General features: G+C 67.2%; 40 protein-coding genes. 19 read left to right on the top strand and 21 right to left on the bottom strand.

The window, feature by feature from the left end; all coding sequences use genetic code 11:
• Positions 1 to 103: 103 nt before the first annotated feature.
• The 3 genes from HMPREF3014_RS27425 to ybaK all read right to left on the bottom strand — a co-directional run bounded on the left by HMPREF3014_RS27425 (position 104) and on the right by ybaK (position 3103).
• Positions 104 to 889, bottom strand: coding sequence for a PhzF family phenazine biosynthesis protein (locus HMPREF3014_RS27425; RefSeq protein WP_003092159.1), 786 nt, complete (start codon positions 887 to 889; stop codon positions 104 to 106).
• A gap of 195 nt (positions 890 to 1084) precedes the next feature.
• Positions 1085 to 2569, bottom strand: a complete 1485-nt coding sequence (gene glpK, locus HMPREF3014_RS27430; protein WP_003092161.1) for a glycerol kinase GlpK — start codon at positions 2567 to 2569, stop codon at positions 1085 to 1087.
• 63 nt (positions 2570 to 2632) lie between these two features.
• A complete protein-coding gene (ybaK, locus tag HMPREF3014_RS27435; RefSeq protein ID WP_003098459.1) occupies positions 2633 to 3103 on the bottom strand; it encodes a Cys-tRNA(Pro) deacylase in 471 nt (156 codons plus the stop codon).
• A 264-nt stretch (positions 3104 to 3367) separates the two neighbouring features.
• Between ybaK and glpF the strand changes: the two genes are divergently transcribed.
• The 5 genes from glpF (at position 3368) to HMPREF3014_RS27460 (ending at position 9004) form a co-directional block, all read left to right on the top strand.
• On the top strand, positions 3368 to 4207 hold the full coding sequence (glpF, locus tag HMPREF3014_RS27440) for a glycerol uptake facilitator protein GlpF (protein ID WP_003092166.1): 840 nt from the start codon (positions 3368 to 3370) through the stop codon (positions 4205 to 4207).
• Positions 4208 to 4246: 39 nt separating this feature from the next.
• On the top strand, positions 4247 to 5764 hold the full coding sequence (glpK, locus tag HMPREF3014_RS27445; RefSeq protein WP_003092168.1) for a glycerol kinase GlpK: 1518 nt from the start codon (positions 4247 to 4249) through the stop codon (positions 5762 to 5764).
• Between the two features lie 205 nt (positions 5765 to 5969).
• A complete protein-coding gene (locus HMPREF3014_RS27450) occupies positions 5970 to 6725 on the top strand; it encodes a DeoR/GlpR family transcriptional regulator (protein WP_003092173.1) in 756 nt (251 codons plus the stop codon).
• 278 nt (positions 6726 to 7003) lie between these two features.
• Positions 7004 to 8542, top strand: a complete 1539-nt coding sequence (glpD, locus tag HMPREF3014_RS27455; RefSeq protein WP_003098460.1) for a glycerol-3-phosphate dehydrogenase — start codon at positions 7004 to 7006, stop codon at positions 8540 to 8542.
• 132 nt (positions 8543 to 8674) lie between these two features.
• Positions 8675 to 9004: a GlpM family protein gene (locus tag HMPREF3014_RS27460; protein WP_003119370.1), complete on the top strand. Its 330-nt coding sequence runs from the start codon at positions 8675 to 8677 to the stop codon at positions 9002 to 9004.
• A gap of 16 nt (positions 9005 to 9020) precedes the next feature.
• Here the strand turns inward: HMPREF3014_RS27460 and HMPREF3014_RS27465 are convergent, their stop codons facing one another.
• Complete coding sequence (locus HMPREF3014_RS27465) at positions 9021 to 10007, bottom strand: alpha/beta fold hydrolase (protein ID WP_003098462.1); 987 nt, start codon at positions 10005 to 10007, stop codon at positions 9021 to 9023.
• A 298-nt stretch (positions 10008 to 10305) separates the two neighbouring features.
• Here HMPREF3014_RS27465 and metR point away from each other — a divergent pair, with 298 nt between their 5' ends.
• Positions 10306 to 11226, top strand: coding sequence for a transcriptional regulator MetR (gene metR, locus HMPREF3014_RS27470; RefSeq protein ID WP_003109716.1), 921 nt, complete (start codon positions 10306 to 10308; stop codon positions 11224 to 11226).
• A gap of 5 nt (positions 11227 to 11231) precedes the next feature.
• Here metR and HMPREF3014_RS27475 read toward each other — a convergent pair whose 3' ends face one another.
• The 6 genes from HMPREF3014_RS27475 to HMPREF3014_RS27500 are packed head-to-tail and all read right to left on the bottom strand — an operon-like array spanning position 11232 to position 19102.
• On the bottom strand, positions 11232 to 12482 hold the full coding sequence (locus tag HMPREF3014_RS27475; RefSeq protein WP_003143278.1) for an OprD family porin: 1251 nt from the start codon (positions 12480 to 12482) through the stop codon (positions 11232 to 11234).
• A gap of 52 nt (positions 12483 to 12534) precedes the next feature.
• A complete protein-coding gene (locus tag HMPREF3014_RS27480; RefSeq protein ID WP_003109714.1) occupies positions 12535 to 13740 on the bottom strand; it encodes a 3-oxoadipyl-CoA thiolase in 1206 nt (401 codons plus the stop codon).
• Positions 13741 to 13762: 22 nt separating this feature from the next.
• Entirely contained in the window at positions 13763 to 15295 is a 1533-nt protein-coding gene (locus HMPREF3014_RS27485; protein WP_023087105.1) for a 3-hydroxyacyl-CoA dehydrogenase, read from the bottom strand.
• Positions 15292 to 16089, bottom strand: a complete 798-nt coding sequence (locus HMPREF3014_RS27490) for an enoyl-CoA hydratase (RefSeq protein WP_023087104.1) — start codon at positions 16087 to 16089, stop codon at positions 15292 to 15294. Before HMPREF3014_RS27490 ends, HMPREF3014_RS27485 begins: the two co-directional genes overlap by 4 nt.
• A 59-nt stretch (positions 16090 to 16148) precedes the next feature.
• Entirely contained in the window at positions 16149 to 17336 is a 1188-nt protein-coding gene (locus HMPREF3014_RS27495) for a CaiB/BaiF CoA transferase family protein (RefSeq protein WP_012613737.1), read from the bottom strand.
• A 38-nt stretch (positions 17337 to 17374) separates the two neighbouring features.
• A complete protein-coding gene (locus HMPREF3014_RS27500) occupies positions 17375 to 19102 on the bottom strand; it encodes an acyl-CoA dehydrogenase family protein (RefSeq protein ID WP_004351351.1) in 1728 nt (575 codons plus the stop codon).
• Positions 19103 to 19215: 113 nt separating this feature from the next.
• Between HMPREF3014_RS27500 and HMPREF3014_RS27505 the strand changes: the two genes are divergently transcribed.
• The gene (locus HMPREF3014_RS27505; RefSeq protein ID WP_003092195.1) at positions 19216 to 20103 is read left to right on the top strand and encodes a LysR family transcriptional regulator; all 888 of its coding nucleotides are present in this window, start codon (positions 19216 to 19218) and stop codon (positions 20101 to 20103) included.
• A gap of 218 nt (positions 20104 to 20321) precedes the next feature.
• Complete coding sequence (locus HMPREF3014_RS27510) at positions 20322 to 21731, top strand: MFS transporter (RefSeq protein ID WP_003098472.1); 1410 nt, start codon at positions 20322 to 20324, stop codon at positions 21729 to 21731.
• Here HMPREF3014_RS27510 and HMPREF3014_RS27515 read toward each other — a convergent pair.
• The 3 genes from HMPREF3014_RS27515 to HMPREF3014_RS27525 all read right to left on the bottom strand — a co-directional run bounded on the left by HMPREF3014_RS27515 (position 21728) and on the right by HMPREF3014_RS27525 (position 25227).
• A complete protein-coding gene (locus HMPREF3014_RS27515) occupies positions 21728 to 22801 on the bottom strand; it encodes a bifunctional transcriptional activator/DNA repair enzyme AdaA (RefSeq protein ID WP_004351355.1) in 1074 nt (357 codons plus the stop codon). The two genes, HMPREF3014_RS27510 and HMPREF3014_RS27515, sit on opposite strands and share 4 nt — an antisense overlap.
• An 88-nt stretch (positions 22802 to 22889) precedes the next feature.
• The gene (locus tag HMPREF3014_RS27520; RefSeq protein ID WP_003109706.1) at positions 22890 to 24212 is read right to left on the bottom strand and encodes an APC family permease; all 1323 of its coding nucleotides are present in this window, start codon (positions 24210 to 24212) and stop codon (positions 22890 to 22892) included.
• Between the two features lie 199 nt (positions 24213 to 24411).
• Positions 24412 to 25227: a carbon-nitrogen hydrolase family protein gene (locus HMPREF3014_RS27525; RefSeq protein ID WP_009313553.1), complete on the bottom strand. Its 816-nt coding sequence runs from the start codon at positions 25225 to 25227 to the stop codon at positions 24412 to 24414.
• Positions 25228 to 25354: 127 nt separating this feature from the next.
• On the opposite strand from HMPREF3014_RS27525, the gene HMPREF3014_RS27530 reads away from it, so the two are divergent.
• Positions 25355 to 26140, top strand: a complete 786-nt coding sequence (locus HMPREF3014_RS27530; protein WP_003092207.1) for a helix-turn-helix transcriptional regulator — start codon at positions 25355 to 25357, stop codon at positions 26138 to 26140.
• Positions 26141 to 26167: 27 nt separating this feature from the next.
• Here the strand turns inward: HMPREF3014_RS27530 and ykgO are convergent, their stop codons facing one another.
• A complete protein-coding gene (gene ykgO / locus HMPREF3014_RS27535) occupies positions 26168 to 26320 on the bottom strand; it encodes a type B 50S ribosomal protein L36 (RefSeq protein ID WP_003092209.1) in 153 nt (50 codons plus the stop codon).
• The gene (locus tag HMPREF3014_RS27540) at positions 26320 to 26583 is read right to left on the bottom strand and encodes a type B 50S ribosomal protein L31 (protein ID WP_003092213.1); all 264 of its coding nucleotides are present in this window, start codon (positions 26581 to 26583) and stop codon (positions 26320 to 26322) included. The genes ykgO and HMPREF3014_RS27540 overlap by 1 nt, the downstream gene beginning before the upstream one ends.
• Positions 26584 to 26826: 243 nt before the next feature.
• Between HMPREF3014_RS27540 and HMPREF3014_RS27545 the strand changes: the two genes are divergently transcribed.
• The gene (locus tag HMPREF3014_RS27545; protein ID WP_003092223.1) at positions 26827 to 28437 is read left to right on the top strand and encodes an FMN-binding glutamate synthase family protein; all 1611 of its coding nucleotides are present in this window, start codon (positions 26827 to 26829) and stop codon (positions 28435 to 28437) included.
• Between the two features lie 69 nt (positions 28438 to 28506).
• Here HMPREF3014_RS27545 and HMPREF3014_RS27550 read toward each other — a convergent pair whose 3' ends face one another.
• Complete coding sequence (locus HMPREF3014_RS27550; RefSeq protein ID WP_003092226.1) at positions 28507 to 28878, bottom strand: diacylglycerol kinase; 372 nt, start codon at positions 28876 to 28878, stop codon at positions 28507 to 28509.
• Between the two features lie 71 nt (positions 28879 to 28949).
• A complete protein-coding gene (gene erdR / locus HMPREF3014_RS27555) occupies positions 28950 to 29603 on the bottom strand; it encodes a response regulator transcription factor ErdR (RefSeq protein ID WP_003092229.1) in 654 nt (217 codons plus the stop codon).
• 132 nt (positions 29604 to 29735) lie between these two features.
• Here erdR and HMPREF3014_RS27560 point away from each other — a divergent pair, with 132 nt between their 5' ends.
• Positions 29736 to 30662, top strand: a complete 927-nt coding sequence (locus HMPREF3014_RS27560) for a DMT family transporter (protein WP_003119360.1) — start codon at positions 29736 to 29738, stop codon at positions 30660 to 30662.
• A 3-nt stretch (positions 30663 to 30665) separates the two neighbouring features.
• Here the strand turns inward: HMPREF3014_RS27560 and HMPREF3014_RS27565 are convergent, their stop codons facing one another.
• On the bottom strand, positions 30666 to 31382 hold the full coding sequence (locus HMPREF3014_RS27565) for a tRNA-uridine aminocarboxypropyltransferase (RefSeq protein ID WP_003098478.1): 717 nt from the start codon (positions 31380 to 31382) through the stop codon (positions 30666 to 30668).
• 258 nt (positions 31383 to 31640) lie between these two features.
• Here HMPREF3014_RS27565 and HMPREF3014_RS27570 point away from each other — a divergent pair, with 258 nt between their 5' ends.
• The 6 genes from HMPREF3014_RS27570 to HMPREF3014_RS27595 all read left to right on the top strand — a co-directional run bounded on the left by HMPREF3014_RS27570 (position 31641) and on the right by HMPREF3014_RS27595 (position 36372).
• Complete coding sequence (locus tag HMPREF3014_RS27570; protein WP_003119359.1) at positions 31641 to 32732, top strand: ABC transporter ATP-binding protein; 1092 nt, start codon at positions 31641 to 31643, stop codon at positions 32730 to 32732.
• Between the two features lie 4 nt (positions 32733 to 32736).
• Positions 32737 to 33630 (top strand): ABC transporter permease, encoded by an 894-nt coding sequence (locus tag HMPREF3014_RS27575; protein WP_003092241.1) that lies wholly within the window; start codon positions 32737 to 32739, stop codon positions 33628 to 33630.
• Complete coding sequence (locus tag HMPREF3014_RS27580) at positions 33623 to 34393, top strand: ABC transporter permease (protein ID WP_003092244.1); 771 nt, start codon at positions 33623 to 33625, stop codon at positions 34391 to 34393. The genes HMPREF3014_RS27575 and HMPREF3014_RS27580 overlap by 8 nt, the downstream gene beginning before the upstream one ends.
• A gap of 88 nt (positions 34394 to 34481) precedes the next feature.
• Complete coding sequence (locus HMPREF3014_RS27585; RefSeq protein WP_003113877.1) at positions 34482 to 35546, top strand: polyamine ABC transporter substrate-binding protein; 1065 nt, start codon at positions 34482 to 34484, stop codon at positions 35544 to 35546.
• 175 nt (positions 35547 to 35721) lie between these two features.
• Positions 35722 to 36132, top strand: a complete 411-nt coding sequence (locus tag HMPREF3014_RS27590; RefSeq protein ID WP_003092248.1) for a quorum-sensing-regulated virulence factor family protein — start codon at positions 35722 to 35724, stop codon at positions 36130 to 36132.
• 18 nt (positions 36133 to 36150) lie between these two features.
• Entirely contained in the window at positions 36151 to 36372 is a 222-nt protein-coding gene (locus HMPREF3014_RS27595; RefSeq protein WP_003092249.1) for a DUF3820 family protein, read from the top strand.
• 123 nt (positions 36373 to 36495) lie between these two features.
• Here the strand turns inward: HMPREF3014_RS27595 and HMPREF3014_RS27600 are convergent, their stop codons facing one another.
• Complete coding sequence (locus tag HMPREF3014_RS27600) at positions 36496 to 38901, bottom strand: phosphoketolase family protein (RefSeq protein WP_003119357.1); 2406 nt, start codon at positions 38899 to 38901, stop codon at positions 36496 to 36498.
• Positions 38902 to 39080: 179 nt separating this feature from the next.
• Here HMPREF3014_RS27600 and HMPREF3014_RS27605 point away from each other — a divergent pair, with 179 nt between their 5' ends.
• Positions 39081 to 40484 carry an MBL fold metallo-hydrolase RNA specificity domain-containing protein gene (locus HMPREF3014_RS27605; protein WP_003098484.1) on the top strand — a complete coding sequence of 468 codons (1404 nt, stop codon included), beginning with the start codon at positions 39081 to 39083 and terminating at the stop codon, positions 40482 to 40484.
• 82 nt (positions 40485 to 40566) lie between these two features.
• Positions 40567 to 41637 carry an LOG family protein gene (locus tag HMPREF3014_RS27610; RefSeq protein WP_004345445.1) on the top strand — a complete coding sequence of 357 codons (1071 nt, stop codon included), beginning with the start codon at positions 40567 to 40569 and terminating at the stop codon, positions 41635 to 41637.
• A 21-nt stretch (positions 41638 to 41658) separates the two neighbouring features.
• On the opposite strand, the gene recX is transcribed toward HMPREF3014_RS27610, so the two are convergent.
• Positions 41659 to 42120, bottom strand: a complete 462-nt coding sequence (gene recX, locus HMPREF3014_RS27615) for a recombination regulator RecX (protein WP_003098485.1) — start codon at positions 42118 to 42120, stop codon at positions 41659 to 41661.
• 5 nt (positions 42121 to 42125) lie between these two features.
• A complete protein-coding gene (gene recA / locus HMPREF3014_RS27620) occupies positions 42126 to 43166 on the bottom strand; it encodes a recombinase RecA (RefSeq protein WP_003092260.1) in 1041 nt (346 codons plus the stop codon).
• Between the last annotated feature and the right edge of the window lie 49 nt (positions 43167 to 43215).

The following is a 43215-nucleotide window of genomic DNA, read 5'->3' on the forward strand; positions in this document are numbered from 1 at the left end:
GATAAGCGGCGGATAACCGCGAGCGGTTATTCACCCTACGGATCAGGGCTTCAGTATGTGGAGGTCTGGCATGCACGAGGTCATCCCCCTCCTGAAGCGCCCCTCAGCTCAATCGAATCCTTCCGCTCGCCACCAGCACCGCATGCCCGGCGATACTCACCCGCTCGCCCTCCAACCGGCACCACAGCTCGCCGCCGCGCGCCGAGCACTGCTGGGCGGTCAGCGACAGTTTGTTCAAGCGCTGGGCCCAGTAGGGAATCAGGCTGCAATGCGCGGAGCCGGTGACCGGGTCTTCGTCGACGCCCATCGCCGGGGCGAAGAAGCGCGAGACGAAATCCTTCTGCAGGCCCCGCGCGGTGACGATCACTCCACGCCAGGGCAGCCGCGCCAGGGCCGCGAAGTCGGGGCGACAGGCGCGCACCGCCTCTTCGGACTCGAGCAGCACCAGCAGCTTGTCGGTGGAGCCCAGCACGTCCACCGGCGGCAGGCCCAGGGCCTGCTCCAGCTCGACGGTGCTACCGACCTCGCTCGGATACTGCGCGGGGAAATCCAGGACCAGCCGCTCGTCCTCGCGGTTGACCCGCAGCGCACCGGAGCGCGAGATGAATTCCAGGCGCTCGCCCGGCTCGTCGTAGACCTCGAACAGTACGTGGGCCGCAGCCAGTGTGGCGTGGCCGCAGAGCGCCACCTCGACGCTCGGGGTGAACCAGCGGATCCGCCAGGCCTCTCCTTCGCGAACGACGAAGGCAGTCTCGGAGAGGTTGTGCTCGGTCGCGATCATCTGCATCAGCTCGTCCGCCAGCCAGGCGTCGAGGCGATAGACCACGGCGGGATTGCCACTGAACGGGCGGGAAGAAAACGCGTCGACCTGGTGGAACTCGAGCTGCATGGCAGACCTCCTGGGAACGATCGCCACAGCATGCCGCCGCAGGCTCCGGGATGGGCGATACAGTGCGATCTTTTCCGATCGTAACAGTGGGACTTCGCCCTGCCTTCGACCCATTGCCCGAGCGGGCGTTTGCGGCGACCTGCCGGCGTTGTGAAGCCGCCGGCAAAAACGCCGCCTTTTTCCGCGAAACGCCGCTCAGGCCTCGCTGCGCACCCGTCGCACCGCGTTCTGCCAGCCGGCGTAGAGTTCGCCGCGGCGCTCCTCGGCCATGTGTGCGGCGAAGCGGCGCTGCAGGTGCCAGTGGCTGGCGATGTCGTCCAGGTCACGATAGAAGCCGGCCTTCAGCCCGGCCATGTAGGCCACGCCGAGGGCGGTGGTCTCGGTGACTTCCGGGCGCTCCACGGTGACGCCAAGGATGTCGGTGAGGAATTGCATCACCCAGTTGTTCACCACCATCCCGCCGTCCACCCGCAGCGCGCTGGGCGGCGTGCCGTCCTGGCGCATCGCTTCGAGCAGGTCGCGGGTCTGGTAGCAGACCGATTGCAGACCGGCGGTGACGATCTCCTTGATTCCGGTGTCGCGGGTCAGGCCGAAGATCGCGCCGCGCGCCTTCGGGTCCCAGTAGGGCGCGCCGAGGCCGGTGAAGGCCGGCACCAGGTAGACGCCGTTGGAGTCGCCGGCCTGGATCGCCAGGGCTTCGCTCTCGTGGGCGTGGTCGATCAGCTTGATGCCGTCGCGCAGCCATTGCACCGCGGCGCCGGCGACGAAGATGCTGCCCTCCACCGCGTAGCTGACCTTGCCGTCCAGACGGTAGCCGACCGTGGTGAGCAGGCGGTTCTTCGAGGTCACCGGCTGCTCGCCGGTGTTCTGGATCATGAAGCAGCCGGTGCCGTAGGTGCTCTTCACCATGCCCGGCTGGAAGCAGGCCTGGCCGATCAGCGCGGCCTGCTGGTCGCCGGCCATGCCCAGCACCGGGATCGCCGCGCCAAGCAGCGACGGCTCGCTGACGCCGAACTCCGCCGCGCAGTCGAGTACCTCCGGCAGCAGGCTGCGCGGGATCTCGAACAGCGCCAGCAATTCCTCGTCCCAGTCCTGGCTGTGGATGTTGAACAGCAGGGTGCGCGAAGCGTTGGTCGCGTCGGTGCGATGGGAGCGGCCGCCGGTCAGGCGCCAGAGCAGGAAGCAGTCGACGGTGCCGAAGCGCAGCTCGCCGCGTTCGGCGCGCTGGCGGGCGCCGGGCACGTTGTCGAGGATCCAGCGCAGCTTGGTGGCGGAGAAATACGGATCGATCAGCAGCCCGGTGCGCGCGCTGACGTTCGCCTCGTGGCCGGCGGCCTTGAGTTCGGCACAGTAGTCGGCGGTACGACGATCCTGCCAGACGATGGCCGGGTGGATCAGGTCGCCGCTGGCGGCGTCCCAGACCAGCGTGGTCTCGCGCTGGTTGGTGATGCCGATGGCGGCGATGTCGGCCGCGCGCAAGCCCTTGCGGGCGAGCGCGTCGCGACAGACCTGGAGGGTGGTCAGCCAGATTTCCTCGCCGTCGTGCTCCACCCAGCCGTCCTTCGGGAAGTACTGCTTGAATTCCTGCTGGCAGCTCGCCACCGGCAAGCCCTGGGCACTGAACACGATGGCGCGGGAGCTGGTGGTGCCCTGGTCGATGGCGAGGAGATAGTGGGACATGGAAAACCTGACAGATTGAAAAGTAAGACGAATGCCGACCGCTAGGCCGGCGGGATTAGCGGCTCATTCACGGCCGATGGCGGCGAACGAACCCTGGGTCAGCTGGGCCAGCACCTCGGCCGCCAGCTCCACTTCCAGCCCGCGCCGTCCTGCGCTGACATGGATGCTCGGGTACTGCCGCGCGCTTTCATCGATGAAGGTACGCAGGCGCTTCTTCTGCCCCAGCGGGCTGATCCCGCCCACCAGGTAGCCGGTAGCCCGCTGCGCCGCCTGCGGATCGGCCATGTCGGCCTTCTTCGCCCCCGCCGCATGGGCCAGGGCCTTCAGGTCGAGACTGCCGATCACCGGCACCACCGCCACCAGCAACTCGCCCTTCTCCGTGGCGGCGAGCAGCGTCTTGAACACCCGCTGCGGGTCCAGGCCGAGCTTTTCCGCGGCCTCCAGGCCATAGGAAGGTGCCTTGGGGTCGTGGCTGTAGCTGAGCACCTTGTGCGCGGCGCGGGCCTTTTTCAGCAGGTCGATGGCAGGGGTCATGGTCACTCCCGGAGAAGAACGTTGGCTGAAAACCGGCGCCTACCTTAAGCCATCGCCGCCCCTGCTGCACGGGCGCCGATGCCGCGGCCCGCGTGCCTCGGTAGCGATATTCGATTGGCCGCGAAAACGAAACCGGAGGGTCGTTTTTCGGACAAACGTTCATCTTCGCGCTTTGACAGCATTCCTTTGTGAATATATTTTTTCGAAACTGAACAATTTTCACGGCTGCCCGCCATAATTACAAGAACAGACAAGAGAGGCCCCATGACCACCGCCGCCCCGACCCCGTCCCTGTTCGGCCAATGCCTGGCCGAGTTCCTCGGCACCGCCCTCCTCATCTTCTTCGGCACCGGTTGCGTCGCGGCCCTGAAGGTCGCCGGCGCCAGCTTCGGCCTGTGGGAAATCAGCATCATCTGGGGGGTCGGCGTGAGCATGGCGATCTACCTCAGCGCCGGCGTCTCCGGCGCCCACCTGAACCCGGCGGTGAGCATCGCGCTGTGGCTGTTCGCCGGCTTCGAGGGGCGCAAGCTGCCGTTCTACATCACCGCCCAGGTGGCCGGTGCGTTCTGCGCCGCAGCGCTGGTCTACACCCTCTACAGCAGCCTGTTCATCGAGTTCGAACAGGCGCAGAACATCGTCCGCGGCAGCCAGGACAGCCTGGCCCTGGCCTCGGTGTTCTCCACCTATCCGCACCCGGCGCTGTCGGTCGGCCAGGCGTTCCTCGTCGAAGTGGTGATCACGGCCATCCTCATGGCGGTGATCATGGCCCTTACCGACGACGGCAACGGCCTGCCGCGCGGTCCGTTGGCGCCGCTGCTGATCGGCCTGCTGATCGCCGTGATCGGTAGCGCCATGGGCCCGCTGACCGGTTTCGCGATGAACCCGGCGCGCGACTTCGGCCCCAAGCTGATGACCTACCTGGCCGGCTGGGGGCCCATCGCCTTCACCGGCGGCCGCGAGATTCCCTATTTCCTGGTGCCGATCTTCGCCCCGATCCTCGGTGCCTGCCTCGGCGCCGGCGGCTATCGTGTACTGATCGCGCGCCATCTGCCGAGCGCCGCAGCGCCCGCCGAAGCCGAGCCGGAGAAGGTTCGCGCTTCCTGACCGCCCGTTCTTTCCTGCCATAGCCACAAGGCCACAGCCATGACCGACAAGCACAACAAGAAATACGTCGTCGCCCTGGACCAGGGCACCACCAGCTCCCGCGCCATCGTCTTCGACCGCGATGCCAACGTGGTCAGCCAGGCCCAGCGCGAGTTCGCCCAGTTCTATCCGCAGGCCGGCTGGGTCGAGCACGACCCGATGGAAATCTGGGCCACGCAGAGTTCGACCCTGGTCGAGGCCCTCGCCCAGGCCAGCATCGAGCACGACCAGGTGGCCGCCATCGGTATCACCAACCAGCGCGAGACCACGGTGGTCTGGGACCGTCACAGCGGTCGGCCGATCCACAACGCCATCGTCTGGCAGTGCCGGCGCAGCGCGGCGATCTGCGCGCAGCTCAAGCGCGACGGGCTGGAAGACTACATCCGCGAAACCACCGGTCTGGTCACCGACCCGTACTTTTCCGGGACCAAGCTGAAGTGGATCCTCGACAACGTCGAAGGCGCCCGCGAACGCGCGCGCAACGGCGACCTGTTGTTCGGCACCATCGACACCTGGCTGATCTGGAAGCTCACCGAAGGCAAGGTCCACGTCACCGACTACACCAATGCCTCGCGGACCATGCTGTTCAACATCCACAGCCTCGACTGGGACGCACGGATGCTCGAGGTGCTCGACATTCCCCGCTCGATGCTGCCCGAGGTGCGCAACTCTTCGGAGGTCTACGGCAACGCCCGGATCGGCGGGGTCGGCGGCGGCGAGCTGCCGATCGCCGGGATCGCCGGCGACCAGCAGGCCGCCCTGTTCGGCCAGATGTGCGTGGAACCGGGCCAGGCGAAGAACACCTACGGCACCGGCTGCTTCCTGCTGATGCACACCGGCGACAAGGCGGTGAAGTCCACCCATGGCCTGCTCACCACCATCGCCTGCGGCCCGCGCGGCGAGGTCGGCTACGCCCTGGAGGGCGCGGTGTTCAACGGCGGCTCCACGGTGCAGTGGTTGCGCGACGAACTGAAGGTGATCAACGACTCCTTCGATTCCGAATACTTCGCCACCAAGGTCAAGGACAGCAACGGCGTCTACCTGGTACCGGCCTTCACCGGACTCGGCGCGCCCTATTGGGACCCCTATGCGCGCGGCGCAGTGTTCGGCCTGACCCGTGGAGTCAAGGCCGACCACCTGATCCGCGCCACCCTGGAGTCCATCGCCTACCAGACCCGCGACGTGCTCGACGCCATGCAGCGCGATGCCGGCGAACGCCTGCGCGCTCTGCGCGTCGACGGCGGGGCGGTGGCCAACAACTTCCTCATGCAGTTCCAGGCCGACATCCTCGGCACCCGCGTGGAACGTCCGGTGATGCGCGAGACCACCGCCCTCGGCGCCGCCTACCTGGCCGGCCTGGCCTGCGGCTTCTGGAGCAGCCTCGACGAGCTGAAGAGCAAGGCGGTGATCGAGCGGGTGTTCGAGCCGGAGTGCGACGAGCCCCGGCGCGAAAAGCTCTATGCCGGCTGGAAGAAAGCAGTGGAGCGCACTCGCGGCTGGGACGACGGCGAACTGTGACGAACTGGCGCCATTCGTCCGCCGCGATGCGGCGAATGGCGTGTTCCCCGGCGCCGCTCTGGCATGCCCTGGGTAACGTTTGCGCGCGGCGGCCGGGTGCCGCCGCGGCGCCCTCTACGACTCATGCACGGCTGACAACGGCCCCCCGCGTGCGGCATTCTTGGCGACTTTCCAGGGTCCCGGCCCGGCAGCACGAGAACAACCCATGAACCTGCCCCCCCGACAGCAAAGCATCATCGAGGAGGTCCGCGAGCGCGGTTACCTGAGCATCGAGGAGATGGCGCAGATGTTCGCGGTCACCCCGCAGACCATCCGCCGCGACATCAACCAGCTCGCCGAACAGGGACTGCTGCGCCGCTACCACGGCGGTGCGGCCTACGATTCGAGCATCGAGAACACCGCCTACACCATGCGCGCCGACCAGATGCGCGACGAGAAGCAGCGCATCGCCGAAGCCGTGGCCAGCCTGGTGCCGGACAACGCCTCGCTGTTCATCAACATCGGCACCACCACCGAGGCCATCGCCCGCGCCCTGCTCAACCACCGCAATCTGAAGATCATCACCAACAACCTGCACGTGGCCGCCACCCTCAGCGCCAAGGAAGACTTCGAAGTGCTGGTCGCCGGCGGCACCGTACGCAGCGACGGCGGGATCGTCGGCCAGGCCGCGGTGGACTTCATCCAGCAGTTCCGCGTCGACTTCGCCCTGGTCGGCATCAGCGGCATCGACGAGGATGGCAGCCTGCTCGACTTCGACTACCAGGAAGTGCGCGTATCCCAGGCGATCATCGACAACGCGCGGCAAGTGTTCCTGGCCGCCGACTCGAGCAAGTTCGGGCGCAACGCGGTGGTCCGCCTGGGCCCGATCTCGCTGGTCAACCGGGTCATCAGCGACAGCCCGCCGCCCGCCGCCATCGCCCGCCTGATGGCACAGCACAAGGTTCACCTGGACCTGGTCTGAGGCATTTCTCCTGCCACGGCGCCGTTCGGCGCCGTGAATGTTCGTTTCAGAAAAACCACCTGCCGCCCCCTCTCCATGCGCCACGACCCTCGGCGGCCGCTTTCCCGCATGCGGAAGAGGGGCGGTTCCCGCGCGGACGGGCAAACCGGTAGCGCCCGGACAACCCTTCGAAATTGAAAAAGCCTGGTGAATCGGGCTGGTCAATAACTGCGCAATCGACTAAGCTATTTTCGAATTCGAACAAAACTACGTTCACTTTCGACTTCAGGGCCTTTCACATGAGTCAAGCGCACACCCCCTCCGCTCCACTCGCCGAAGTCTACGATGTCGCCGTGGTCGGCGGTGGCATCAACGGTGTAGGGATCGCCGCCGACGCAGCCGGGCGCGGCCTGTCCGTGTTCCTTTGCGAACAGCATGACCTGGCCCAGCACACCTCCTCGGCCAGCAGCAAGCTGATCCACGGCGGCCTGCGCTACCTCGAACACTACGAATTCCGCCTGGTCCGCGAAGCCCTGGCCGAGCGCGAGGTCCTGCTGGCCAAGGCGCCGCACATCGTCAAGCCGCTGCGCTTCGTCCTGCCGCACCGTCCGCACCTGCGCCCGGCCTGGATGATCCGTGCCGGCCTGTTCCTCTACGATCACCTCGGCAAGCGCGAGAAGCTGCCCGCCTCGCGCGGCCTGCGCTTCACCGGCAGCAGCCCGCTGAAGGCCGAGATCCGCCGTGGCTTCGAGTACTCCGACTGCGCGGTGGACGATGCGCGCCTGGTGGTGCTCAACGCGATCTCCGCTCGCGAGCACGGCGCCCACGTCCATACCCGCACCCGCTGCGTCAGCGCCCGTCGCAGCAAGGGACTCTGGCACCTGCACCTGGAGCGCAGCGACGGCAGCCTGTATTCGATCCGCGCCCGCGCCCTGGTGAACGCCGCCGGCCCCTGGGTAGCGCGCTTCATCCAGGACGACCTGAAACAGAAGTCGCCCTACGGTATCCGCCTGATCCAGGGCAGCCACATCATCGTGCCGAAGCTGTACGAAGGCGAGCACGCCTACATCCTGCAGAACGAAGACCGCCGCATCGTCTTCGCCATCCCCTATCTGGACCGTTTCACCATGATCGGCACCACCGATCGCGAGTACCAGGGCGACCCGGCCAAGGTGGCGATCAGCGAAGAGGAAACCGCCTACCTGCTGCAAGTGGTGAACGCCCATTTCAAGCAGCAACTCGCGGCCGCCGACATCCTGCACAGCTTCGCCGGCGTGCGTCCGCTGTGCGACGACGAGTCCGACGAGCCTTCGGCGATCACCCGCGACTACACCCTGTCGCTCTCCGCCGGCAACGGCGAGCCGCCGCTGCTCTCGGTGTTCGGCGGCAAGCTGACCACCTACCGCAAGCTGGCCGAATCGGCGCTGACGCAGCTCCAGCCGTTCTTCGCCAATCTCGGCCCGGCCTGGACCGCCAAGGCACCGCTGCCGGGCGGCGAGCAGATGCAGAGCGTCGAGGCGCTCACCGAGCAACTGGCCAACCGCTACGCCTGGCTCGACCGCGAACTGGCGCTGCGCTGGGCGCGCACCTACGGCACCCGGGTGTGGCGCCTGCTGGACGGGGTCAATGGCGAAGCCGATCTCGGCGAGCACCTGGGCGGCGGCCTGTATGCCCGCGAAGTGGACTACCTGTGCAAGCACGAGTGGGCCCAGGACGCCGAGGACATCCTCTGGCGCCGCAGCAAGCTCGGCCTGTTCCTCTCGCCGAGCCAGCAGGTGCGCCTCGGCCAGTACCTGCAGAGCGAGCATCCGCATCGCCCGCGGGTGCATGCGGCCTGATCGCCAGCCAGAAACGTCGAGGCCCGCTTTTGCGGGCCTCGTTCGTTATGGAAGGGTACGGGACGATCCGGGCATAATGCGCGACGCCACCAAGCCGGTGGCGCCGCCGCAGTCGAGAATCCCGTGGACCTGATGTTCAAGGCGCTGATCGGCGCCGCCGTGGTCGTGCTCCTCGCCGTCCTGTCGAAGACCCGCAACTACTACATCGCCGGCCTGGTGCCGCTGTTTCCCACCTTCGCCCTGATTGCCCACTACATCGTCGGCAAGGGCCGTTCGCTGGACGACCTGAAGACCACCATCGTCTTCGGCATGTGGTCGATCATCCCCTACTTCGTCTATCTCGCCGCGCTCTACCTGCTGGTCGAGCGCTTCCGCCTGGAGACCTCGCTGGCCCTGGCGGCGCTGGCCTGGCTGGTGGCGGCAAGCGTGCTGGTGGGCCTCTGGGTACGCCTGCACGCCTGAGACCGCGAGCGCGGCTTCAGAGCTGGACGACGCTGGCCTGCCGATGGGCCTTCAGGTAAGGCACCACCGCCGCCAGCAACGGCTCCTTGAAGGCTTCCTGAAAGCGATGGGCGAGACCGGGGATCAGCTTCAGCTCCGAGCCACGGATATGCGCCGCCACGTGCACGCCGTGCATCACCGGCAGCAGCGGATCGGCGGTGCCATGGATCACCAGGGTCGGCACCTGCAGACGGTTCAGCAGCGGCACCCGGCTGGGTTCGGCGAGGATCGCCAGCAATTGCCGCTGCACGCCTTCCGGGTTGAACGCGCGGTCGTAGGAACGTGCGGCCTGCAACAGAAGTTGCTGGCGATCATCGCGCACTTCCGGGCTGCCCAGCGCCGCCAGCAGGTCGGCCTGCTGCTCGACCGCCTGCTCGCGGCTGGCCGCCTCGCGCCGCGCCAGCAGGCGCAGCAGCGACTCGCTGGGCGCCGGCAGGCCTTCGGCGCCGGAGCTGGTCATCACCAGGGTCAGGCTGAGCAGGCGCTGCGGCGCCATGTCGGCGATGTGCTGGGCGATCATCCCGCCCATGCTGGCGCCGAGCACATGGGCCTGGGGGATATCCAGCGCGTCGAGCAGATGCAGGGCATCGCCGGCCATGTCGGTGAGGGTATAGGGCGCGCTGACCGGCAGGCCGAGGCGATAACGCACCACTTCGTAGGTCAGCCGCGAACTGGGCACCGGCACGTTCCAGGCCGACAGGCCGACGTCGCGGTTGTCGTAGCGGATCACCCGGAAGCCTTGCTCGCACAGGGCGCTGACCACCTCGTCCGGCCAGTGGATCAGTTGCCCGCCCAGGCCCATCACCAGCAGCAGGGCCGGATCGCTGTCGCGGCCGATGCTCTGGTAGGCCAGGCGCACGTCGCCCAGTTCGACCGTCTCGGTAGGTACGCGTGCGTCGCAACGCGCCGCCGCAAAGGAGGAGAGGCTGCACAACAAGGCGGCCAGGAAGATGAAAGCACGCATGAAGAAAACCCAGAACGCAAAACCCCAGTGGAGCGCGATTCTGATTAAATTTCGTCCAGCGCGCTGCCACAGTAGCGTGACAGTTTGATGAATGCCGCCAGGCGGTCGTGGCGTTGTGGCTCTGCGGCGTTGCGCCGCTGCTCCGTGCCGCCGTCCCGTGTGCCGGGCTCTTCTCCCCGTCGCTCCACGATCGCACGCTCTGCGGGATCGAGGCCATCGCTTGTCGACAGCCCCTGGCGTATGAGACAAACTCAACGAATCCGCACCGCTATCAAGTTTTGCTCATACAGAGGCCGCCATGCTCGAACTTCGCCACCTCAAGACCCTGCACGCGCTGCGCGAAGCCGACAGCCTGGTGGAAGCCGCCGAGCGCCTGCACCTTACCCAGTCGGCGCTGTCGCACCAGTTCAAGGAACTGGAAGAGCGCCTGGGCATGCAGTTGTTCGTGCGCAAGACCAAGCCGGTACGCTTCACCAGCGCCGGGCTGCGCCTGCTGCAACTGGCCGACTCGCTGCTGCCCCAGCTGCGCACCGCCGAACGCGACCTGGCGCGGCTCGCCGGCGGTACCGCCGGACGCCTGCACATGGCCATCGAATGCCACAGTTGCTTCCAGTGGCTGATGCCGACCATCGACCAGTTCCGCGACGCCTGGCCGGAAGTCGAACTGGACCTGGCCTCGGGCTTCTCCTTCGCGCCGCTGCCGGCCCTGGCCCGCGGCGACCTCGACCTGGTGGTGACCGCCGACCCGATCGAGTTGCCCGGCATCACCTACGTGCCACTGTTCACCTACGAAGCGCTGCTGGCGGTGGCCAACCAGCATGCCTTGGCTGGTCGACCGTATGTCGTCCCGGAGGACCTGGAGCGGGAAACCCTGATCACCTATCCGGTGGAACGCGATCGTCTCGACGTCTTCACCCGCTTCCTCGACCCCGCCGACGTGGAGCCGGCGCAGGTGCGCATAGCCGAGCTGACCGTGATGATGATGCAGCTGGTGGCCTCCGGTCGCGGCGTCTGCTGCCTGCCGAACTGGGCCCTGCACGAGTACAGCTCGCGCGGCTACGTGACGGCCCGGCGCCTCGGTGAAAAGGGCCTGTACTGCACGCTCTTCGCCGCCATCCGCACGGACATGTTCGATGCGCCATTCATGCGCGACTTCCTGCTCACCGCCAAGGACACCTCCTTCGCCACCCTCGAAGGGGTCAGCGCCGCCAAGGGCTGAGCGGCTCAGAACAGCGGCAGCTCATAGGTCAGGTACAAGCGGTTCTCGTCGATGTCGCGGCTGAAGGCCGAACGGTAGGTAGCGTTGCGCCAGACCAGCCCCAGTCCCTTCAGCGCACCGCCCTGCAACACGTAGCGCAGGTCGCTGTCGCGTTCCCACTCGCGACTGCCGTCGGCGCCCTTCGGTTTCGCGCCGTGGCCGCTGAAATAGCGCGTCATCAGGCTCAGGCCGGGCACCCCGAGCGGCGCGAAGTCGCAGTCGTAGCGCAGTTGCCAGGAGGACTCGCCAGCCTCGGCGAAGTCGTTGTACTGGCCGAAATTGACCAGGTACGGATCGGTCCCCTCCAGGTAGGGGAAACCGTGGTCGCCGCTCATCCGCTGGTAGCCCAGGCCGAAGGCCTGGCCGTTGCGCAGGCGGTAGGTGAGCGACCCGCTGAAGGAACGGTTGTCGATGCGCCCGCCGCGAGCGCCGCCGGTATCCCGGCTGAGCGCCAGGCGCAAGTCGCTCTCCAGGCTATCCGCAGCGACGCCGATGCGCCCCTTGAGACCGAGGAAATGCTGGGCGTAGACCTGCTCCAGTTCGCCATAGTGGTAGCTGCCGGTCCAGTCCGGGGCGATACGGTAGTCCAGGCCGGCCAGGTCGAAACGGTCCGCCTGCGCCGCGCCGGCGAAACGCCGGTTGCGGTTGAACAGCGCCAGGTCGCTGGTGCCCGCCTCGTTGCGCTGGCTGACCTCGGTCAGCCGTCCCAGGTTCAGGCTCAGTCCGCTCAGTTCGCCGGAAGTCAGCAGCGCGCCCTGGAACACCTGGGGGAATAGCCGCCCGTAGTTGGGCTGGATGGTCGGTAGCTTCGGCACCAGGCCGCCGACCTTCAGTTCGCTGCGCGACAGGCGCAGCTTGGCGGTGGCGTCCAGCCGCGCGTAGTCGCCCGCCGCGCTGCCATCGTCGCGAAGCGGAAGCAGGCCGGTGCCGCTACGCCCCGCGCCGGAATCGAGTCGGACGCCGAGCTTGCCCAGCAGGTCGAGACCCACGCCGAGGGTACCCTCGGTATAGCCCGAGCGGTAGTCGAAGAGAAAGCCCTGGGCCCACTCCTCGCTTTTCGCACGTCCCGCGCCATCGCGGAAGTCGCGGTTCATGTAGAAGTTGCGCAAGGCCAGGCTGGCCCGCGAGTCTTCGAGGAAGCCCTCGGCCAAGGCGGGAACGCTATCGCCGGCAAGGATCGGCAGCAGGAAAAACGCGCATTTCTTGTTGTTGTTCATACGCACTCCGAACGGGCGCCTGGGCGCCTCTTTTTCTAGGGGGAACGGTGTCTCATCGGCAGCGCTCGATCACCATCGCCACGCCCTGGCCGAGCCCGACGCACAGGCTGACCACCGCGTAGCGCCGCTCGATGCGTTGCAGCCCGCGGGCGGCGGTGAGCACCAGGCGCGCACCGGAGGCGCCGAGCGGATGGCCGAGGGCAATGGCGCCGCCATGGGGATTGACCCGCGGGTCCTCGTAGTCCAGGCCGAGCAACTTCAGGCAGGCCAGGACCTGCGGCGCGAAGGCTTCGTTGATCTCGATCAGGCCGACCTCGTCCAGGTCGATGCCGGCGCGTTGCAGCGCGCGGAGGATCGCCTGCTGCGGGCCGATGCCCATCAACCGGGGCTCCACGCCGACGCTGGCGCTGGCGAGGATCCGCGCCAGCGGCCGGATGCCCTCGCGCTCGCCGATCGCGCGGTCGCCCAGCAGCACTACCGCCGCCCCGTCGTTGATCCCCGAGGCATTGCCGGCGGTCACTACCCCGCCGGCGAACAACGCCGGCAAGCGCGCCAGGGCCGCCAGGTCGGCCTGCGGCCGCGGATGCTCGTCGCGCTCCACCAGCCGCGTCTCGCCCTTGCGTCCGGCACGCACCTCCACCGGAAGGATCTCGCCGAGGAAAAAGCCCTCCTCCAGCGCAGCCTGGTAGCGCGCCTGGGAAGAAGCGGCGAAACGGTCGGCGTCTTCGCGGGCGATGCCGAAGGCGCGGGCCACGTTGTCGCCGGTCTCCGGCATGCTGTCGTTGCCATAGCGCTCGACCAGCCTGGGGTTGGCGAAGCGCGCGCCGATGGTGCTGTCGAAGACCTCCAGCGTGCGGCTGAAGGCGCTCTCCGCCTTGGCCATGACGAACGGCGCCCGGGACATGCTTTCGGCGCCGCCGGCCAGGTACAGCCGACCCTCGCCGCAACTGATCGCGCGCGCCGCGTCGATCACCGCCGACAGTCCGCTGGCACACAAGCGGTTGACCGTCTGCCCGGGCAGCCGCGCCGGCAGGCCGGCTGCGAGCAGCGCGTTGCGCGCCAGGTTGCGGCTGTCTTCGCCGGCCTGGTTGGTGCAACCGAGGATCACATCCTCCAGGTCGTCGACGGCGAACCCGGAGGTTTCCGCGAGACGCGCCAGCAGCAGGCCGGCCAGGTCGTCCGGACGCACCGTCGAGAGTGCACCGGCATGCCGGCCGAAAGGCGTACGCAGGCCGGCGTAGATATAGGCATCGAGCATGGTGTGTTTCTCCGCGAAGGGATCAGGAGGCCAACGGGCTGTCCGGCTGGCGCAGGGAAAGGCCCAGTTGGGCGCGCCGGCGCAGCCAGGGGCTGGGGCGATAGCGCGGGTCGCCGCTGAGCGCATGCAGGCGTTCGAGGATGCGCAGCACGCGCCCGGCACCCATTCGGTCGCCCCACTCCAGCGGCCCCAGCGGATAGCCGAGACCGAGGCGCACCGCCAGGTCGATGTGCTCCACCGAAGCGATACCCTGCTGGGCGATGTCGCAGGCGAGATTGACGATCGAGGCGAGGGTGCGCTGGACGATGAACCCGGCGCTGTCGCGAATCAGCGTGACGCCCACGCCGTCCCGTGCGAACAGGGTGCGAGCGGCCTGCTGCAGCTCCGCTCGGGTCGCCGGGCAGGCCATCAGGCAGCGGTGTCGCTCCAGGTCCGACAGCACGTCGATGGCCAGGCTGCGCGTCGGATCGACGGCGAACCGCCGCGCTGCGGCGCTGACGTCGGCGCCCAGTGGCGCAAGCAGGCACAACGCCGCCCCGGAAGGACGCTCGCCGCTCTCCACCTCGGCGCCCAGACGTTGTAGCAACGTCAGCAATGGCGCGCGGTCATGTTCGTCGTCGACGCCCAGCCACACCGGCGGCAACGCCGCGCCTGGCGCAACCGCCGGGGCGGCGACGGGCACCTGCCCAGCGCCGTCGTAGCGGTAGAAGCCCTGGCCGCTCTTGCGCCCCAGGCGGCCGGCGGCGAGCATCTGGCGCAGCAAGGGATGCGGACGATAACGCGGCTCCTCGTAGTACTGCCGGTAGATCGACTCCATCACCGGCAGGCTGACGTCCAACCCGACCAGGTCGAACAGCTCGAACGGGCCCATGCGGAAGCCGGCGCCCTCGCGCAGGACTTCGTCGATCGCCGCCACCGGCGCCACGCCCTCGCCGAGGATACGCAGCGCCTCGGTGCCGAAGGCCCGTCCGGCATGGTTGACGATGAAGCCGGGGCTGTCCGTGGCACGCACCGCCTGGTGGCCGAAGGTCGCCACCAGGGCGCACAGTCGCTCGGCGATGCCGGTGCGGGTGGCGAGACCCTCGATCACCTCCACCAGACGCATCAGCGGCACCGGATTGAAGAAGTGCAGACCGGCGACCCGGCCGGGATCGCGACAGGCCGAGGCGATCGCGGTAACCGACAGCGAGGAGGTATTGCTGGCGAGGATCGCTTCGTCGCCGACCACCTCTTCCAATTGGCGGAACAACGCCTGCTTGGCCTCCAGGTTCTCGACGATCGCCTCGATCACCAACTGGCAGCCGCCTAGGACCCGCAAGTCCTCGACCACCCGCAGATTGCCCATCGCGCGCTCGACAGCCTCCGCCTCCAGCCGGCCCCGCTCCACCTGCCGGGCAAGGACCGTGGCGATCTGCTCGCGCGCTTGCAGCGCCACCCCCTGGCGGCTGTCGTAGAGCAGCACCGACAGCCCGGCACAGGCAGCGAGCTGGGCGATGCCCTGGCCCATGGCACCGGTACCGACGATACCGATGAGAACGATCGATGGCTCGCTCATTTTCCCAGGTACTCCGCTGTGCGTTTTTCCAGGAAGGCACGCATGCCCTCCTTCTGGTCGTGGCTGTCGAACAGCAACTGGAAGGCCTTGCGCTCCAGCGCCAGGGCCTGGTCCAGCGGCAGGTCGGCGCCGGCCAGGACCACTTCCTTGATCTGCGCCAGCGCCAGCGGCGGCAGGCCGGCGATCTGGCGAGCCAGTTCGAGGGCGCGATCCAATGCCTGGCCATCCGCCGCCACCTCGCTGACCAACCCTATGGCCAGGGCCTCCGGCGCCCGTACCGTGCAACCGGTAAACAGCATGCGCAGCGCCTGGAACTTGCCCACCGCTCGCACCAGGCGCTGGGTGCCGCCGGCGCCGGGCATCACGCCGACACGAACTTCCGGCTGGGCGAAGCGCGCCGAGGCACCGGCGACGATCAGGTCGCAGTGCATCGCCAACTCGCAGCCTCCACCCAGGGCATGGCCCTCCACGGCGGCGATCAGCGGTTTGCGGCAGGCGGCGAGGGCCTGCCAGTGGCGCTCCACCCCGCGCTGCTGGATCTCCAGCGCGGACGCCTCCGCCAGTTCGTTGAGATCGGCGCCGGCGGCGAACGCCGTGCCATTTCCGGTGAGGACGATGACCCGGGTATCGGCGCACTCGTCGAGGCGCCGTACGTGCTCCGCCAGAGCCTCGCGCAGGCGCATGTTCAGGGCGTTGAGCACTGCCGGGCGGTTCAGTCGCAACAGGGCCACGCCCTGCTCCGGCCGCTCCAGCAGCACGAGTTCGGGGCGCACCGCCCCAGGGGAGGAATCCATGGCCATCTCCAATTGCCCGGGGATTGAGTTGCACGGCGCAGGCCGTGCCGTGAGGGGTTTCAGGCGCGGACGATGCCGCGCCGGACCAGCGCGTCGATCGCCTCGGCGCTCAATCCCAGTTCCGCCAGGACTTCCCGGGTGTCTCCGCCCAGCACCGGCGGCGCGGCGCGGTAGCTGGCCGGGGTGCGCGAAAGCTTCACCGGCGAGGCGATGCCGCGATAGCCCTCGAGTTCGACGACCATCCCGCGATGGCGGGTGTGCGGGTGCTCCACCACCCGATCCACCGTGGCGATGGCTCCGCAGGGCACGCCGAGACGGATCAGCCGCTCGGCCAGCTCGCGGCCGTCGTGGGCCGCCAGGTAGTCCTCCAGGGCGCGCTTCAGCGCCTCGCGGTTGACCGAGCGCTTGCCGTTGTCGGCGAAGCGCGGGTCCCCCGGCAGTTCATCCGCTCCCAGGTACTCGCACAGGCGGGCGAACTGGCGGTCGTTGCCGACGGCGAGGAAGATCGGCTCGGTACCGGTGCGGTAGCTGTCGTAGGGCGCGATGTTCGGGTGGGCGTTGCCGCTACGCCGGGGCGTACGTCCGGAAGCGAAGTAGTTCGGCAGGTGCGGGTGCAGCAGGGAGATACCGCAGTCGTACAGGGCGATGTCCACCGACTGCCCGCGCCCGCTGACCTGGCGCTCGTGGAGGGCGAGGAGGATGCCGGCCATGGCGTTCAGCCCGGTGACCATGTCGACGATCGGCAGGCCGATACGCAACGCCTCGCCGCCGGCCTCGCCGTTCACGCTCATCAGTCCGGCCATCGCCTGGATCGCCGCGTCGTAGCCGGGCAGGCCGCCGAGCGGGCCGTCGGCGCCGAAGCCCGATACCGCGCAGTGGACCAGCCGCGGGAAGCGCTGGCGAAGCACCTCCTCGTAGCCGATCCCCCAGCGCGCCAGGGTGCCGGGCTTGAAGTTCTCCAGCAGTACGTCGGCGTCCTCCAGCAAGCGCAGCAGCAGCTCGATGCCCTCCGCCGTCGCCAGGTCGACGGCGATGCCCTTCTTGTTGCGGTTCACGCCCTTGAAGTAGGACGCCGTGTCGCCCTCGAAGGGCGGCCCCCAGCCACGGGTCTCGTCGCCGCCGAGGGGTTCCAGCTTGATCACCTCGGCGCCGTGGTCGGCCAGCGCCTGGGAGCAGTAGGGTCCGCCGAGGACCCGGCTGAGATCGATGATTTTCAGGCCACGCAGGGCGCCCGTCTGATTGGTCATGGCGACTCTCTGGTTGTTGTGAGCGGGAATGCGGGCAGTCAGGCCGGCAGCAATTGCATGGCTTCGGCCTGGCTCAGCGGCACCTCGCCGACCACCCTGGCCAGCAGTTCGGCCTGGTCGGTCCAGCCCTCCAGGTGCAGCGGGTCGCGCGGCAGCAGCTTGTGCCGGGCGACCAGGAAGGCCAGGGCCAGGCGGCGCTGGTCGGGTGCCTGGCGGCTGGCTTCCCAGGCCATGAAGATCGCCGTGCACAGGTGGTAGAGGGCGCTGCCGGCCTGGCGCACCTGCTCGTCCTGGCGGCGCTCGGCGACGTCGGCCATGGTCGCGACCACTCGCACCAGCAGTTCGTCGAAGAGGTCGCGGGCGTCCCCTGGCAGATCGCTGTCATCCAGCAGCCGGCGCAGGTGGCGCTGCAAGGGTTCGAGCGCCTGTTCGCGGCTCACCGCACGGGCGACGTCCAGCGCCACGATGTTGCTGGTGCCCTCCCAGATCGATCCCAGGTGGGCGTCGCGCACCAGGCGCGGGTCGCTCCACTCCTCGATGTAGCCGACCCCGCCGCGCACCTCCATGGCGTCGCCGGTGACCCGTCGCGCATCGCGGCAGGCGCGGAACTTGATCAGCGGGGTGAGGATCCGCACGCATTTCTGCGCCTCGACCTCGCCGCCATCGGCGCGCGGCAGCAGCGTGGCGATCTGCATGAACATCGAGCGCGCCTGTTCGGTGGGCAGCATCATCTTCAGCAACTGCTTCTGCATCAGCGGCATGTCGATCAGGTGCTTGCCGAAGGCGCGCCGATGGCGGGCGACGAACAGCGCCTCGCTCAGCGCCCGGCGCATCAGCCCGGCGGCGCGCACGCCGTTGGACAGGCGCGACATGTTGACCATGTCGGCCATCTGCTGGAAGCCGCGGCCGATCTCGCCGATCAGGTAGGCGCTGGCGCCTTCCAGGCGGACTTCGCCGCTGGCCATGGAGCGGCTGCCCAGCTTGTCCTTCAGGCGGACGATGCGATAGGCGTTGCGCGTGCCGTCCTCGCGGACCTTCGGCAACAGGAACAGGGTCACGCCCTTCATTCCTTCCGGCGCGCCTTCGGGGCGGGCCAGGACCATCGCCAGGTCGGCGTCCGGGTTGGAGCAGAACCACTTGTCGCCGTAGAGCTTCCACTCGCCGCCCTCCTCCCGCGCCACGGTACGGGTCCGCGCCACGTCGGAGCCGGCGGCCTGCTCGGTCATGAACATGGCGCCCTGGAACAGCTCGTCGAAATCCCGCGAGGCGAGGGACGGCAGGTAGCGCTCGACCAGTTCTGGCGCGCCGAACCTGCGCAGGGTGCGGGTCAGCGAGTCGGTCATGCTGACCGGGCAGCAAAGGCCGAACTCGGCCTGTACGAACAGGTGGGTGAGCGCATACTTCACCAGCGGCGGCGGGCCGTCCGGGCGATGGCTCATGGAAGCCAGGCCAAGTTCGGCATAGGCCACCTGTTCGAGGGCGACGTAGTCCGGATGCTTGCGAATGCTCTGCAAATCCTCGCCGCGGCGCGTGCGCGGCGCCAGCACCGGCGGGTTCTTGTCCGCCGCCAGCGCCAGCACGTCCAGCTCGCCGCCGGCACGGGCGCCGAGCCGTTCGAGGAGCGGCCGCCATTCGGCGAGCAACGCCGGCGGCAGGTATACCTCCAGCAGCCGCTCCAGGGCCGGATCGCAGGTGTAGAGATTCAGCCCACGGCTGTCGGGGATGTTCAGCGTATCTTCGCGAAGTACTTCGGGCATGGCGGTCATGGCGCGGCTCCTGCTTGTCTTGCGCCGAGACTAGGCGAGTGCTTCGATAAGCATCCAATACAAAAAAAATCATCGACGATAAGAAAAACAGATCGTAGAACCAGGTGCCTGCCATGGATCTCAGACAGCTTCGCTACTTCATCGCGGTCGCCGAGGAACTGCATTTCGGTCGCGCCGCGGCTCGCCTGTTCATCTCCCAGCCGGCGCTGAGCTTCGACATCAAGAAGCTGGAGGAACAGCTCGGAACCCAATTGCTGCTGCGCAACAACAAGTCGGTAAAGCTCACCGGCGCCGGCCAGGTCCTGCTGGTGGAAGCGCGCAACCTGCTGCTGCAGGCAGAGAAGGTGAAACGCCTGACCCAGCTATCCGCCGAGGGCGACGTCGGCCAACTGCGCGTCGGCTTCGTCAACTCCATGCTCTACCGCGGCCTGCCCAGGGCCATGTCCCGCTTCGAACGGGAGCACCCGAACATGGAGGTGGTGCTCGGCGAAATGAACAGCGCGGAGCAGGCCCAGGCGTTGCAGCGCGGGCAGATCGACCTGGGCTTCGTGCACTGGGGCAGGCTGCCGGCGGAAATCGTCTCCGAACCCTTGATCAGCGACCCGTTCCTCTGCTGCCTGCCCGCCGGGCACCGCCTGGCTGGCCAGGCGCGTCTGGACCTCGCCGAACTGCGCGACGAAGACTTCATCCTCTTCCCGCGCCATGTCTCCCCGCACTACCACGACCTGATCATCGCCCGCTGCGTGGACGCCGGCTTCAGCCCGCGCATCCGCCACGAGGCGCGCCTGTGGCAGACCGTCGCCGCCATGGTCGGTCTCGGCATGGGCGTCGCGCTGATCCCGGAGACCCTCTGCCTGGCCTGGCGGAACGAGGTGCGCTACCTGGAAATCGAGCCGGCCGGCGCGCGTTCGGAGATCCACGCGATCCTTCCGGCCAGCGAACCTTCCCGGGCGGCGCAGGCGTTCCTGGCGACGCTGAAGAGCGGCCTGGACGACGCCTGAGCGAGGGCTGACGGAAAACGTCGATATGGAATCCCTTATCGAGCCATAAGATTAAAAGACTATTGATTTGCGGGGGTGCCACCTAGACTCCGAGGCACCCGGGTCAACACCGACGCACGCTTTCCCTCCACGGAAACCAGCGTTTCCGCCCCGCCTTTCAGCGAAGGGCGGTAGGGCGCGGCGTGTCGGCGAGAACAACAATAAACAGGACTCGACCCATGCCGCGCACGCCCTCTCCCGAAGACGCCGACCTGCACAAGAAGGCCCGCAGGGCCGGTATCGCCTCCTTCATCGGCACCACCATCGAGTGGTACGACTTCTACATCTACGGCCTGGCCGCCGCCCTGGTGTTCGGCAAGGTATTCTTCCCCGCCGACATGGATCCGGGCCTGGCCACCCTGCTGTCCTTCGTCACCCTCTGGTCGGGCTTCATCGCTCGCCCGCTGGGCGGGATCATCTTCGGCCATCTCGGCGACCGCATCGGCCGCAAGACCACCCTGGTGATCACCCTGATCATGATGGGCATCGCCACGACCTGCATCGGCCTGTTGCCGGTCTATACGCAGATCGGCATCTGGGCGCCGATCTCCCTGGTGGCGCTGCGTATCGTCCAGGGCATCGCGGTCGGCGGCGAGTGGGGCGGCGCGATCCTGATCGCCAGCGAAAGCGCGCCCAAGGGCAAAGGCATCCTGTACGCCGCCTTCGCCCAGCAGGGCTCGCCCACCGGCAACCTGCTGGCGACCCTGGCGTTCTTCGCCCTCAGCGCCCTGCCCGCCTCGGACTTCATTCTCTGGGGCTGGCGCGCGCCGTTCCTGCTCTCCGCAGTGCTGGTCATCGTCGGCATGGTGATCCGCCTGAAGCTGGAGGAGTCGGAAGACATGAAGCGCGTGCTGGCGCAGAAGCGCACGGTGAAGCTGCCGCTCGCCGAGGTGCTGGGCAAGCACTGGAAGATCGTCCTGCTCGGCGCCGGCGTGCTGCCGATCATCCACGTCACCTACTTCAAGAGCACCTTCGCCCTCTCCTGGGCGACCAAGACCCTCGGCTACAGCCAGGGCACCTTCCTCAGCATCATCGTGGTCGCGCTGGTGGTGCAGTTCCTCAGCCAGCCACTGGGGGCGCTGCTCACTTCGCGCATCGACATGCGCAAGGCGGCATGCCTGATGGTGCTGCCGGAGTTTATCCTGATGCCGGCGATGTTCTTCGCCGTGGAAACCAAGGTCTACTGGATCGCCGCGGTCGGCATGTGCCTGGCCACGGTGCCGCACGCGATGTTCTACGGCGCGGTGGGCGGTATCCTCGCCCGAGCCTTCCCGGCGCGGGTGCGCTACACCGGCCTGTCGCTGGCCTACCAGCTCTGCTCGCTGCTGGTCGGCGGCGGTACACCGGTACTGGCCCAGTGGATTCTCAACAGTACCGGCAGCATCGTCGGCGTGGCCCTGGCCTCGGCCTGCTACGCGCTGGTCTCGCTGGCCTGTACCCTGGCCCTGTTGCGGATCACCGGATTCCACGCCAGCGACCTGTCGACCGCCGAGCGCGCCGACGCCGAGGACTTGCAGCGGCCCGCAGCGGTCGAGCGGGAACCGGTGTTGCGCGCCCCCGCCCGGCTTCTGGGCGGCGATCCCGGCTAGCCGGCAGCGCCCATGCGCCGCTCGTGCTCCAGCAACCAGCGCTTGCGCCACAGGCCACCGCCATAGCCGGTCAGGGAACCGTCCGAACCGATGACGCGGTGGCAGGGAATCACAATGGCGATCTGGTTGGCTCCGTTGGCGCGGGCCACAGCGCGCACCGACGACGGCGAGCCGATGGACCTGGCCAGCCCGGCGTAGCTCTGCGTGCTGCCGCACAGTACCTCGCGCAGCGCCTGCCAGACCGTGCGGGTGAAGGCCGAGGCGTTCAGCGCCAAGGGGGTCTGGAAGCGCACTGGAGTACCGCCGAAGTAGTCGGCGAGTTCCGCCTCGATCCTGTCGATGGAGGCGAAACGGCCGAAACCGATGCTCGATCCGCTGCTCTTCTGCAGGCGTTTCAGCTCCCCGCTCAACGCCGGGCGGTCGAAGAATTCCAGCAGGTGCAGGGCCTGCGCATCGGCCACCGCGAGCATGGCGCCGAGCGGGGTCTGCAGCCAGTCCGCCTTGAGCAGCTCGCGCCCGCGCAACTGCGACGGCGGCTCGCCCAGCAGGCGCGCGAAGGCGCTACGGAAGCCGCTGTCGGAGTCGAAGCTGGCATCCAGTTGCGCGTCGATCACCCGCGCGCCCGAGGACAGCCGCTCGGCGACCTGGCCAAGACGGCGCAAGCGAGCCATTTCCAGAAAGGTCACGCCGAACTCGCGCTTGAAGGCACGGCGCACAGTGGACGGGTCATAGCCCAGCGCCGCCAGGTCGTCTTCGAACCAGCGCCGCTGCGGTTGCCGACCGAGGCGCTGGAGCAGGTCGCTGACCAGCGGCCCCTGCGTGCCGAGCCGCTCCAGCGGCCGGCAACGCAGGCAGGGCCGGAAGCCGGCCTCGACGCAGCCCTTGATCGAATCGAAGAACAGGGTGTTCTCGCGCTTCGGCTTGCGCGCCGGGCAGGTCAGGCGGCAGAACACCCCGGTGCTCTTCACCCCGACGAAGGCGAAGCCATCGTAGGCGGGGTCGCGCGCCAACAGCGCGGCATACAGGGTGTCGTCATCGGGAAGGGGAAGGAACAACGCTGCATCGGACATGGCCGGCTCCGGAACCAGGGAGGCGATGGATAGCCACTCTAGGCCAGGAGCCTGCGCCTTGCCGCCGCGAAACGGGCGTCGATTCTTCTCAGCCCTCCTCGAAACGCATCTCCGGCGGCGGCTCGCGGAAACCGTGGGTGATCGCCGCCAGGTACACCGCGCCCAGCGCCAGCCAGCAGAGGCCGAGGATGATCGCCAGATGGTCGAGGCTGGCCATCAACCACAGGTCGGCGACCAGGCCGATGCCAGGGAATACCAGGAACAACAGGGTTTCCCGTGGACCGCGGCGCTCGGCGCCAAGGTAGTAGTGGAAGACCACCGACAGGTTGACCAGGCTGAAGGCGAGGAAGGCGCCGAAGTTAATGAACGAGGTGGAGGTGGTCACGTCCATCTGTAGCGCCAGCAAGGCCACCACACCGCACAGGACGATGCTGTTCACCGGCGTCTCGAAGCGCTTGCCGAGACGACCGAAGAACGGCCGCGGAAGGACGCCGTCGCGGCCCATGGCGAAGAGCAGGCGCGAGGCGCTGGCCTGGGCCGAGAGGCCGGAGGTGAACTGGCCGACGATCAGGCCGACCAGGAAGAAGGTCACGAACAGGTCGCCACCGATGTTGCGGGCGATCTCGTAGGCCGCCGAGTCCGCGCTATCGAAGGCGAACGACGGGTGCGCCAGTTGCACGAAGTACGAGGTGACGATGAAGATCAGCCCGCCCAGCAGGGTGATCAGCAGGATCGCCCGCGGGATGTTGCGCCGCGGGTCGCGGGTTTCCTCGGTCAGGGTGCTGACCGCGTCGAAACCGAGGAACGAGTAGCAGGCGATCGCCGCACCGCTCATCACCAGCGGTACCTGCAGGTCGCCACCGAGCAACGGTTGCAGCGACCATAGCGGCTTGCCCGGGTCGCCCAGCACGTAGTGCACGCAGAGCGCGACGAAGGCGCCGAGGACCAGGAACTGCACCAGCATCAGCAGGCCATTGACGTTCTTCGCCAGGCGCAGGCCGACGATGTTGATCGTCGTGGTCACGCCGATGAACGCCAGCACCCAGACCGCGTTGGGTACCGCGGGAAAGGCCGAGTGCAGGTAGGCGGCGCCGATCAGCCAGATCGCCATCGGCAGGAACAGGTAGTCGAGCAGCACCGCCCAGCCGGCGATGAAGCCAAGCCGGGAATCGATGGCCTTGCGCACGTAGGTATAGGCCGAGCCGGCCACCGGGAAGGCCGCGGCCATGCGCCCGTAGCTGAGGGCGGTGAAGAGCATCGCCAGGGAAGCGGCGATGTAGGCGGCGGGGACGTGTCCCTGGGTGGTCTCGGCGAGGATGCCGAAAGTCCCGAGGACGATGATGGGGGTCATGTAGGCGATGCCGAACAGCACCACGGAACCCAGCGACAGGGTGCGCTTGAGTCTGGCCATTACTGCTTACTCCGGAATTATCGTTTGTTATGGCAGTGGCCCGCAGCCGGCCGGGCCGCGGGGCGCAGGGGCCTCCCCTCACCTGGGAGACCGGCGGACGCTCGGGCGCCCATCGTTGTGCTACGGCTTTCCGGGCCGATCCTCGCCCGCTCGCTGGCGGGCGGAGGACGACGCGACGCTCCTGTCGCGCCGCGGTGAATCAGGGAATCAGCAGTTCGCGCAGGCCGTCCGGGTGCTCGCGGCGCTCGCCGGGCAGGACCAGGCGACGCTCTTCGAGGTAACGGTAATCCCGACGCGCATCCTGCAACCGGCCGAGGTCCAGTTCGACGATCTGCCGGCATTCTTCGCGCCCGGCCTCGCAGAGCAACTGGCCATAGGGATCGACCACCGCGCTGCCGCCGGCGAAGACCAGCCCGCCGTCGCCATGCCCGACGCGGTTGACCATCACCGCGTAGGCCTGGTTTTCCATGGCGCGGGCCATGATCGCAGTGCGATGGGTCGGGCCATAGGGGTCCATGTTGCCATTGGTCACGATGATCAGTTCCGCACCCAGTTGGCCGAGGGCCCGCGCGCTTTCCGGGAACTCGATGTCGAAGCACACCAGCAGGCCGACCCGGATGCCGTTCCACAGGGCGGTGGCGTAGCGGTCGCCAGGCGTGAAGATGCCGCGGTCGGAGGCCCACAGGTGGGTCTTGCGGTATTTCAGGGCGATGCCGTCGGGAGCGATCAGCAGGGTGGTGTTGTAATAGCGGCCGGCGTCCGCCTCGGCGATGCCGATCGCCACCGAAACGTTACGTTCACGGGCGACGCGCTGCACCGCGCTGACCGTCGGGCCGTCGAGCGGCTCGGCGAGGGCGGCGATGTTGTCTTCGCTGGGGAAGCCGGTCAGGTGGGTTTCCGGGAACACCACCAGTTCGGTGTCCGCCGCACAGTCGGCGATGGCCGCCAGGGCGCGTTCCAGGTTGTGCACGGTGTCGCCATCGCGACCGGCGATCTGGACGAGTTCGACTTTCATCGGAATTCCTTGTTGTTCTCGGCGCTGTTCGGCACGCGCGCTGTTCGTATGCAGGGGTCGGCACAGTATGCTTGGCGTTCCCCGCGCCGATAATTACGTCCGAGGGTTAACCCAACAGGGGTAGAAGATGAGTTTCACCTTGCAGGACATCGCCTGGCACCGCTCCGTCGGGCAACTGGTCGAGGCGCTGGATGCGCCGGACTTCTGGATTCGCCTGGTACGCCTGCTCGAACAGTACGTTCCGTTCGACAGCTGGGTGGCCCTGCTGTTCAGCCAGGGCCGGCCACAGGTGTTCGCCGAATGCCCGGGCGCCGACGGCGGGCCGGATCCGCTGTTCCAGGACTACCTGCGAGGCCTCTACCTGCTCGACCCGTTCTACATCGCCAGCCGCGAGAACCCGTGCAGCGGCCTGTTCCGTCTGGCCGACGTGGCACCGGAATGCTTCGAGCAGACCGATTACTACCAGCGTTACTTCCGCCTCAACGTGGTGGCCGATGAAATCCAGATCAACGTCCAGCTCTCCGGCGAACGCACCCTCTGCCTGTCGCTCGGCTCGCGGCGCCGCTTCACCCCCGAGCAACTCGCCGTGCTCGGTCTGGTGCGGCCCTGGGTGGCCGGGCTGATGCGCCAGCGCCTGGCCTTCGAGGACGAAGTGTTGAACAGCCCCGCGGCGCCGGAGCCGGGCTGGCAGGGTTCGCTGGAGAAGGTCGCGGAGCAGATGGGCACGCCGCTGACGGCGCGCGAACTGGAGGTCGGCAGGCTGATGCTCAGCGGCTGCTCGAGCAAGGAGATCGCCCGCAAGCTGGCGATCTCGGCGGAAACCGTGAAGGTCCACCGCAAGCACATGTACGGCAAGCTCGGCATCAAGTCGCAGTCCGAGCTGTTCGGCCTGTTCCTCCAGGCCCAGGGCTGACGGGACGGGCGACCGTCCCGTCGCCGCTCAGCGGCGCTTGATCTTCGGCTTCGGCCGGCCCTGCACGCACTTGAAGCGCGGATTCGACTTGCAGATCACGTAGAGCCGGCCACGGCGCTTCACCACCTGGCAATCGCGATGGCGCAGCTTGGCCTGTTTCAGCGAGGCGAGGACTTTCATCAGGCCCCCTTGCCGCCGACGAAGCCGGCGAAACGCTTGTTGAACCCGGCCACGCGGCCTTCGCTCTTGGTCTTGCGCTGTTCGCCGGTGTAGACCGGGTGCGAGGCGCTGGAAACGTCCAGCGTCACGTAGGGATAGGTCTTGCCGTCGGTATGGGTATGGGTCTTGTCGGTCTCCGCGGTGGAGCCGATCAGGAAGTACACGTCGGCCGAGGTGTCATGGAACAGGACGGGACGGTATTCGGGATGGATGCCGGGTTTCATGGGGATGCCTCCTACATAATGTTATATAGTTACATATTACTCCGATAAGAATAATTCGCAACTCCGGAAAGAGTTCCCGGCGACCATTCGGCTGCTCGACCATCCAGACACAATTATTAGCTTGCTTTCTATCCCCGTTTGTTTCCCATAATCAGCGCTTGGTTAGCGCGGGGGGAACCCGTCGTAGACGCCTCGAAGAAGGTGACTACCATTTTGAACCGAAGCCTGAAGATTGGAGACATGATGAATCTGTCGCTACTCAGTCGCTATGCGTTTTTCGCCTGTATCGCCCTGTTCACCTTGCTCAGCCTGCCGTTCCTCGGCAGCACCGAATGGCTTTGGCCGTTCACCCTCCTGGGCGTGGCCCTGAGCCTGCTCGGCCTGTTCGACCTGATCCAGACGCCCCACGCGGTGCGCCGCAACTATCCGATCCTGGGCAACATCCGCTATCTGGTGGAAGGCATCCGCCCGGAGATCCGCCAGTACCTGCTGGAAGCCGACGGCGACGCCCTGCCCTTCTCCCGCGCCCAGCGCTCGCTGGTCTACTCGCGGGCGAAGAACGAAAGCTCGGAGAAGCCCTTCGGCACCCTGATCGACGTGTACACCGCAGGCTACGAATTCATCAGCCACTCGATGCGTCCGGCGCCGCTCAGCGATCCCTGCGAGTTCCGCGTCGACATCGGCGGGCCGCAATGCAGCAAGCCGTACTCCGCTTCGCTGTTCAACGTCTCGGCGATGAGTTTCGGCGCCCTCAGCGCCAACGCCATTCGCTCGCTGAACCGTGGCGCGCAGATGGGCAACTTCTACCACGACACCGGCGAGGGCAGCATCAGCCCCTATCACCGCGAGAACGGCGGCGACCTGGTCTGGGAACTGGGCAGCGGCTACTTCGGGTGCCGCACCCGCGATGGCAAGTTCGACCCTGAGCGCTTCGCCGCCCAGGCCCTCGACCCGCAGGTGAAGATGATCGAGATCAAGCTCAGCCAGGGCGCCAAGCCGGGACACGGCGGTATCCTGCCCAAGCACAAGGTCACCCCCGAGATCGCCGCCACCCGTGGCGTGCCGATGGGTGAGGATTGCGTTTCGCCGTCGCGCCACAGCGCCTTCTCCACGCCGATCGAGCTGATGCAGTTCATCGCCCAGCTGCGCGAACTGTCCGGCGGCAAGCCGGTCGGCTTCAAGTTCTGCCTGGGCCATCCATGGGAGTTCATGGGCATCGCCAAGGCCATGCTGGAGACCGGCATCCTCCCCGACTTCATCGTCGTCGACGGCAAGGAAGGCGGCACCGGCGCGGCGCCGCTGGAGTTCACCGACCATATCGGCGTGCCGCTGCGCGAAGGCCTGCTGTTCGTCCACAACACCCTGGTCGGCCTCAACCTGCGCGACAAGATCAAGGTCGGCGCCAGCGGCAAGATCGTCAGCGCCTTCGATATCGCCAGCGTCCTGGCCACCGGCGCGGATTGGGCCAACTCGGCGCGCGGCTTCATGTTCGCCATCGGCTGCATCCAGTCGCAGAGCTGCCATACCAACAAGTGCCCGACCGGCGTCGCCACCCAGGACCCGCTGCGCCAGCGCGCGCTGGTGGTGCCGGACAAGGCCGAGCGGGTGCGCAACTTCCATCGCAACACCCTCAAGGGCCTGGCCGAGATGCTCGCCGCGGCGGGCCTGGAACATCCCTCGCAGCTCGAAGCCAAGCACCTGGTGCGACGCATCACCGACACCGAGATCCGCCTGTTCTCGCAGCTGCACTACTTCCTCAAGCCGGGCGAACTGCTTTCCGGCAAGATCGAGGGCGAGTTCTACGAGCGCATGTGGAACATGGCGCGGGCCGACAGCTTCGACGCGGCGGCCTGAGCCGCCGCCCTCGCACGCAAGAAAAAGCCGGAGGCATCGCTGCCTCCGGCTTTTTCATGTCCGCGTAGATCAGCCCAGCAGGATGGTCGCCCAGGTCACGGTGATCACGGTGAGGGCCACGAACTGCGCGGCGCTGCCCATGTCCTTGGCATTCTTCGACAGAGGGTGGCGTTCCAGCGAGACGCGGTCGACGGTGGCCTCGATCGCCGAGTTGAGCAGCTCGACGATCAGCGCCAGCAGGCACACCGCGATCATCAGCGCGCGTTCGCCGCGACTGACGTCGAGGAGGAAGGCCACCGGGATCAGCACCACGTTGAGCAGCACCAGTTGGCGGAAGGCGGCTTCACCGCGGAAGGCGGCGAGGAAACCTGCGAGGGAATAGCCGGTGGCGTTGAGGATACGCTTGAGGCCGGTCTGGCCTTTGAAGGGGGAAGGCGACACGTCGGGTTCTCATCGATTCGGAAGGCCGGCAGTCTAGCCGCCGGCTGGTCAAAAAAGCGTTAAGCCGTCTCTCAATGAGAAGCGGGAACCGTCTCCATTTGTTGCAGCAGCAGCGCGGCCTGGGTCCGGGTGCGCACGTTGAGCTTGCGGAAGATCGCCGTGACGTGGGCCTTCACCGTCGCCTCGGAAACGTTCAGGTCGTAGGCGATCTGCTTGTTCAGCAACCCTTCGCAGACCATGGTGAGTACCCTGAATTGTTGCGGGGTGAGGCTGGCGAGCCCGGCGCTGGCGGCCTTGGCCTCCTCGCTGAGGGCTTCGGCGGCGGCATCCTGCGGCGGCCACCAGGTGTCCCCGTCGAGCACCGCGCGCACCGCCTGCTGCAGGGTTTCCAGCGGACTGGACTTGGGAATGAAGCCGCTGGCGCCGAACTCGCGGGAGCGCTGCACCACCGCGGCCTCCTCCTGTGCCGAGATCATCACCACCGGCACCTGCGGGTATTGCCCGCGCAACAGCACCAGGCCGGAGAAGCCATAGGCCCCCGGCATGTTGAGGTCCAGCAGGACCAGATCCCAATCGGCCTTCTCGTTCAGCCGCGCTTCCAGTTCGGCGATGCTGGCGGCTTCCACCAGGCGCACGTCGGGGCCCAGCCCGAGGGTGAGGGCCTGGTGCAAAGCGCTGCGAAACAGGGGGTGATCGTCGGCGATCAGGATCTCGTAAGAAGCCATGACATGTCCTAGTTTGTTCGGCCCAGCCGAGGCGGCGCTCAGGATGCCGACCGAGGGCGGACCGGTCAAGCCGAATGAGGGATACCTCGTACACCGCGTTCGTCTTTTCAAACACCCCGGCTTGCTGGCAGAGTGGCGGACCCTCCCCGCCCCGTCGAGCGAGCCATGCGAAGCCAAGCCCTGCGTGCCGATGTCCTGATGCTGATCACCGCCATGATCTGGGGGGTGTCGTTCGTCGCCCAGCGCCTGGGGATGGACGCCATCGGGCCGTTCCTCTATACCGGCCTGCGCTTCGTCCTCGGTGCCCTGGTGCTGGTGCCACTGCTGATGCTGCGCTCGCGACGCGACGGCGCGCAACCCTTCAATCGCGGACAGTTGCTCGCCGGTGTGATCCTCGGCGTCGCCCTGACCACCGGGATCAACCTGCAGCAGGTCGGCCTGCTGTTCACCAGCGTGACCAACTCCGGCTTCATCACCGGGCTCTACGTGATCGTCGTGCCGTTGCTCGGCCTGCTGTTCGGCCAGCGCACCGGCGCGGGCACCTGGCTGGGGGCGTCGCTGGCGGTGCTCGGCATGGCCCTGCTGAGCATCGGCCCGGGCTTCCAGGTCGCCTCCGGCGACTGGCTGCAACTGGCCGGCGCGGTGGTCTGGGGCGCGCACGTCCTGCTGGTAGGCCTGTTCGCCAGCCGCTACGACCCGATCCGCCTGGCCTTCCTGCAGTTCGCCACCTGCGCGGCGGTCAGCCTGCTGCTGGCACTGGTCTTCGAGGAAATCCACTGGGACGCCATCGTCCAGGCCGGTCCCGCCCTGCTATACGGCGGCCTGCTCGGCGTCGGCACCGGCTTCACCCTGCAGGTGGTGGCGCAGAAGCACGCCATCGCTTCCCATGCGGCGATCATCCTGTCCCTGGAAGCGGTGTTCGCCGCCATCGCCGGCGCCCTGTTCCTCGCCGAGACCCTGCACCTGCGCGGCTATTTCGGTTGCGCGCTGATGCTGGCGGGCATGCTGGTGGCGCAGTTGTGGCCGCGCAAGCTCGCCGCCGAAGCGCGCCCGGCCTGACACTCAGCCACGGAACGGCGCCAGGGCACGGTGCGCCGGGCTGGCCTCGTCCAGCGGAATGTGCCGCTTGGCGCCCAGGTAGCGCTCGCTGAACACCTCCAGGTAGGCGCCGAGCGCCTCGCCCGCGGCCTCGTCGCCAGCCAGCTCCAGGCACAGCGCCGCCACTTCGGCGGTGCACAGGTGCTCGCCACGGGTCGAGCGACGCAGGCGATAGCGCGAGAGCTGCTCGGGCAGCAGGCTGAGCACCGGGAACGGCTCCAGGTAGGGACTCTTGCGGAACATCTTGCGCGCCTCGGTCCAGGTCGCGTCGAGCAGGATGAACAGCGGTCGCTTGCCCTCCACCAGCGGGGCGACCTCGTTCACCACCCGCTCCGCCGCCACGTATTCGCCGGGGAACACCAGGTATGGCTGCCACTGCGGGTCGGCCAGCAACTCCAGCAGGCGCGGGTCGACCTCGGTGCGCGACCAGCCGAAGGCGAAGGTGTCGGCCACGGTATCGGCGATCAGCCAGCCGGTGTTGGTCGGTTTCAGCGCCTCGATGTCGTGCATGACCAGGCACATGCCGGCGCGCGCCTCGACCCGCGGCCGCCAGGCGCACATGCAATAGCTCGGCAGCAGCCGACAGCCTTCGCAGCGCGGCATGCGCGAACCGCGCGCGACGAAGGGTTTCAGGCTGCGCGCCAGGCGCTCCTGGCGCAAGCGGGAAACGGCATGGCTCATCGGGCAGGCTCCCGATACGGAAAGGACGGGCGAAGGAACATCGAAGACTCGAGGAAACGGGCTGGAAAGCGACCGCGAAATTCTATCAGAGCCCGCGTGGCTCCTGCTTTGTCGGACAACTTCCGAGGCCGCGAAAAAAAATTCTTCACAGGGGCCTCAGACGTCTAGTTAGAGCGGGATGCGATCCCTATAATCCGCCCCCTTTTTCGACACCGGGCAGCCGGCTCCGCCCGCTGACCTTACTGCCTCTCCAGACGAGTGACGCCCCCCTTGCTCGAGATCCGCAACGTGACCCGCCGCTTCGGCGACTTCACCGCCGTCGACAATGTCAGCCTGACGATCAACACCGGCGAATTCTTCACCCTCCTCGGCCCTTCCGGGTGCGGCAAGACCACCCTCCTGCGCATGCTCGCCGGCTTCGACCAGCCGGACAGCGGCGAGATCCGCCTCAACGGCCAGGACCTCGCCGGCGTCGAGCCGGAGAAGCGCCCGGTGCATACGGTGTTCCAGAGCTACGCGCTGTTCCCGCACATGAGCGTGGCGCAGAACATCGCCTTCCCGCTGAAGATGGCCGGAGTGGCGAAGAGCGAGATCGACGCCCGCGTCGAACAGGCCCTGAAGGACGTGCGCCTGGCGGACAAGGGCGGGCGCATGCCGACACAGCTTTCCGGCGGCCAGCGCCAGCGCGTGGCGATCGCCCGCGCGCTGGTCAACCGGCCGCGCCTGCTGCTGCTCGACGAACCGCTGTCGGCGCTGGACGCCAAGCTGCGCGAAGAAATGCAGATCGAACTGATCAACCTGCAGAAGGACGTCGGCATCACCTTCGTCTATGTCACCCACGATCAGGGCGAAGCCCTGGCGCTGTCGCACCGCATCGCGGTGATGAACCAGGGCCGGGTGGAGCAACTGGACGCCCCGGAAACCATCTACAGCTTCCCGCGCAGTCGTTTCGTCGCCGACTTCATCGGCCAGTGCAACCTGCTCGACGCCACGGTCGAGGCGGTCGACGGCGAACGCGTGCGCATCGACCTCAGGGGCCTGGGCGAGGTCCAGGCGCTGAAATCCTTCGACGCCCAGCCCGGCGAGGCCTGCGTGCTGACCCTGCGGCCGGAGAAGATCCGCCTGGCGCAGAGCGTCACCGCCGACAGCGACGAGGTGCACTTCCGCGGTCGCGTCGCCGAACTGCTCTACCTGGGCGACGTGACCCTGTACATCGTCGAACTGGAGAACGGCGAGCGCCTGGAAACCCTGCTGCCCAACGCCACGCCCGGCCGAGCCAAGTTCTTCGAGGTGGGCGACGCGGTGGAAGCCGCCTGGCGCTTCGATGCCGGCCATCTGGTCAGGGCCTGAGACGATGAGAAAGAACCTCGGCAAGTGGCTGCTGGTCTGGCCGCCGCAAGCGTATCTGCTGTTCTTCTTCCTGGTTCCGGCGCTGATCATGCTGTTCGCCTCGTTCCGCTTTCCCGGCGACTACGGCGGCCTGGCGCCCTGGATGTACAGCGAGGACGGGCAGACCGTCTACGACCTCAGCGTGGAGAACTACACCCGGCTCACCGAGAGCTGGGTGTACCTGCAACTGTTCGTCAAATCCTTCGGCTACGCCCTGGTCACCACCCTGGCCTGCCTGCTGCTCGCCTACCCGGTGGCGACCACCCTCGCCCGGGCCCCGGCGAAGTGGCGCAACCTGCTGATCCTGCTGGTGATCCTGCCGTTCTGGAGCAACCTGCTGGTACGCGTCTACGCCTGGATGATCATCCTCTCGCCGTCCGGTGCCCTGACCCGCGGGATCAACGCCGCACTGGACCTGTTCGGCGCGCAGCCGATCAGCCTGATGTTCACCCCGTTCGCGGTGATCCTGTGCATGGTCTACGTGCACCTGCCGTTCATGATCCTGCCGCTCTACGCCAACCTGGAGAAACACGACCCGGCCCTGCTGGACGCCGCCCAGGACCTCGGCGCCGGTCGTTGGCAACGCTTCTGGCGGGTGACCTTCCCGCTCTCGCTGCCGGGCGTGGCCGCCGGCGCGGCACTGGTATTCATCCCGGTGCTGGGAATGTTCGCCATCCCCGACCTGGTCGGCGGTACCGACGGCATCATGATCGGCAACCTGATCAAGAGCCAGTTCCTCGACTCCCGCGACTGGCCGTTCGGCAGCGCGCTGTCGATCGCCCTGACCGGCTGCATCCTGCTGCTGGTCGCCCTCGGCATGGGCGCCGCGCGCGCCCGCAAGGGAGGCGCCCATGCGTAGGCCCTACCTGCTCTGGAGCGCCACCGCGCTGGTGTACCTGTTCCTCTACGTACCGCTGGTGATCGTGGTGCTGTACTCCTTCAACGACTCGCGGCTGAACGCCGAGTGGGTGGGCTTCACCCTGGACTGGTACCGCAAGCTGTTCGGCAACCGCGACATGCTCCAGGCCGCCGCCAACTCGCTGGTCATCGCGCTGGTTTCGGCCAGCGTGGCGACCCTGCTCGGCACCCTCGCCGGGGTCGCCCTGCATCGCTTCAAGCTGCGCGTGCTGCCCCTGCTGGTGCTGACCCCGATCGCCATTCCGGAACTCCTGATGGGGGTCTCGCTGGTGATCTTCTTCATCGGCCTGAACATGAGCCTGGGCATGCTCTCGGTGACCCTCGCGCACATCACCTTCTCGGTCGGCTTCGTCGCCCTGGTGGTGCAGGCGCGCATGTCGGGCATGGACGAAAGCCTCACCGAGGCGGCCCGCGACCTCGGTGCCACGCCCTGGCAGAGCTTCCGCCTGGTGACCCTGCCGCTGATCATGCCGGGCATCGTCGCCGGCGCGCTGATGGCCTTCACCCTGTCCATCGACGACTTCGTGATCACCTTCTTCACCGCCGGCGGCGGCTTCGCCACCCTGCCGACGCAGATCTACACCATGATCAAGATCGCCGTGACGCCCGAAGTGAACGCCGTCTCCACCCTGCTGATGCTGCTCACCCTGGTGCTGATCGTGATCGCCTCGAAACTCTCCCCCAGCGCCATCAAGGGCCATTGATCCGCCGAAACCCGCGGGCCTCCCGGAGAGGCCCGCGGCCTTGCCCTGCTCCGGTTTCCGGAGCCCTGCCACCCCGTAACAAGGAACCATGATGAAAAAGCTGTTGCTCGTCGCAACCCTCATGGCAGGAGCCGCCCAGGCCACCGCCGCCGAGAAGCTGTATCTGTTCAACTGGAACGACTACATCGCCGAGGACACGCTGAAACGCTTCGAGCAGCAATGTGGCTGCGAGCTGGTGCAGGAGTTCTATTCCGGCACCGAGGAAATGATGGCCAAGCTGGCCGCCGGGGCCAGCGGCTACGACGTGATCATCCCGACCCAGAACGCGGTCGAGGCGCTGATCCGCAAGGGCGACCTGCTGGAGCTGGACAAGAGTCGCCTGGCGAACCTGAGCAACGAGGCCGCGGGCTACCTCGACAAGGATTTCGACAAGGGCAACCGCTATTCCCTGCCCTACGCCTTCACCACCACCCTGGTCGGCTACAACAAGACCGAGCTGGACAAGCTGGGCATCGACCCCGCCGACTGGTCGGTGATCTTCGACCCGGCGGTCCTGGAGAAGATCAAGGGCAGGGTCACGGTGATGGACGACCCGCAGGAACTGTTCGGCGCCGCCCTGAAGTACCTCGGTCACTCCGCCAACGACACCGACCCGCAGCACTGGAAGGAAGCCCAGGCGCTGATCCTCGCGGCCAAGCCGTACTGGGCCGCGTTCAACTCGTCGAGCTATATCAAGGAGCTGACCCTGGGCAACATCTGGGTCGCCCATGGCTACTCCAGCGACATGTACCAGGCCAGGGCCGACGCGGAGGCTGCCGGCCGCGCCTTCAAGGTCGACTTCGCCCTGCCCCGCCAAGGTGCGGTGCTGGCCATCGACAACATGGTGATCCACAAGGGCTCGAAGAACCCTGACCTGGCCTACCGCTTCATCGACTTCATGCTCGACGGTCGGAACGCTTCCGAGCTGACCAACCAGATCGGTACCGGCACGCCCAACGCCGCCGCCCTGCCCTTCATCAAGCCGGAAATCAAGACGCTCGCCGCCCTGTTCCCGGACGCCACCACCCAGGCCAGGCTGGAGCCGCTGAAGGACCTGAACTCGCGCCAGCGACGCGCCCTGAACAAGCTCTGGACAGAGATCAAGCTGCGCTGATCCGCACCGCTATCGACGAAAGGGCGACCCTCGGTCGCCCTTTTGCGTTTCCGTGCCCCGCACCGAACGCGGTAACATGGCACCCATTCGCCACCGTCCGTCCCGGGAATGGGCCGACGGAAACAATTCGCCCCCTCCATCGGTCGAATCCGCTTATTGCCCCAGGAGATCTTCGATGTCGCGCTTCATGGCCCTTGCCCTTTGTTTCGTCCTGCCCACCGCCGCCCATGCCGCCTCGCTCAAGGATTTCGAACTGAGCAAGATGCTGGAGAAAGTGGCCAAGGAAAGCAGCGTAGGCACTCCCCGCGCCATCAACGAAGACATCCTCGACCAGGGCTACACCGTCGAAGGCAACCAGTTGATCAATCACCTCAGCGTACGCGCCAGCCACGCCGAGCGCATGCGCTCCAACCCGGACAGCGTGCGCAGCCAGCTCGGCGATAGCGTGTGCAGCAACACCGGCTATCGCCAGTTGCTCGCCCGCGGCGCGATCCTCACCTACAGCTTCACCGAGTACAAGACCAACCAGCCGGTCGCCACCGAACGCTTCGATGCCGGCAGCTGCCGCATCCAGGGCAAGAAGTAAGCGCGCCGCGCGGTCGCCATGCTGGACAAGCAGCATCTGCTGAAGATCGCCAGGACGCCGATGCCGTTCGGCAAGTACCAGGGACGGATGCTGGTCGACCTGCCGGAGGAGTACCTGCTGTGGTTCTACAAGAAAGGCTTCCCGCCTGGTGAACTCGGGCGGCTGATGCAGTTGACCCTGGAACTGAAGATCGACGGGCTGGACGGGCTGCTCAAGCCGCTTCGTCCCCCCGCTCCGTAGGCGAATGACGTCGCCGACGCTATCCGCCGACACCCTGCCCACACCCTGCCTTCGCCAGACACCCGCCCCCGTTCGGCAGGGCGAATAACGCCACAGACGTTATCCGCCGATACGCAGCCGAACTCAGCGCAACAACGCCGGATCGCCCTTGCCGGCCACCGCCGCCGCTTCCTCCGGAGTCAGCAGCGCGGTGCGCGGCACCTCCATCAAGCGGGCGCAAGCCGCCAGCACGTTGCCCCAGCAGGCGCGGTTGGCGAACTGCATGCCCGCCTCGTCGAGGGTGCCGCCGCGGTTGCGATAGCCGAGTACCGAGGTGCGCCGGGCATCCGGCAGGATCGGCCAAAGATGACCGCGCGCCACTTCCGCGCGCATATGGGTGAGTAGCACGCGGCGCTCATGGCTATCCGGGAACAGTCGTTCCACCAGCGCCTCGTCGGCCACCGCCTCGACCTCCCAGCGATCGCGCGGCGCGCGGAAGCGTCCCGGCTCCTGCAGGTAGACCAGCCGGTAGGCCTGCCCGGCCTCGGCCAGGCGCTGCGCGGCGCGGCGCATCTGTTCGAGCTGGTAGCTGCCGTTGGCGATCAGCAGCAGCGGATCGGAGCCGCAGCGCTCCTCGACCAGGATCGCGCCGTCGCGGGCCAGGCGCTCGGCCTGGACGGCGTCGAACACCATCGGCCGGTCGCGCTTGGGGATCACCAGGCAGGCCAGTTGGCCCCGGCTGCGGTAGATCGTCGGTAGCAGCGCCAGGGCGCTGTTGTGATCGGCCGGGAAGAGCACCCGGACCATGTCGCTCATCTCGCCAAGCAGGGCCTCGCAGAAGGTGGTGTCCTGGTGCGACTGCTGGTTCTTGCCGTTCTCCCAGGTATGCGAAGTAGCGACCAGCGGCCAGCCCAGCCAGCCGGCCGGACGCCCGACTTCCTTCTGCTGGCGGGCGAAGATCAGGGTCTGGCGCACCGCGCCGAGCATCTTCACGCAGAACGCCTCGTAGCTGGCAACCAGGTTGAGTCCGCCCTGGTTGGCCAGGCAGGCGGACACCACCGCCTCCTCGTTGAGCGCGGTGATGACCCGACCGCTCACCGATTCCAGTTCGCTCTCCGGCTCGCTGACCCGATGCTTGAGCGCCTTGAGCACGCCGCCGAGGCGGTTGCTGGCCAATTCGTCGGGATTGCCGACCCGGGCGCGCAGGTCGGGGTTGGCCTCCACCAGTTCGGTATAGAAGCGGTCCAGCGCGGCCATCGGCGAGCAGGCGTCGTCGCGATAGCGCAGCGGCGGGATGATCGGTTCGATGGGATGGCGCAGGGCCAGCGGGTTGTCCCGTTCGAGGGGACGCTCGCCGCGCTGCTCGGCGAACAGCCGGCGGGCCAATTCGAGAGCCTCAGGCTCGACCCAGAGTTCGTTTGCATGCTGGTTGAACAGTTGCCGGGCCTGTTCGTCGTTATGCGGATTGCCCGGCAGCGGCAGGTTGTGCGCGGCGTTGTTGCCGGCGCCATAGAAGCCGAAGCCCTTGACCGTCTCGGCGATGCCGTAGGGAATCGGCAGCGGGTAGCGGAGGATGCCGCTGTTCTTCTCCTGCACGCGCCGCTCCAGGCGCTGCTCCATCTCCCAGAGCGTACAGACGAAGGCGGCCGGGTCGCGCCCATCGAAGCTGATCGGATCGAAGCCGCAGCGGCGCAGGTGCAGCTTGAAGCCCTCCAGCCCCTCATGGGTGCCCAGTTCGGTGCGCTGCTCGATGCGCCGGCCATTGGCGATCATCACCGGCAGCGCCGCCCCGCAATCCTCGGCTCGCCACCAGCGCGGAATCCAGTCGCTGCCGCGCTGTTCCTCGGCGGCACCATCGGAGAGGAACGCCACCAGGGTCTCGCCGGGCAGCGGCATGTGCGCGTACTGCAATTCGGCGAAGCCGAGGTAGCCGCCCTCGGCGATACCGCCGGCGGTATGCGGATTCACGTGGCTGCCCAGTGGCGCCGCCGGTGCGCCGTTGGGGGCCTGGGCGTAGCCGTAGAAGTCCTGCAGCAAGCGGTTCAGCCCTTCCTCGCCGTCGGCATAGGCGCGCTCCTGCTCCGGGTGCAGGTTGCCGGTGAGGACGTTCAGCGCGTCGATGGCGGCCACGCAATGGCCCTGGCCCATCAGCCAGGCGCGAGTCTTGCCGGTCAGGACGTTGAGTGCCAGATAGCCGGCGTAGGCCGGGACCATGTTCAGGGCTCCGCCGGTGTGGCCCTCGGGCTGTGTCTTGAAATCCTCGGCCTGCAACGGCTGGCCGTCCAGGCGGATGCGCCGGGCGTAGGTCATGTGCACGACGATGCGCAGGGCGCTGGCGGTCAGCCGGTCGAGGGCGCGGAACAGTTGGTAGACGCTGGCCAGGTCCGGTTGCAGCCCGGCTTGGACCAATTGATGAGCGGTGCGGAACACGGCGGCGCGGGTCTCTGCGCTATGCTGGAGCGGACCATGGCCTTGCAGCCACGCGGCAAACGCCGGCTCGGCCGCCGCATGGGCAAGCAACTCGTCCTGACTGGGCAGAATCTGACTCATGGTGGGTAGCCTCCCTAGTGGTGCCTTGCAGTCTAGGCAGCACACGGCAAAGGGCGCTGACCTGCATCAAGCTCCCCGCCCCCGATTCGTTCACCCTGGCCCTGTACGAAGGTTCCATGGCATTCCACGATCCCCGAAAGGTATCGGGGTGTCGACAGAGCTCTGACGGAGGAGGCTCGATGGCATCACTGACGTTTCTAGGCGCCGCCCAGGAGGTCACTGGCTCCTGTTATCTGCTGGAAACCCTCGATGGCGTGAAGGTCCTGCTCGAATGCGGCATGCGCCAGGGGCGCCGCGAAGCCGACAACGGCAACCGCGCGCCCTTCCCCTTCGATCCCGCGAGCATCGACGCGGTGGTCATCTCCCACGCCCACCTGGACCACAGCGGCCTGCTGCCGCGCCTGGCGGCCGAGGGCTTCAAGGGCCCGATCTTCGCCACCGAGGCCACCTGCGAACTGCTGGAACTCATGCTGCTGGACTCCGCGCACATCCAGGAAAAGGACGCCGAGTGGGAGAACCGCTGGCGCAACCGGATCGGCAAGCCGAGCATCAAGCCGCTGTATACCCAGGCCGACACCGAACGCGCGCTCAAGCTGCGCCGGCCGATCAGCCTCGGCAGCACCGTGGCGGTCGCTCGTGGCGTGCGGGTGACCTTTCACAACGCCGGGCACATCCTCGGCTCGTCGATCGTCGAAGTGCAATTCCACGACCAGGTGCAACCGCGCCGCCTGGTGTTTTCCGGCGACCTCGGCAACACCTGCTCGCCGTTGATGCGCGCGCCCTCGCCGCTGAGCCGGGCCGACGTGGTGATGCTCGAATCCACCTATGGCGATCGCGATCACCGCGACAGCAACGACACCCTGGAGGAACTGGCGGCGATTCTCGACCAGGCGCACCGCGACGGCGGCAACGTGCTGATCCCGTCGTTCGCCGTCGGCCGCACCCAGGACCTGCTCTACTACCTCGGCCGCTTCTACCAGGAGGGCCGCCTGCCGCAACAGGCGGTATTCCTCGACAGCCCGATGGCCGCCCGTGCCAATGGCATCTACCTGCGCCACAGCAACGAGTTCGACGACCGCGACCGCGAGTACATTCGCGGCACCGGCACCACCCGCCTGGAGGAATGGCTGCCGGTGCTGCGCGTCACCCGCAGCGCCGACGAGTCGATGGCGATCAACCGGATCAAGAGCGGCGCGGTCATCATCGCCGGCAGCGGCATGTGCACCGGCGGCCGTATCGTCCATCACTTCAAGCACAACCTCTGGCGCCCGGAATGCCATGTGGTATTCCCCGGCTTCCAGGCGCGCGGCACCCTGGGCCGCAACATCGTCGACGGCGCCAGCGCGGTTCGCGTGTTCCACCAGCGCATCGCGGTCAAGGCGCAGATCCATACCCTCGGCGGCTTCTCCGCCCACGCCGGGCAATCGCAGCTGCTCGACTGGGTCGGTCACTTCGCCCACCGTCCAGCGCTATACCTGATACATGGCGAGCGGGAAAAGATGGAAGCGCTGCAGGGCGCGATCCGCGAGCGTCTCGACTGGGATGCCGAGATACCGGAGCCCGGCGAACGCATCGAGATCTGAGCCGCCGTCCGCAACTGTCACGCAGTCCGTGGCAGTATGCGGATGACCGCCTGTCCAGGGTGGTTGTAGAAGGAGTATGCGAATGCCCTACGAAGCCGATGACTATCTTTCCCGGCACTTCCAGACCAGCGGCACCGACCTGGCGCGGAAGGTCGACGAACTGGCGGCCCTTGCGGCTCCCGGCGACAGCCCCAATCTCGCGCTCTACCGCGAGATGCTCTTCACCGTGACGCGCATGGCCCAGGCCGACCGCAACCGCTGGGACGCCAAGATCATGTTGCAGACCCTGCGCGAGATGGAGCATGCCTTCAGCGTCCTCGAGCAGTTCAAGCGGCGACGCAAGGTCACCGTGTTCGGCTCGGCGCGCACGCCAGTCGAACATCCGGTCTATGCCCTGGCGCGCAAGTTGGGCGAGGAACTGGCCCGCTACGACCTGATGGTGATCACCGGCGCCGGCGGCGGCATCATGGCCGCCGCCCACGAAGGCGCCGGGCTGGAGAACAGCCTGGGCTTCAACATCACCCTGCCCTTCGAGCAGCACGCCAACCATACGGTGGACGGCAGCGGCAACCTGCTGTCGTTCCACTTTTTCTTCCTGCGCAAGCTGTTCTTCGTCAAGGAAGCCGACGGCCTGGTGCTCTGCCCCGGCGGCTTCGGCACCCTAGACGAGGCACTGGAAGTGCTGACCCTGGTACAGACCGGCAAGAGTCCGCTGGTGCCGATCGTGCTGCTCGACCAGCCGGGCGGCCGCTACTGGGAACACGCCCTGGAGTTCATGCAGGAACAGTTGCTGGAGAATCACTATATCCTGCCGGCCGACATGCGCCTGATGCGCCTGGTGCATTCGGCCGAAGACGCGGTGAAGGAAATCGCCCAGTTCTACCGCAACTTCCACTCCAGCCGCTGGCTGAAAGGCACTTTCGTGATTCGCCTGAACCACGCCCTGAACGAAGCCGCGCTGGCGCACCTGCACGAACACTTCGCCAGCCTCTGCCTGAGCGGCGGCTTCCAGCAGCAGGCCTACAGCGAGCAGGAACAGGACGAACCGGAGTTCCGCAACCTGACCCGCCTCGCCTTCGTGTTCAACGGGCGCGACCAGGGGCGGCTGCGGGAATTGCTGGACTACATCAACCTGCCGGAAAACTGGGACTGAAGCTGCCGCTCCGGCACGCGCTCAATCGTCGCTGCGGCCGTTCAACAGGCGGCTGATCGACTCCATGGAGTAACCCCGGTACGCCAGGAAGCGGCCCTGCTGGGCCTTTTCCCTGGCGTCCTGCGGCAGGCGGGCGAACTTGCGGCGCCAGACCTCACGCAATTGCGCACTCCAGTCGACCTCGCAGGCACCCAGCGCCCTTTCGATATCGGCGCGCGGCAGACCGCGCTGCGCCAGTTCCTCACGGATGCGCAACGGCCCATGGCCGCTACGGGCGCGACTGGCGATGAAGCTTTCGAGATAGCGGGATTCGTCGAGCAGACCTTCCTCGGCCAGGCGGTCGAGGGCAGGATCGATCAACTCGGCAGACGCGCCACGCTGGCGCAACTTGCGGGAAAGCTCGGCGCGCCCGTGCTCACGGCGCGCCAGCAGATCCATGGCCGCCCGCCGCACGGCGACGGGCGTATCGAGCACGATCGCCATTGGCCTCAATCGGCTTCGGCGTCAGCCACTTCTTCGGCGTCGGCCTTCACCGGGCCGCTCTTGGCCAGCAACTGGTCGCGAATGGTCTTCTCCAGTACCGAACCGATTTCCGGATTGTCTTCCAGGTACTTGGCGGCGTTCGCCTTGCCCTGGCCGATCTTGCTGCCCTGGTAGCTGTACCAGGCGCCGGACTTCTCGACCAGGCCCAATTGCACGCCCAGATCGATGATCTCGCCGGTACGGTAGATGCCCTTACCGTAGAGGATCTGGAACTCGGCCTGGCGGAACGGCGGGGAAACCTTGTTCTTCACCACCTTGACGCGGGTTTCGCTACCCACCACCTCGTCGCCTTCCTTCACCGCGCCGGTACGACGGATGTCCAGGCGGACCGAGGCGTAGAACTTCAGTGCGTTACCGCCGGTGGTGGTTTCCGGGTTGCCGAACATGACGCCGATCTTCATGCGGATCTGGTTGATGAAGATGACCAGGCAGTTGGCGTTCTTGATATTGCCGGTGATCTTGCGCAGCGCCTGGGACATCAGGCGTGCCTGCAGGCCGACGTGGGCGTCGCCCATCTCGCCTTCGATCTCGGCCTTGGGTACCAGCGCGGCCACGGAGTCGACGATGATCACGTCGACCGCGTTGGAGCGCACCAGCATGTCGGTGATTTCCAGGGCCTGCTCGCCGGTGTCCGGCTGGGAGACCAGCAGGTCGTCGACGTTGACGCCCAGCTTGCCGGCATAGTCGGGATCGAGCGCGTGCTCGGCGTCGACGAAGGCACAGGTGGCGCCCTGTTTCTGGGCCTCGGCGATCACCGAGAGGGTCAGGGTGGTCTTGCCCGAGGATTCCGGACCGTAGATCTCGACGATCCGGCCCTTGGGCAGGCCGCCGATGCCGAGGGCGATGTCCAGACCCAGGGAGCCGGTGGAGATGGCCGGGATCGCCTGGCGCTCATGGTCGCCCATGCGCATGACCGCGCCTTTGCCGAATTGGCGTTCGATCTGTCCCAGGGCCGCGGCCAGGGCGCGCTTCTTGTTCTCGTCCATTGAAGTCCTCGCGAAGTCAGGGCGGCCGGACGGCCACGAACAACTGTAT

This window comes from Pseudomonas sp. HMSC065H01 (assembly GCF_001815235.1).
GTDB lineage: Bacteria > Pseudomonadota > Gammaproteobacteria > Pseudomonadales > Pseudomonadaceae > Pseudomonas > Pseudomonas aeruginosa.

Excerpts from the sequence above, each read along its gene's own strand:
- HMPREF3014_RS27485 (WP_023087105.1), bottom strand. The coding sequence starts at position 15,295 with ATGAGCGAGCCATCGATCGTTCTCATCGGTATCGTCGGTACCGGTGCC.
- HMPREF3014_RS27495 (WP_012613737.1), bottom strand. The coding sequence starts at position 17,336 with ATGACCAATCAGACGGGCGCCCTGCGTGGCCTGAAAATCATCGATCTC.
- ybaK (WP_003098459.1), bottom strand. The coding sequence starts at position 3,103 with ATGACCCCTGCCATCGACCTGCTGAAAAAGGCCCGCGCCGCGCACAAG.
- HMPREF3014_RS27590 (WP_003092248.1), top strand. The coding sequence starts at position 35,722 with ATGTCGCGCTTCATGGCCCTTGCCCTTTGTTTCGTCCTGCCCACCGCC.
- HMPREF3014_RS27605 (WP_003098484.1), top strand. The coding sequence starts at position 39,081 with ATGGCATCACTGACGTTTCTAGGCGCCGCCCAGGAGGTCACTGGCTCC.
- HMPREF3014_RS27515 (WP_004351355.1), bottom strand. The coding sequence starts at position 22,801 with ATGTCCGATGCAGCGTTGTTCCTTCCCCTTCCCGATGACGACACCCTG.
- HMPREF3014_RS27525 (WP_009313553.1), bottom strand. The coding sequence starts at position 25,227 with ATGAAAGTCGAACTCGTCCAGATCGCCGGTCGCGATGGCGACACCGTG.
- HMPREF3014_RS27500 (WP_004351351.1), bottom strand. The coding sequence starts at position 19,102 with ATGACCGCCATGCCCGAAGTACTTCGCGAAGATACGCTGAACATCCCC.
- ykgO (WP_003092209.1), bottom strand. The coding sequence starts at position 26,320 with ATGAAAGTCCTCGCCTCGCTGAAACAGGCCAAGCTGCGCCATCGCGAT.
- glpK (WP_003092168.1), top strand. The coding sequence starts at position 4,247 with ATGACCGACAAGCACAACAAGAAATACGTCGTCGCCCTGGACCAGGGC.
- HMPREF3014_RS27490 (WP_023087104.1), bottom strand. The coding sequence starts at position 16,089 with ATGGATTCCTCCCCTGGGGCGGTGCGCCCCGAACTCGTGCTGCTGGAG.
- glpF (WP_003092166.1), top strand. The coding sequence starts at position 3,368 with ATGACCACCGCCGCCCCGACCCCGTCCCTGTTCGGCCAATGCCTGGCC.
- HMPREF3014_RS27465 (WP_003098462.1), bottom strand. The coding sequence starts at position 10,007 with ATGCGTGCTTTCATCTTCCTGGCCGCCTTGTTGTGCAGCCTCTCCTCC.
- HMPREF3014_RS27580 (WP_003092244.1), top strand. The coding sequence starts at position 33,623 with ATGCGTAGGCCCTACCTGCTCTGGAGCGCCACCGCGCTGGTGTACCTG.
- HMPREF3014_RS27460 (WP_003119370.1), top strand. The coding sequence starts at position 8,675 with ATGTTCAAGGCGCTGATCGGCGCCGCCGTGGTCGTGCTCCTCGCCGTC.
- HMPREF3014_RS27545 (WP_003092223.1), top strand. The coding sequence starts at position 26,827 with ATGAATCTGTCGCTACTCAGTCGCTATGCGTTTTTCGCCTGTATCGCC.
- HMPREF3014_RS27565 (WP_003098478.1), bottom strand. The coding sequence starts at position 31,382 with ATGAGCCATGCCGTTTCCCGCTTGCGCCAGGAGCGCCTGGCGCGCAGC.
- HMPREF3014_RS27505 (WP_003092195.1), top strand. The coding sequence starts at position 19,216 with ATGGATCTCAGACAGCTTCGCTACTTCATCGCGGTCGCCGAGGAACTG.
- HMPREF3014_RS27585 (WP_003113877.1), top strand. The coding sequence starts at position 34,482 with ATGATGAAAAAGCTGTTGCTCGTCGCAACCCTCATGGCAGGAGCCGCC.
- HMPREF3014_RS27450 (WP_003092173.1), top strand. The coding sequence starts at position 5,970 with ATGAACCTGCCCCCCCGACAGCAAAGCATCATCGAGGAGGTCCGCGAG.
- glpK (WP_003092161.1), bottom strand. The coding sequence starts at position 2,569 with ATGTCCCACTATCTCCTCGCCATCGACCAGGGCACCACCAGCTCCCGC.
- HMPREF3014_RS27530 (WP_003092207.1), top strand. The coding sequence starts at position 25,355 with ATGAGTTTCACCTTGCAGGACATCGCCTGGCACCGCTCCGTCGGGCAA.
- HMPREF3014_RS27520 (WP_003109706.1), bottom strand. The coding sequence starts at position 24,212 with ATGGCCAGACTCAAGCGCACCCTGTCGCTGGGTTCCGTGGTGCTGTTC.
- recA (WP_003092260.1), bottom strand. The coding sequence starts at position 43,166 with ATGGACGAGAACAAGAAGCGCGCCCTGGCCGCGGCCCTGGGACAGATC.
- HMPREF3014_RS27595 (WP_003092249.1), top strand. The coding sequence starts at position 36,151 with ATGCTGGACAAGCAGCATCTGCTGAAGATCGCCAGGACGCCGATGCCG.
- metR (WP_003109716.1), top strand. The coding sequence starts at position 10,306 with ATGCTCGAACTTCGCCACCTCAAGACCCTGCACGCGCTGCGCGAAGCC.
- HMPREF3014_RS27540 (WP_003092213.1), bottom strand. The coding sequence starts at position 26,583 with ATGAAACCCGGCATCCATCCCGAATACCGTCCCGTCCTGTTCCATGAC.
- HMPREF3014_RS27475 (WP_003143278.1), bottom strand. The coding sequence starts at position 12,482 with ATGAACAACAACAAGAAATGCGCGTTTTTCCTGCTGCCGATCCTTGCC.
- HMPREF3014_RS27610 (WP_004345445.1), top strand. The coding sequence starts at position 40,567 with ATGCCCTACGAAGCCGATGACTATCTTTCCCGGCACTTCCAGACCAGC.
- HMPREF3014_RS27600 (WP_003119357.1), bottom strand. The coding sequence starts at position 38,901 with ATGAGTCAGATTCTGCCCAGTCAGGACGAGTTGCTTGCCCATGCGGCG.
- erdR (WP_003092229.1), bottom strand. The coding sequence starts at position 29,603 with ATGGCTTCTTACGAGATCCTGATCGCCGACGATCACCCCCTGTTTCGC.
- recX (WP_003098485.1), bottom strand. The coding sequence starts at position 42,120 with ATGGCGATCGTGCTCGATACGCCCGTCGCCGTGCGGCGGGCGGCCATG.
- glpD (WP_003098460.1), top strand. The coding sequence starts at position 7,004 with ATGAGTCAAGCGCACACCCCCTCCGCTCCACTCGCCGAAGTCTACGAT.
- HMPREF3014_RS27425 (WP_003092159.1), bottom strand. The coding sequence starts at position 889 with ATGCAGCTCGAGTTCCACCAGGTCGACGCGTTTTCTTCCCGCCCGTTC.
- HMPREF3014_RS27510 (WP_003098472.1), top strand. The coding sequence starts at position 20,322 with ATGCCGCGCACGCCCTCTCCCGAAGACGCCGACCTGCACAAGAAGGCC.
- HMPREF3014_RS27480 (WP_003109714.1), bottom strand. The coding sequence starts at position 13,740 with ATGCTCGATGCCTATATCTACGCCGGCCTGCGTACGCCTTTCGGCCGG.
- HMPREF3014_RS27575 (WP_003092241.1), top strand. The coding sequence starts at position 32,737 with ATGAGAAAGAACCTCGGCAAGTGGCTGCTGGTCTGGCCGCCGCAAGCG.